54 protein-coding genes (1 of these 54 only partly in view) are annotated in these 54,502 nt (G+C 67.7%); 29 read left to right on the plus strand and 25 right to left on the minus strand.

The window, feature by feature from the left end; all coding sequences use genetic code 11:
- From DELCS14_RS20530 to cysS, 5 genes are all read right to left on the minus strand, one after another.
- A protein-coding gene (locus DELCS14_RS20530) for an aspartate kinase (RefSeq protein ID WP_012204430.1) crosses the window boundary here: on the minus strand, nucleotides 1-208 show its start. 1,058 nt of this gene lie to the left of the window's left edge; the window shows 208 of its 1,266 coding nt (coding positions 1-208); the start codon lies at nucleotides 206-208; its stop codon lies off the left edge, out of view.
- A gap of 178 nt (nucleotides 209-386) precedes the next feature.
- Complete coding sequence (gene tilS / locus DELCS14_RS20535; RefSeq protein WP_013803371.1) at nucleotides 387-1,346, minus strand: tRNA lysidine(34) synthetase TilS; 960 nt, start codon at nucleotides 1,344-1,346, stop codon at nucleotides 387-389.
- A gap of 186 nt (nucleotides 1,347-1,532) precedes the next feature.
- Complete coding sequence (locus DELCS14_RS20540) at nucleotides 1,533-2,510, minus strand: acetyl-CoA carboxylase carboxyltransferase subunit alpha (protein ID WP_012204428.1); 978 nt, start codon at nucleotides 2,508-2,510, stop codon at nucleotides 1,533-1,535.
- An 83-nt stretch (nucleotides 2,511-2,593) separates the two neighbouring features.
- Entirely contained in the window at nucleotides 2,594-3,403 is an 810-nt protein-coding gene (locus DELCS14_RS20545) for a DNA-3-methyladenine glycosylase (protein WP_013803372.1), read from the minus strand.
- Between the two features lie 49 nt (nucleotides 3,404-3,452).
- Nucleotides 3,453-4,838 carry a cysteine--tRNA ligase gene (gene cysS / locus DELCS14_RS20550; protein WP_013803373.1) on the minus strand — a complete coding sequence of 462 codons (1,386 nt, stop codon included), beginning with the start codon at nucleotides 4,836-4,838 and terminating at the stop codon, nucleotides 3,453-3,455.
- 204 nt (nucleotides 4,839-5,042) lie between these two features.
- On the opposite strand from cysS, the gene DELCS14_RS20555 reads away from it, so the two are divergent.
- The 5 genes from DELCS14_RS20555 to DELCS14_RS20575 all read left to right on the plus strand — a co-directional run bounded on the left by DELCS14_RS20555 (nucleotide 5,043) and on the right by DELCS14_RS20575 (nucleotide 8,751).
- Nucleotides 5,043-5,576 (plus strand): tetratricopeptide repeat protein, encoded by a 534-nt coding sequence (locus DELCS14_RS20555; protein ID WP_013803374.1) that lies wholly within the window; start codon nucleotides 5,043-5,045, stop codon nucleotides 5,574-5,576.
- Between the two features lie 144 nt (nucleotides 5,577-5,720).
- Nucleotides 5,721-6,308 carry a peptidylprolyl isomerase gene (locus DELCS14_RS20560; RefSeq protein ID WP_013803375.1) on the plus strand — a complete coding sequence of 196 codons (588 nt, stop codon included), beginning with the start codon at nucleotides 5,721-5,723 and terminating at the stop codon, nucleotides 6,306-6,308.
- A 57-nt stretch (nucleotides 6,309-6,365) separates the two neighbouring features.
- Nucleotides 6,366-6,872, plus strand: a complete 507-nt coding sequence (locus tag DELCS14_RS20565; RefSeq protein ID WP_013803376.1) for a peptidylprolyl isomerase — start codon at nucleotides 6,366-6,368, stop codon at nucleotides 6,870-6,872.
- A 164-nt stretch (nucleotides 6,873-7,036) separates the two neighbouring features.
- Nucleotides 7,037-7,885 (plus strand): UDP-2,3-diacylglucosamine diphosphatase, encoded by an 849-nt coding sequence (locus DELCS14_RS20570; RefSeq protein WP_013803377.1) that lies wholly within the window; start codon nucleotides 7,037-7,039, stop codon nucleotides 7,883-7,885.
- The gene (locus DELCS14_RS20575; RefSeq protein WP_013803378.1) at nucleotides 7,882-8,751 is read left to right on the plus strand and encodes a M90 family metallopeptidase; all 870 of its coding nucleotides are present in this window, start codon (nucleotides 7,882-7,884) and stop codon (nucleotides 8,749-8,751) included. Before DELCS14_RS20570 ends, DELCS14_RS20575 begins: the two co-directional genes overlap by 4 nt.
- On the opposite strand, the gene DELCS14_RS20580 is transcribed toward DELCS14_RS20575, so the two are convergent.
- Complete coding sequence (locus DELCS14_RS20580) at nucleotides 8,742-9,710, minus strand: LysR family transcriptional regulator (RefSeq protein ID WP_013803379.1); 969 nt, start codon at nucleotides 9,708-9,710, stop codon at nucleotides 8,742-8,744. The two genes, DELCS14_RS20575 and DELCS14_RS20580, sit on opposite strands and share 10 nt — an antisense overlap.
- A gap of 126 nt (nucleotides 9,711-9,836) precedes the next feature.
- Between DELCS14_RS20580 and DELCS14_RS20585 the strand changes: the two genes are divergently transcribed.
- The 3 genes from DELCS14_RS20585 to DELCS14_RS29585 all read left to right on the plus strand — a co-directional run bounded on the left by DELCS14_RS20585 (nucleotide 9,837) and on the right by DELCS14_RS29585 (nucleotide 12,049).
- The gene (locus tag DELCS14_RS20585) at nucleotides 9,837-10,592 is read left to right on the plus strand and encodes a sulfite exporter TauE/SafE family protein (RefSeq protein WP_216595204.1); all 756 of its coding nucleotides are present in this window, start codon (nucleotides 9,837-9,839) and stop codon (nucleotides 10,590-10,592) included.
- A 123-nt stretch (nucleotides 10,593-10,715) separates the two neighbouring features.
- A complete protein-coding gene (locus DELCS14_RS29580; RefSeq protein ID WP_049801436.1) occupies nucleotides 10,716-11,252 on the plus strand; it encodes a hypothetical protein in 537 nt (178 codons plus the stop codon).
- Nucleotides 11,237-12,049 carry a DUF2325 domain-containing protein gene (locus DELCS14_RS29585; protein WP_049801437.1) on the plus strand — a complete coding sequence of 271 codons (813 nt, stop codon included), beginning with the start codon at nucleotides 11,237-11,239 and terminating at the stop codon, nucleotides 12,047-12,049. Before DELCS14_RS29580 ends, DELCS14_RS29585 begins: the two co-directional genes overlap by 16 nt.
- A 68-nt stretch (nucleotides 12,050-12,117) precedes the next feature.
- Here the strand turns inward: DELCS14_RS29585 and DELCS14_RS20595 are convergent, their stop codons facing one another.
- Together DELCS14_RS20595 and mdeB are read right to left on the minus strand one after the other, a co-directional pair.
- A complete protein-coding gene (locus DELCS14_RS20595; RefSeq protein ID WP_013803381.1) occupies nucleotides 12,118-14,298 on the minus strand; it encodes a c-type cytochrome in 2,181 nt (726 codons plus the stop codon).
- Between the two features lie 335 nt (nucleotides 14,299-14,633).
- Nucleotides 14,634-17,264: an alpha-ketoglutarate dehydrogenase gene (mdeB, locus tag DELCS14_RS20600; protein ID WP_013803382.1), complete on the minus strand. Its 2,631-nt coding sequence runs from the start codon at nucleotides 17,262-17,264 to the stop codon at nucleotides 14,634-14,636.
- 104 nt (nucleotides 17,265-17,368) lie between these two features.
- Between mdeB and DELCS14_RS20605 the strand changes: the two genes are divergently transcribed.
- A complete protein-coding gene (locus DELCS14_RS20605) occupies nucleotides 17,369-17,839 on the plus strand; it encodes an Lrp/AsnC family transcriptional regulator (RefSeq protein ID WP_012204416.1) in 471 nt (156 codons plus the stop codon).
- Nucleotides 17,840-17,857: 18 nt separating this feature from the next.
- Here DELCS14_RS20605 and DELCS14_RS20610 read toward each other — a convergent pair whose 3' ends face one another.
- From DELCS14_RS20610 to DELCS14_RS20640, 7 genes are all read right to left on the minus strand, one after another.
- A complete protein-coding gene (locus tag DELCS14_RS20610) occupies nucleotides 17,858-18,778 on the minus strand; it encodes a DUF3014 domain-containing protein (protein ID WP_013803383.1) in 921 nt (306 codons plus the stop codon).
- A 190-nt stretch (nucleotides 18,779-18,968) separates the two neighbouring features.
- Entirely contained in the window at nucleotides 18,969-19,634 is a 666-nt protein-coding gene (locus DELCS14_RS20615; RefSeq protein ID WP_013803384.1) for a phospholipase, read from the minus strand.
- A 95-nt stretch (nucleotides 19,635-19,729) separates the two neighbouring features.
- Nucleotides 19,730-20,668, minus strand: coding sequence for a class III extradiol ring-cleavage dioxygenase (locus DELCS14_RS20620; RefSeq protein ID WP_013803385.1), 939 nt, complete (start codon nucleotides 20,666-20,668; stop codon nucleotides 19,730-19,732).
- A gap of 82 nt (nucleotides 20,669-20,750) precedes the next feature.
- Nucleotides 20,751-21,161: an alternative ribosome rescue aminoacyl-tRNA hydrolase ArfB gene (arfB, locus tag DELCS14_RS20625; RefSeq protein WP_013803386.1), complete on the minus strand. Its 411-nt coding sequence runs from the start codon at nucleotides 21,159-21,161 to the stop codon at nucleotides 20,751-20,753.
- Nucleotides 21,154-22,038 (minus strand): alpha/beta hydrolase, encoded by an 885-nt coding sequence (locus DELCS14_RS20630; RefSeq protein ID WP_013803387.1) that lies wholly within the window; start codon nucleotides 22,036-22,038, stop codon nucleotides 21,154-21,156. The genes arfB and DELCS14_RS20630 overlap by 8 nt, the downstream gene beginning before the upstream one ends.
- Nucleotides 22,035-22,478: a type II 3-dehydroquinate dehydratase gene (aroQ, locus tag DELCS14_RS20635; protein ID WP_012204410.1), complete on the minus strand. Its 444-nt coding sequence runs from the start codon at nucleotides 22,476-22,478 to the stop codon at nucleotides 22,035-22,037. Before aroQ ends, DELCS14_RS20630 begins: the two co-directional genes overlap by 4 nt.
- A gap of 130 nt (nucleotides 22,479-22,608) precedes the next feature.
- Nucleotides 22,609-22,986, minus strand: coding sequence for a hypothetical protein (locus DELCS14_RS20640; RefSeq protein WP_013803388.1), 378 nt, complete (start codon nucleotides 22,984-22,986; stop codon nucleotides 22,609-22,611).
- 230 nt (nucleotides 22,987-23,216) lie between these two features.
- Here DELCS14_RS20640 and DELCS14_RS20645 point away from each other — a divergent pair, with 230 nt between their 5' ends.
- From DELCS14_RS20645 to DELCS14_RS20665, 5 genes are all read left to right on the plus strand, one after another.
- On the plus strand, nucleotides 23,217-25,025 hold the full coding sequence (locus DELCS14_RS20645) for a glutamine--tRNA ligase/YqeY domain fusion protein (protein ID WP_013803389.1): 1,809 nt from the start codon (nucleotides 23,217-23,219) through the stop codon (nucleotides 25,023-25,025).
- A gap of 129 nt (nucleotides 25,026-25,154) precedes the next feature.
- Nucleotides 25,155-25,871, plus strand: coding sequence for a class I SAM-dependent methyltransferase (locus tag DELCS14_RS20650; RefSeq protein ID WP_013803390.1), 717 nt, complete (start codon nucleotides 25,155-25,157; stop codon nucleotides 25,869-25,871).
- A gap of 75 nt (nucleotides 25,872-25,946) precedes the next feature.
- Nucleotides 25,947-26,264, plus strand: coding sequence for a DUF2322 family protein (locus tag DELCS14_RS20655; RefSeq protein WP_013803391.1), 318 nt, complete (start codon nucleotides 25,947-25,949; stop codon nucleotides 26,262-26,264).
- Between the two features lie 183 nt (nucleotides 26,265-26,447).
- Nucleotides 26,448-28,721: a DUF3300 domain-containing protein gene (locus tag DELCS14_RS20660; RefSeq protein WP_013803392.1), complete on the plus strand. Its 2,274-nt coding sequence runs from the start codon at nucleotides 26,448-26,450 to the stop codon at nucleotides 28,719-28,721.
- Between the two features lie 197 nt (nucleotides 28,722-28,918).
- Nucleotides 28,919-29,716 carry a peptidoglycan DD-metalloendopeptidase family protein gene (locus DELCS14_RS20665; protein WP_228676907.1) on the plus strand — a complete coding sequence of 266 codons (798 nt, stop codon included), beginning with the start codon at nucleotides 28,919-28,921 and terminating at the stop codon, nucleotides 29,714-29,716.
- 22 nt (nucleotides 29,717-29,738) lie between these two features.
- Here DELCS14_RS20665 and DELCS14_RS20670 read toward each other — a convergent pair whose 3' ends face one another.
- Nucleotides 29,739-30,317 carry a DUF2242 domain-containing protein gene (locus DELCS14_RS20670; RefSeq protein ID WP_013803394.1) on the minus strand — a complete coding sequence of 193 codons (579 nt, stop codon included), beginning with the start codon at nucleotides 30,315-30,317 and terminating at the stop codon, nucleotides 29,739-29,741.
- 332 nt (nucleotides 30,318-30,649) lie between these two features.
- On the opposite strand from DELCS14_RS20670, the gene DELCS14_RS20675 reads away from it, so the two are divergent.
- Entirely contained in the window at nucleotides 30,650-31,492 is an 843-nt protein-coding gene (locus tag DELCS14_RS20675) for an META and DUF4377 domain-containing protein (protein WP_013803395.1), read from the plus strand.
- 61 nt (nucleotides 31,493-31,553) lie between these two features.
- Here the strand turns inward: DELCS14_RS20675 and cls are convergent, their stop codons facing one another.
- Together cls and DELCS14_RS20685 are read right to left on the minus strand one after the other, a co-directional pair.
- On the minus strand, nucleotides 31,554-33,002 hold the full coding sequence (cls, locus tag DELCS14_RS20680) for a cardiolipin synthase (protein WP_013803396.1): 1,449 nt from the start codon (nucleotides 33,000-33,002) through the stop codon (nucleotides 31,554-31,556).
- Nucleotides 33,003-33,368: 366 nt separating this feature from the next.
- Nucleotides 33,369-33,716, minus strand: coding sequence for a hypothetical protein (locus tag DELCS14_RS20685; protein ID WP_012204400.1), 348 nt, complete (start codon nucleotides 33,714-33,716; stop codon nucleotides 33,369-33,371).
- 90 nt (nucleotides 33,717-33,806) lie between these two features.
- Between DELCS14_RS20685 and DELCS14_RS20690 the strand changes: the two genes are divergently transcribed.
- The gene (locus DELCS14_RS20690; protein ID WP_013803397.1) at nucleotides 33,807-35,180 is read left to right on the plus strand and encodes an MFS transporter; all 1,374 of its coding nucleotides are present in this window, start codon (nucleotides 33,807-33,809) and stop codon (nucleotides 35,178-35,180) included.
- Here the strand turns inward: DELCS14_RS20690 and DELCS14_RS20695 are convergent.
- Nucleotides 35,177-36,175 carry a diaminopimelate dehydrogenase gene (locus tag DELCS14_RS20695; protein WP_013803398.1) on the minus strand — a complete coding sequence of 333 codons (999 nt, stop codon included), beginning with the start codon at nucleotides 36,173-36,175 and terminating at the stop codon, nucleotides 35,177-35,179. The two genes, DELCS14_RS20690 and DELCS14_RS20695, sit on opposite strands and share 4 nt — an antisense overlap.
- Before the next feature lie 194 nt (nucleotides 36,176-36,369).
- Between DELCS14_RS20695 and DELCS14_RS20700 the strand changes: the two genes are divergently transcribed.
- Nucleotides 36,370-37,239: a pseudouridine synthase gene (locus DELCS14_RS20700; protein ID WP_043796414.1), complete on the plus strand. Its 870-nt coding sequence runs from the start codon at nucleotides 36,370-36,372 to the stop codon at nucleotides 37,237-37,239.
- Here the strand turns inward: DELCS14_RS20700 and DELCS14_RS20705 are convergent.
- A complete protein-coding gene (locus tag DELCS14_RS20705) occupies nucleotides 37,179-38,171 on the minus strand; it encodes a phosphoesterase (RefSeq protein ID WP_013803400.1) in 993 nt (330 codons plus the stop codon). The genes DELCS14_RS20700 and DELCS14_RS20705 overlap by 61 nt on opposite strands.
- 244 nt (nucleotides 38,172-38,415) lie before the next feature.
- On the opposite strand from DELCS14_RS20705, the gene DELCS14_RS20710 reads away from it, so the two are divergent.
- Complete coding sequence (locus DELCS14_RS20710) at nucleotides 38,416-39,612, plus strand: M20 aminoacylase family protein (RefSeq protein ID WP_013803401.1); 1,197 nt, start codon at nucleotides 38,416-38,418, stop codon at nucleotides 39,610-39,612.
- 84 nt (nucleotides 39,613-39,696) lie between these two features.
- Here the strand turns inward: DELCS14_RS20710 and DELCS14_RS20715 are convergent, their stop codons facing one another.
- A complete protein-coding gene (locus DELCS14_RS20715) occupies nucleotides 39,697-41,988 on the minus strand; it encodes a GGDEF domain-containing phosphodiesterase (RefSeq protein ID WP_013803402.1) in 2,292 nt (763 codons plus the stop codon).
- Between the two features lie 136 nt (nucleotides 41,989-42,124).
- Nucleotides 42,125-43,078 carry a ribosome biogenesis GTPase YlqF gene (ylqF, locus tag DELCS14_RS20720; RefSeq protein ID WP_012204393.1) on the minus strand — a complete coding sequence of 318 codons (954 nt, stop codon included), beginning with the start codon at nucleotides 43,076-43,078 and terminating at the stop codon, nucleotides 42,125-42,127.
- 167 nt (nucleotides 43,079-43,245) lie between these two features.
- Here ylqF and DELCS14_RS20725 point away from each other — a divergent pair, with 167 nt between their 5' ends.
- Nucleotides 43,246-43,488, plus strand: a complete 243-nt coding sequence (locus tag DELCS14_RS20725; RefSeq protein WP_013803403.1) for a hypothetical protein — start codon at nucleotides 43,246-43,248, stop codon at nucleotides 43,486-43,488.
- Between the two features lie 2 nt (nucleotides 43,489-43,490).
- Nucleotides 43,491-43,703, plus strand: coding sequence for an oxidoreductase-like domain-containing protein (locus DELCS14_RS20730; RefSeq protein WP_012204391.1), 213 nt, complete (start codon nucleotides 43,491-43,493; stop codon nucleotides 43,701-43,703).
- Between the two features lie 7 nt (nucleotides 43,704-43,710).
- Here the strand turns inward: DELCS14_RS20730 and gshA are convergent, their stop codons facing one another.
- The 3 genes from gshA to DELCS14_RS20745 all read right to left on the minus strand — a co-directional run bounded on the left by gshA (nucleotide 43,711) and on the right by DELCS14_RS20745 (nucleotide 47,420).
- Nucleotides 43,711-45,240, minus strand: a complete 1,530-nt coding sequence (gshA, locus tag DELCS14_RS20735) for a glutamate--cysteine ligase (protein ID WP_043796415.1) — start codon at nucleotides 45,238-45,240, stop codon at nucleotides 43,711-43,713.
- 270 nt (nucleotides 45,241-45,510) lie between these two features.
- A complete protein-coding gene (locus tag DELCS14_RS20740) occupies nucleotides 45,511-46,419 on the minus strand; it encodes an SDR family NAD(P)-dependent oxidoreductase (protein WP_013803405.1) in 909 nt (302 codons plus the stop codon).
- Nucleotides 46,420-46,994: 575 nt separating this feature from the next.
- Complete coding sequence (locus DELCS14_RS20745) at nucleotides 46,995-47,420, minus strand: hypothetical protein (RefSeq protein WP_013803406.1); 426 nt, start codon at nucleotides 47,418-47,420, stop codon at nucleotides 46,995-46,997.
- Nucleotides 47,421-47,572: 152 nt separating this feature from the next.
- On the opposite strand from DELCS14_RS20745, the gene DELCS14_RS20750 reads away from it, so the two are divergent.
- The 9 genes from DELCS14_RS20750 to tolA all read left to right on the plus strand — a co-directional run bounded on the left by DELCS14_RS20750 (nucleotide 47,573) and on the right by tolA (nucleotide 54,369).
- Nucleotides 47,573-47,887 (plus strand): 2Fe-2S iron-sulfur cluster binding domain-containing protein, encoded by a 315-nt coding sequence (locus DELCS14_RS20750; RefSeq protein ID WP_013803407.1) that lies wholly within the window; start codon nucleotides 47,573-47,575, stop codon nucleotides 47,885-47,887.
- 212 nt (nucleotides 47,888-48,099) lie between these two features.
- Nucleotides 48,100-49,221: a bifunctional 3,4-dihydroxy-2-butanone-4-phosphate synthase/GTP cyclohydrolase II gene (ribBA, locus tag DELCS14_RS20755; RefSeq protein WP_013803408.1), complete on the plus strand. Its 1,122-nt coding sequence runs from the start codon at nucleotides 48,100-48,102 to the stop codon at nucleotides 49,219-49,221.
- Between the two features lie 3 nt (nucleotides 49,222-49,224).
- The gene (gene ribH / locus DELCS14_RS20760; protein WP_012204386.1) at nucleotides 49,225-49,695 is read left to right on the plus strand and encodes a 6,7-dimethyl-8-ribityllumazine synthase; all 471 of its coding nucleotides are present in this window, start codon (nucleotides 49,225-49,227) and stop codon (nucleotides 49,693-49,695) included.
- On the plus strand, nucleotides 49,692-50,327 hold the full coding sequence (gene nusB, locus DELCS14_RS20765; protein ID WP_013803409.1) for a transcription antitermination factor NusB: 636 nt from the start codon (nucleotides 49,692-49,694) through the stop codon (nucleotides 50,325-50,327). The genes ribH and nusB overlap by 4 nt, the downstream gene beginning before the upstream one ends.
- Nucleotides 50,328-50,431: 104 nt before the next feature.
- A complete protein-coding gene (locus tag DELCS14_RS20770) occupies nucleotides 50,432-51,616 on the plus strand; it encodes a pyridoxal phosphate-dependent aminotransferase (RefSeq protein WP_043796416.1) in 1,185 nt (394 codons plus the stop codon).
- 12 nt (nucleotides 51,617-51,628) lie between these two features.
- Nucleotides 51,629-52,045 carry a tol-pal system-associated acyl-CoA thioesterase gene (gene ybgC, locus DELCS14_RS20775; protein ID WP_013803411.1) on the plus strand — a complete coding sequence of 139 codons (417 nt, stop codon included), beginning with the start codon at nucleotides 51,629-51,631 and terminating at the stop codon, nucleotides 52,043-52,045.
- Nucleotides 52,042-52,746, plus strand: coding sequence for a protein TolQ (gene tolQ, locus DELCS14_RS20780; RefSeq protein WP_012204382.1), 705 nt, complete (start codon nucleotides 52,042-52,044; stop codon nucleotides 52,744-52,746). Before ybgC ends, tolQ begins: the two co-directional genes overlap by 4 nt.
- 30 nt (nucleotides 52,747-52,776) lie before the next feature.
- Nucleotides 52,777-53,202, plus strand: a complete 426-nt coding sequence (locus tag DELCS14_RS20785; RefSeq protein WP_012204381.1) for an ExbD/TolR family protein — start codon at nucleotides 52,777-52,779, stop codon at nucleotides 53,200-53,202.
- 24 nt (nucleotides 53,203-53,226) lie between these two features.
- The gene (gene tolA / locus DELCS14_RS20790) at nucleotides 53,227-54,369 is read left to right on the plus strand and encodes a cell envelope integrity protein TolA (RefSeq protein ID WP_013803412.1); all 1,143 of its coding nucleotides are present in this window, start codon (nucleotides 53,227-53,229) and stop codon (nucleotides 54,367-54,369) included.
- The last annotated feature ends 133 nt before the right edge of the window (nucleotides 54,370-54,502 follow it).

The raw sequence follows: 54,502 nt of genomic DNA on the forward strand, positions 1-54,502 counted from the left end.
GTTCACGGTAGTACGCCGTTTTGGCCGAGCCGGGAGCCAGCTCGCTGGCCAGACCCAGCAGACGGTTGGTTTCGCCACTCATGGCGCTGGGGACGACCACCATCTGGTGACCGGCACGAGCCCACTTGGCCACGCGCTTGGCAACGTTGCGGATGCGCTCTGTCGAGCCCATCGAGGTGCCGCCGTATTTATGAACGATCAGTGCCATTGGATATCAGGGTGACGAAACTGCTTGCCACGGCGCTGTACGACAGAGGGATGCTTGTGCAAGCCAGGATGTTTGAGAGGACTGCGCATGAAGCGAAATGTCCGCCCGGACCCGTCTTGCGCAAGCCGTTTGGTTTTGGCGCGCCGCCGGTTTTCGTACAAAGTTGGACCAAAACTCGTCAATTGTACCAATCGAGCACCGACCCCAGCCGCCGCACAAAACCCCGCCCCATCTTGAGATGGATGCGGTGGCCTCGCGTAAGGCAAACGCCGATCTGCGCGAGCAGCTGATCGAGCTGCGCGGCACTGGGCGTGGTGGCATGCACGCTGCGCAGCCAGTGGCGCAGCACATTGGCCTGGCGCGCGGGGCTCAGCGCCTGCAAGGCGGTGATGCCGGGGGGGGTGCCGATGGCCGCCAGATCGGCCTGCGCCAACTCCTGCAGAAGCTCGGCCGCCTCGGCGCAATGCCGGCTGCTGCGCGCGAACGTGGCGCGAAACTGGGGAAAGGCCTGCTGCAGCGCGGGCAGCAACTGGGCGCGGATGCGATTGCGCGTATAGCGCGCGTCGGCATTGGTCGGGTCTTCCACCCACGCCTGGCCACGCGCCGCAAGCCAGTCACGCAGGACCTGGCCGGGCAGATCAAGCAGCGGTCGATGCCATTCGAGATCCGCCCTGCTCCACTGCGCCGGCATGGCGGCCAACCCGGCCACACCGGCGCCGCGAGACAGGGCCAGCAGCAGCGTCTCGACCTGGTCGTCCGCATGTTGCGCCAGCGCCATGCTGCGAACGGGCGGCAAGGGCTCTCCGCCAGCGCCCTGCAAAGGCCAGGGTTCGCGGGCGGCCTCTATCAGCGTTGCGTAGCGCAGCTGGCGTGCGGCGTCCTCAGGACTTTGGCCCGGCGCGTGGCGCGCGTCCACGCGGCGAATCTTCAAAGGAACAGCATGCTGCGCGCAGACTTTCTCGCACTGGCCGACAAAGGCATCGGCCGCCGACTGCAGACCGTGGTGCACATGGATGGCCACGACCTGGCCCGGCCAGCGCTCGGCGCAGGCCAGCAGCAGTGCCGTGGAGTCCGCACCGCCGCTGAAGGCCACGGCCAGCGGCAGTTGCGGCGCAAAGCGATGGATGGCCGCGTCCAAAGCGGCACCCGGTGCAGCACCTGGTGTCGCATCTGGCGCGGCTGCCGGAACATTGCGCAGCGGGTCGGTGATCGGAATTTCCACAGGCTTGGATCAGAGGTATCAGGACGCGGGCCAGGGATTGGCGCAAAAAGCAAACGGCTCCCAGGGGGAGCCGTTCAGTGTGCCAGAGCGTGGCGCAGGCCTTCAGCGGTTGTCGGCCTTGGTATCGGCGAAGCGGCCGTAGCTTTGCAGGCGCTCGTAACGGCGATCCTGCAGTTCCTTGGGCTTGAGGTCCGCCAGCTGGCGATAGGCATCGCCCAGCGCGCGCTTGAGGAAGGCGGCCATTTGCTTGGGGTCGCGGTGGGCGCCGCCCACGGGCTCGTTGACGATCTTGTCCACCAGGCCCAGGGCCTTGAGGCGGTGGGCCGTGATGCCCATGGCATCGGCCGCGTCCTGGGCCTTTTCGCCGGTCTTCCAGAGGATGGAGGCGCAGCCTTCCGGGCTGATCACGGAGTAGACGGCGTATTGCAGCATCAGCACCTGGTCGGCGACGGCAATGGCCAGGGCGCCGCCCGATCCACCTTCACCGATGACGGTGGTGATGATGGGGGTCTGCAGCTGGGCCATTTCGTAGATGTTGCGGCCGATGGCTTCGGACTGGCCGCGCTCTTCGGCTTCGATGCCGGGGAAGGCGCCAGGCGTGTCCACGAAGGTGAAGACCGGCAGGCCGAACTTTTCGGCCGTCTTCATGAGGCGCAGGGCCTTGCGGTAGCCCTCGGGGCGCGTCATGCCGAAGTTGCGCAGCGTGCGCTCCTTGGTGTCGCGGCCCTTCTGGTGGCCGATGACCATGCAGGAAATGCCATTGAAGCGCGCCAGCCCGCCCACGATGGACTGGTCGTCGGCGAAGTGCCGGTCGCCGTGCATCTCGATGAAGTCGGTGAAGCAGTCGCGCACATAGTCCAGCGTGTAGGGACGCTCGGTATGGCGCGCGATCTTGGTGATCTGCCAGGGCGAGAGGTCGCTGTAGATGTCCTTGGTCAGCTGCAGGCTTTTTTTGCTGAGCTGCTCGATCTCTTCCGAGATATCGACTGCGCTTTCGGTCTGCACGTAGCGCAGTTCCTCGATTTTGGATTCGAGCTCGGCGATGGGCTGCTCAAAATCCAGAAAGTTCTTTTTCGCCAACTTGTTTCTCCTTGTCCCAGCCAGGCACGGTGCATGCGTTCCGGCCGGAAAACGGGGGTTGATCGGGTGTGATCGGTTTGTCTTCAGGCTGCAGGCTGCGGTTCGAGCGAGCGCCAAATATACCAAGTCGCCACGGTGCACCACGGCTTCCAGGCCTCGGCAACCTCACGCGCCTCGCTGCGGCTGACGGGGTCGCCTGAAAAATAGTTCTGGCTGATGCCCGAGATCAGGCCTGCATCGTCCAGCGGCAGCACATTGGGCCGCTGCAGGTAGAAGATGAGGAACATCTCGGCGGTCCAGCGGCCCACGCCTCGGATGGACATGAGCTCGGCCACGATGGCTTCGTCACTCATGCCCTGCCAGTCGTCCTGGTGCAGGCGGTGCTCGGTGAAGTGCATGGCCAGGTCCACCAGGTAGTCCACCTTGCGGGCAGACAGGCCCACGGCGCGCATGTCGTCCACCTTGAGCTTGAGCACCAGGTCAGGCGCCATGCGGACGGGCAGGCGCGCGAACTTGTTCCACAGCGTCTGCGCAGCCTTCATCGAGATCTGCTGGCCCACGATGGAGCGCGCCAGCGTGGCGAAGGCATCGCCGCCGGGCTGCAGGGCCAGGTGGGCAAAGCGCGGGATCAGGCGCTTCATCACGCGATCGCGCCGCACCAGCTGGCGGCAGGCCTCGGCCCAGTAGGCCGGGGCACCCTCAGGCGGTGCGGGCAGGGATATCTTGGCCTTGGGAGCGGAGGCAGCGGCAGCGGCGGCCGCAGGCGCCGATCCTGCGCGCGCGCCCAGCGTCACCATCGGCAGCGGGGCCGGTTGCTGTTCGGGCACGGGCAGATCGGCCACCAACGGCAACTGCTCGAAATCCATGGTGTCCAGGGGTTTGGCGGAGGCCATCAAAGCACCTCCCCGCACCTGGCGCGGCACATCTGGCAAGGCATACGGATCAGCCCTTTGCGGCTGCCTCCCAGGTCGTGCCTGCGGGGGAGTCCTTGAGCACGATGCCCTGTTCCAGCAGCGCCTTGCGGATGCGGTCGGCCTCAGCCCAGTCCTTGGCCGCCTTGGCGGCTGCGCGTGCGGCAATCTGCGCCTCGATGGCGCCGGCATCCATCTCCGAAGTGCCTGCCTGCAGGAAGGCCTGCGGGTCGCCCTGCAGCAGCCCCAGGCAGCCGGCCAATGCCTTGAGCAGGCCCGCCGTCTCGGCACTCTTGCTGCGGTTGACTTCGGCAGCCAGCTCGAACAGCACGGCCACGGCCTCGGGCGTGCCGAAGTCCTCGTCCATGGCCGCCTTGAAGCGTGCGGCAGCGGGATGATTCCAATCGATGGCAACCTCGGCGGGCGCGACCAGGCTCAGCGCCGTGTACAGGCGCTTGAGCGCGCCGCGTGCGTCGTTCAGGTGCACGTCGCTGTAGTTCAGCGGGCTGCGGTAGTGGCTGCGCACGACGAAGAAGCGCACGGTCTCGGCGTCGTACTCCTTGAGCACGTCGCGGATGGTGAAGAAGTTGCCCAGCGACTTGGACATCTTCTCGTTGTCCACGTTGATGAAGCCGTTGTGCATCCAGACCTGCGAGAACGGCTTGCCGGTCGCGCCTTCGCTCTGGGCGATCTCGTTTTCGTGGTGCGGAAACTGCAGGTCGGCACCGCCGCCGTGGATGTCGAAGCTCTCGCCCAGCATCTCGCAGCCCATGGCCGAGCACTCGATGTGCCAGCCGGGACGGCCCACGCCCCAGGGGCTGGCCCACTTGACCTCTTCCGGCTCGGCGGGCTTGGCGCTTTTCCACAGCACGAAGTCCAGCGGATCCTGCTTGCCGTCCTGCACGGCCACGCGTTCGCCGGCCTGCAATTCGTCCAGCGACTTGCCCGACAGCTTGCCGTAGCCGGGGAATTTGCGCACGGCGAAGTTCACGTCGCCATCCGTGCCCTGATAGGCCAGGCCCTTGTCCTGCAGACGGCCGATCATGGACAGCATCTGCGGCACGTATTCGGTGGCGCGCGGCTCATGCGTGGGGCGCTCGATGCCCAGGGCGTCGGCGTCCTGGTGCAGGGCGTCGATCATGCGGTCGGTCAGCGAGCGGATGGTCTCGCCGTTCTCGACGGCGCGACGGATGATCTTGTCATCGATGTCGGTGATGTTGCGCACATAGGTCACGCGATGGCCGCTGGCACGCAGCCAGCGCTGCACCACATCGAAAGCGACCATGGAGCGTGCGTGTCCCAGGTGACACAGGTCGTACACGGTCATGCCGCACACATACATGCGCACATGGCCCGGTTCGATTGGCGAAAACGCTTCCAATGCACGCGACAGCGTGTTGTAGATACGCAAACTCATGGATGTTTATCAGGGGAGAAAGGGTCGCTGCAGGGGGCGCGTCCCACGCGCCGCCGGACCCTTGGCGCCGATGCAGGCATGCTCAGCAGGGAGCAGGAGCGGCAGGCGCAGAGCCCGTGTGACCCAGCACACCCCTCAGCTACAATTGACCGCAGTATAAGCCCGCGCCGCGGGGCATTCCCCCGAGGCCCCGAAAGCACCTACATGCCTCTACGCAACTCGTTTCGCTCCGCCCTGCGCCTCGCGGCACTGGCGGCCCTGCTCGCAACAGGCCACGCCCACGCCGACGACTATACGGAAGTGAATCAGTTGCTGCGCAACGGCAAGAGCACCCAGGCGCTGGCACGCGCCGATGCCTATCTGGCCAAGAATGCACGCGACCCGCAGATGCGCTTTCTCAAGGCGGTTGCACTGACCGACAGCGGCAAGACGGACGAGGCCATCGCCGCGCTGAACCAGCTCATCGAGGACTACCCCGAGCTGCCCGAGCCCTACAACAATCTGGCGGTCATCTATGCCGGCCAGAACCAGCTCGACAAGGCGCGCTCCGCGCTCGAATCCGCCGTGCGCAACAACCCCAACTACGGCGTCGCCTACGAGAACCTGGGCGACATCCATGCCCGCCTGGCCTACGAGGCCTACTCCAAGGCGCAAGGCCTGGATGGCCGCGCGGCCAGCGTGCGCCCCAAGCTCAAGCTGCTGCGCGACCTGCTGGCACCCGTCACCGCCGCCAAGTAGGCCCCCGGCCCACGCGCGCAGCCCTTGCGCCAGCGCGCATGCGGCGGTCGATCGGGTCTTGCCATGCCTGGCGCGCACCCGCAGGAACCTGCCCGGTTTTCCCCACTCCATCCCCCAGCCCTTTGGCTTTCACAGGAGATTCGCATGACCACACGCCGCATTGCGTCGCTTTCCCTGGCCGGCATGGCCCTGGCCGCTTCCCTTTTCACCGCCCTGCCCGCCATGGCGCAGAACGCCACGCCCAAGGTGCAGATCAAGACCAGCATGGGCGACATCGTGCTGGAGCTGAACGAAGCCAAGGCCCCCAAGACCGTGGCCAACTTCATGCAGTACGTGCGCGACAAGCACTATGACGGCACGGTGTTCCACCGCGTGATGGACGGCTTCATGATCCAGGGCGGCGGCATGGATGCCAGCCTCAAGGAAAAGCCCACGCGCGCGCCGATTCCGCTGGAGGCGGACAACGGCCTCAAGAATGACCGGGGCACCATCGCCATGGCGCGCACGGGCAACCCCAACTCGGCCACCTCGCAGTTCTTCATCAACGTGGTGAATAACGACATGCTCAACGCGCCCAAGCCCGATGGACACGGCTACGCCGTCTTCGGCCGCGTGGTCCAGGGCATGGATGTGGTGGACAAAATCCGCACGGTGGCCACGGGCAACCAGGGCATGCACCAGAATGTACCCACCAAGCCGGTGACCATCCTCTCGGCCACCGAAGTCAAGTAAACCGCACGCCGCGCCTTGCGTGGCACGCCCTTCCCCTCCATCCAACAAGGAATCGCCATGAGCAATCCCCAAGTCGAACTCCACATCGCCGACCACGGCGTCATCACCATCGAACTCGACGCCGCCAAGGCCCCGAAGAGCGCAGAGAACTTCCTGGCCTATGTGAACAAGGGCCACTACAACAACACCATCTTCCATCGCATCATCGATGGCTTCATGATCCAGGGCGGCGGCTTCGAGCCCGGCATGAAGCAAAAGGAGACGGACGCCCCCATCGAGAACGAGGCCAAGAACGGCCTGAAGAACGACAAGTACACCCTGGCCATGGCCCGTACCGGCGACCCGCACTCTGCCACCGCCCAGTTCTTCATCAACGTGGCCGACAACGGCTTCCTGAACCACACCTCGCCCAGCGCACAGGGCTGGGGCTATGCCGTGTTCGGCAAGGTGGTCAAGGGCACCGAGATCGTGGACAAGCTGCGTGGCGTGAAGACCGGCCGCAACGGCGGCCACCAGGACGTGCCCAAGGATGACGTGATCATCGAAAAGGCCGTGGCCCTGTAATCAGGCGCTTGCGCACACGGGGCGGCCGTGCCCTTTCGGGTCCGGCCGCCCTGTTGTCCATGCGCATGGCACCAGGCCGTGCGCATGGACAACAGACCCGCTCCAGAGCCGTCCCAAGGCTCCTACAGCCCTTCATGCAGCGCCCTTGCCGGGTGCCCCGTCCCATGGCCCAGACCGCCGCGCCCCGCCTTCTTCCCGTGCCGCCCATTGCGGCCGAGTGGACACTGCCTGCGGGCTGGCGCACGCTGGAGTTCATCTCGGACCTGCACCTGCAGGCCAGCGAGCCCGCCACCGTGCAGGCCTTCCTGAACTACCTGGCCGCCACGCGGGCCGATGCCGTCTTTCTGCTGGGCGACCTGTTCGAGGTCTGGGTGGGTGACGACGCCCTGCTGGAGCCGGGCAGCTTCGAGGCCGAATGCGCCACCGCCATGCGCGCGGCAGCCACCCGCACGCCGCTGTTCTTCATGCAGGGCAACCGCGACTTCCTGACCGGCGCGCAGTTCGATGCGCTGTGCGGCACGACCACGCTGACCGATCCCACCGTGCTTGACTGCGGCGACCAGCGCATCCTGCTCAGCCATGGCGATGCCCTGTGCCTGGACGATGTGGACTACCAGCGCTTTCGCGCCATGGCCCGCTCGGCGGCCTGGCAGGCCGGCTTCCTGGCCCAGCCGCTGCAGGTGCGCCGCGACCAGGCACGCGGCATTCGGCAGGAGAGCGAATCGCGCAAGCGGGAATCGGACGGCCATGGCGCCGCCATGCCCACCTATGCCGACCTTGACGCGCAGGCCACCCGCAGCTGGCTGCATGCCGCAGGTGCCACCACCCTGATCCACGGCCACACGCACCGCCCGGCCGACCATGACCTGGGCGATGGCCTGCGGCGCATCGTGCTCAGCGACTGGGATCTGGCGGCGCCCGTGCCCCGCGCCGAGGTGCTGCGCTGGGAGCGCGGCATGGGCCTGCAGCGCCTGCCGCTGGCCGATGTTCTTGAACAGGCCAGCCCGCCATGAACCTTTGGCAGCAACTGGGCCGCTGGGCCCGCAGACTGGGCCGCCGCGCACGCTCCACGGTGTCGCCGGTGCCCGAGATTCCCGCGCCGCTGTGGCTGTCCACGCTGGCCGCCTACCCTTTTCTCGCGTCGCTGACGCTGGAGGAGCAATCCAAGCTGCGCGCCCTGGCCGCCGTCTTCCTGCAGCGCAAGCGCTTCCACGGCGCCCACGGCCTGCAAGTGAGCGATGCCATGGCGCTGGAGATTGCCGCCCAGGCCTGCCTGCCCCTGCTGCACTGGGGCGAGCCGCAGGGCGCGCTGTCCTGGTATGACGACTTTGTCGGCATCGTGGTGCACCCGGGCGATGCCGTGGCGCGGCGCCAGAGCATGGACGAGGCCGGCGTCATCCACGACTACGACGAAGTGATCATGGGCGAGGCCATGCATGGTGGCCCCGTCATGCTCAGTTGGCAGGCCATTGGCGCAGGCCGCGGGCCGCATGCCAGCCACCACGGTCACGGCGGCCAGGTAGCCAACGTGGTGATCCATGAATTCGCCCACAAGATCGACATGCGCAACGGCGGTGCCGACGGCTGCCCGCCCCTGCCGCCCGGTTTCATGGGCAGCGGCTCCGCGCGCCAGGCCCGCGAGATATGGCAGGCCGCCTGGGCGCCGGCCTACGACGCCTTCCGTGAGCAGATCACCATCGCCGAACGCTTTGGCGGCGAATGGCCCTGGCTGGACGGCTATGGCGCCACGGCGCCCGCCGAATTCTTCGCCGTGGCCTGCGAGGCCTTCTTCGTGGACCGCGCCCGCTTTGCCCTGGAATTTCCCACGCTGGCGCCGCTGCTGGCTGCGCTCTTCAAGCCGGCCACCAGTCAATCCTGATCGGAGCAAACCTCCTTCAGCGCCTGGGCGAACAGGCGCTGCTCCTCGTACTGCCCGCCCGCCTTGCGCTCGAACAGGGTGATGGGTGGCAGGGTCCAGCCAAAACGGTGGCGCACGATGCCCACGCCCGCGATGCGCACCAGTTCCTCGGCAATGTCGGCCGGCACGATGGACACGGCCCGCTCATTGGCCGCCACCAGCTCGCCGATCACCTTGGCCGAGAGCGTTTCCACAAACGGCGGCGGCGGCTCCACGCCCGCGCGCAGAAAAAAGTCGGTGATCTGCTCGCGCATGGGCGTGCGGCGCTGGCCCAGCACCCAGTCAAGCCCCGTGAGTTCGGCCCACTGCAGAGGTCGGCGCCCCAGCCGCGTGGCCAGGCTGCGGTGGGCGATCAGGCGTGGCTCCTGCTCATAAAGCACGCTGTGCCGTATGCCGCTCATGTCCAGCACGGCCGAGGCGCGGCCAATCACGCAGTCCAGCTCATGTGCGCGCAACTTTTGCAGCAGGCGGTCGCTGGTGTCCTCATGCAGCGTGACCGTGATGCGCCGGCCTTGCGGCCGCGTCCTGCCGATGGCATCGGCCAGCATGCGCGCCGGCAGAAAGGGGATGACACCCACCTGCAGGTGCGCCGCACGCTGCTGCCCCACGGCCTCGATGTCGTGGGCCCAATGGTCCAGATCGGCCAGCATGCCCCGGGCGCGCGCCAGCACCAGCGCGCCCAGCTCCGTAGGCTCCATGCCGCGCGCAGAACGCAGGAACAGCGGCGCGCCGAACAATGACTCCAGCTCGGCCAGGGCCTGGGTCACGGCGGGCTGGCTGGTGGCCATGCGCTCGGCCACGCGGGTCAGCGTGCCCAGCTCGCTGATGGAGCGCAGCAGCAGCAAATGCTTCATCTTCAGGCGCGTGGCCATGCGGTGGGCCAGTTGGGCAGCGGTCGATGCAGTGCGGTTTTGCGGCATGGATTCAGGTGTGGCGCGTCATAAGCAAAACCATATTGAACAATAAAAACAAACGAATTTCTGCTTATGCATGCGTTCCAGAATTCCGGCGTCTTGCACACCCAAAACGAAAGGACCAGGCAGACCATGGATGGCATGTTTTTCATCATCGCGCTGGGCGCGGCGGCGGCCGGATTCGTGCAGGGCCTGTCGGGCTTTGCCTTCGGCATGGTGGCCATGTCGTTCTGGGCCTGGGTGCTGGAGCCGCGCGATGCGGCCGTGCTCACCGTCTTCGGCTCGCTGCTGGGCCAGGTGCTGTCGGCCATCACCGTGCGGCGCGGGTTTGCGCTGGCAAAGCTGCTGCCCTTCATCCTGGGCGGTCTGGCCGGCATTCCGCTGGGCGTCTTGCTGCTGCCGCACCTGGACATGGCCTGGTTCAAGGCCCTGCTCGGCGGCATGCTGGTGCTGTGGTGCCCGGTGATGCTGCTGTCGGCCCGGCTGCCCAGGCTGGCACGCGGCGGCCGCCTGGCCGATGGTGCCGTCGGCCTGGCGGGCGGCGTGATGGGCGGACTGGGTGGCTTCACGGGCACGCTGCCCACGCTGTGGTGCACGCTGCGCGGCTACCCCAAGGATGAGCAGCGCTCCGTCATCCAGAACTTCAACCTGTCCATGCTGGCCGTGACCATGGCCACCTACCTGGGCACCGGCATGGTCACGCGCAGCATGCTGCCGCTGTTCGCCATCGTGGCGCCGGCCATGCTCATTCCATCGCTGCTGGGCTCCAGGCTCTATATCGGTATCAGCGAGGCACGGTTCCGGCAGATCGTGCTGGGCCTGCTGTGCCTGTCCGGCGTGGCCCTGCTGGCGTCTTCCGTGCCCGTACTTTTGCAGCGCGTGGCCTGAGCGCGCCGCGCGCCAACACTCCATCGGCTAACGGCAGTCAACTATGTGAACCTCTGGCACACGCCGCGCTATGCTTAATCGTATATTACGAACTGCACCAGCCCATCCATGAGAGGCCTTCCGATGTTGACGCCCCCCTTCAAACTCAGCGCAGGCGGCATGGCCGCCCTGGGCGCCGCCGTGTCGGCCGGCGCGTTGCAGTCCGGGGACGGCCAGTGCTGCGGGCACGACCATGTCCGCGAAGAGCATGGCGGCGCAGCGCACGCCCAGGCGCGCACCCGGCTCTACCAGCTGGACACGCATCTGCACTGCTCGGTGATAGGCACCTGCCTGAGCCCGGCCGAGCTGCGCAAGCTGATGGGCCGGCACATGGATATCAAGGGCAAGACCGACCTGGAACTGCACCACCAGGCCGTGGGCCTGGCGCATGAGAACGGCGACCTGTCCAAGGCCATCCACAAGGCGCTGGACCAGCGCCATGCCGCCGTGATCAAGGGCTTTGCCGCCGCCCAGGACGAGGCTGCACTGGAGGCCGCGTGGAAGCAGGCCTGGCAGCAGGGCGAGATTCCGGGCGCCTACTGGGCCTTGCTCACGCACAAGTGCACCAGCTTTGCGCTGCGGCAAATGGCCTTTGGCGAGTGCACATGCTGTCGCACCTGATGGGATCGGCCAACCGGCATGAACTCAAGCGCTTCGTGGCACTGGAAAAGGAAAACCTGGAACTGCAGGACAAGCTGGAACGCGAACGCCAGCGCCACCACCAATCCCAGCTCGAACGTGATGCGCTGGCCGGCCAGCTGCGCCAGCAGTCCCTGGACTTCGAAGCCCGCCTGTCGCAACTCAGGGCAGGGACAGCCCCTGGAGGCGAGACCCGCCCCGCCGATGCCGGCGCCCTGGTCGGCATGCACACCGAACGGCGCGAGCGTGCAGAACGCGCTGCCGAACAGGCCTGGGCCGAGGCTGGCCGCCTGCAGCAGATGGCCGAGCAATTGCAGCAGCGCGTGCAATGGCTGGCCGAGGAACTGGCCGCCGCCGAAAAGGAACTGCATCGCGCCGCCACCCAGCCCCAGGCCCCCGATGCCGCGCAGCAGCAGGCGCTGCAGGGCCGCAAGCTGCTCTACGTGGGCGGGCGCCCCAGCTCCACCCCCGCCATACGCGACCATGTACAGCGCCATGGCGGCGAGTTCCTGCACCACGACGGCGGGCTGGAGACGCGCAAGGGCCTGCTGGCCGCGCAGCTGCCGCGCGTCGACCTGGTGGTGTTCCCCGTGGACTGCGTGGACCATGATTCCGTGGTCAACCTCAAGCGCCTCAGCGAGCGGCATGGCGTGCCCTTCATCGCGCTGCGCACGGCCAGCCTGGCCAGCTTCGCGGCCACCGTGGCGCGCGAGTTGGCACCGCCCGACGCGGGAACCTGCACCACCAGCGCATCACACTTTTGCCTGCGCCACGGTTGATGGTGCCGCATGGCGCGGGCCCAGCGCCGGGCCTTGTGTTTTCAGGATTCCATCAGTACCTCAGTACCTCAGTACCGCGCATCGGCCGGCTTCTTGTCCTTGGGCCAGTCCTTGTGCTTGTTGGCAAAGTCCGGGCGCGGCTGGTGGCTGAAGTACTCGGCCACGTCCACGGCCTCCTGGTCGCTGAGGCCGCCCTGGCCCAGCGGGAAGTTGCCATGGAAGGCGATGGGCATGTTGCGCTTGACGAAGGCCGCTGCCGTGTAGGTGCGCGCCATGCCCGCGCCGATGTTGAAGGACTCGTCACCCCACAGCGGCGGATAGACCCACTGTCCCTTGGCATTCTTCACGCCCTCGCCCTCGCCGCCATGGCAGACCGCGCACTGGGCCGCATAGACCTTCTTGCCGTTGTCCACGTTGGGCACGATGGACTGGCTGATCTTGCCCACGCCCCGGCCTTCGACCTTGTCTTCGGGTTTGGTTTCGCGGCGCATCCAGTCGAAGTAGGCCACCATGGCCTTGATCTCGTCGGACTCCAGCGGCAGAGGCTTGCCGTTCATGGAGCGCAGGAAGCAGCCATTGATGCGGTCCTCCAGCGTGATGACGCGGCCCGCGCGCGGCGCATAGCCGGGGAAGAAGGCCGAGACACCAATGTAGGGCGAGCCATCGGCCACCGTGCCCGCGTTCAGGTGGCAACTGGCGCAGTTCAGCGCATTGCCCACATTCCTGGGCAGCAGGTCACGCGTCTCTATGTTCAGGCGGGCGCCGTAGACCAGTTGCTTCGCGTTGGATTCGTCCAGCACGGCGGCCAGGCGCGGCGTCTCGAAGGGGCGTGCGCTTTCGCCCTTGGCATCGAGCTGCTTGCGCATGGATTGCACCTCCTTGGCATGGATCTCGCGCGCATCGGCACGGCCCCAGCTCTTGCGGGCGAAGTTGAGGATGTCGGCGATCTCCGCATCCTTGAGCTGTGCGAAGGCCGGCATGGTCAGCGGCCGTGCATGGCTTTGCGTGACGGGCGCCTTCCAGCCCACCAGCATCAGATGGATCAGGGTGGACGGGTCCTGCGACTGCAGCGAGAAATTGCCTGCCAGTGGCGGGAACACGTCCTTCACGCCACCGCCATCGGCACGGTGGCAGTCGGCGCAGAACTGCAGATAGCCCAGGCCGCCCCGGCTGGCGTAGAGATCGGCAGGCACGTCGGAAGACACTGCCGACGTGGCGGACGGCGCATGCACGGAGGCCTGCGACGCCGGATGCGGGGCGATGACCGGCCCCGGCCCCTGGGCCACCTGCATGGGCAGATCGTTCTTGCCTGCGGGCAGTGACTTCAAATAAGTGCCAATGGCCAGCAGGTCCTCATCGCTCATGTACTGCGTGCTGTGCTGCACCACATCGACCATGTTGCCGGAGACCGTGCCGTGGCTGTTGCGCCCGGTCTTGAGCAACTGGGCGGTTTCCTCGGGTGTCCACAGATTGCGCAGGCTCAGCGCGCGCCAGTTCTCCACGGTCTCGCCGGCCAGGAAATACTCGCCCTTGCTGCCCTCGCCGGTCATGGTCTTTTCCTGGAAGCCCACGCCGCGCGGCGTATGGCAGGCGCCACAGTGGCCCAGGCCCTGCACCAGGTAGGCACCCCGGTTCCACTGGGCAGTTTGCTGCGGTTGGGGCTGGAAGGGCGTGTCATCCAGAAACACCCAGTTCCACAGCGCCAGGCCCCAGCGCTGGTTGAAGGGAAAGCCCAGGTCGGACTCCTTGTTGGCCGCCTTCACGGGCGCCACGCCCTGCAGCAGATAGGCGTACAGGGCCTGCATGTCCTCGGCCGTCATCTTGGCGTAGGAGGGATAGGGCATGGCCGGGTACATGTTGCGGCCATCGGCCGCGACGCCCTTGCGCATGGCGCGGTCGAACTGCTCGAAGCTGTATTTGCCCATGCCCGTATCGGCGTCGGGCGAGATATTGGTGGAATAGATCTTGCCGAATGGCGTCTCCAGCGCCAGCCCACCACCCATGGGCTGGGATTTATTGCCGGTGTGGCAGGCAACGCAATCGCCCAGGCGTGCGATATATCGGCCGCGATCGACCAGGGTTCTTTGCTCCGCCGTCAGGTCCGCTGCGTAATCGGCAGGCAGGTCATCAATGATTTGTGGCATTTGCGCATGGTCCACTCCGGGCGCCGGCGCCGAAATGGCCAGTTGCCAGGCTGCGGCCGATAGCGCGGCCACGCACAGCAGGCCTTGCTTGAGCGAGAGTTTCATCGTCTTCGATCCACTGAAATGAATTATTATTGAAAGAGGCAAAAATGGATATTGACGAGATATTCAACCCAACGCCTGCAGCCATTGCAGCAAATGATCATCTCTTTGCGCAATATCTTCTTATATATACGAATTCTAGTGGTATCTCCCTATTTTTTCCATGCAAGCCGACGAAAACGATAAGCCAATAGCGCATTTAACGCAGGCTTAATCAATGCAGGGAAAAAGCGCGCGCAGCCGCATCGGGCGCACACGAAAAAGCGGCCCGCAAGGGGCCGCTGATTTCACCGTCGGTGTATCCGTCAGTGTATGGGGTGGCGGCTCGCCCGCCGGGCTCAGGCCGCCTGGCTGCAGCGGCGCGCCGCCTGCGCCACGCTGTGCGCGTCCACGCCAAAGTGGCCGCGCAACGCGGCACGCGTGTCACTTCGGCCAAAGCCGTCCGTGCCCAGGGTGAGGAATCGCCTGCCTGCGGGCAGGAAGGCGCGCACGGTCTCGGGCACGGCGCGCACATAGTCGGTGGCGGCAATCACCGGGCCCTGCGTGCCGTCCAGCAGTTGGGCGATCCAGGGCTGGCCAGGCGCCTCACCTGCCAGCATGCGCTGCTCGCAGGCCACGCCATCGCGCGCCAGTTCGCTCCAGCTGGTCACGCTGACCACGGTGGCGGCCATGCCCTCGCTGGCCAATTGCTCGGCGGCCTTGAGCACTTCGGTGAGGATGGCGCCCGATCCCAGCAAGGTGACATGCTGCGTGGCACGGCCCGCATCGCCAAAGCGGCCGAACACATAGCCGCCGCACATCACGCCTTCGGCCGCGCCCGGTGGCAGGTCGGGCTGGGCGTAGTTCTCGTTCATCAGGGTGATGTAGTAGAAAACGTCGCGCTGCTCGACCAGCATCTCGCGCATGCCGGCGTCCAGTATCACGGCCAGCTCGCCCGCATGCGCGGGGTCCCAGGCCTTGCAGTTGGGAATGGTGGCCGCCACCAGATGGCTGGAGCCGTCCTGGTGCTGCAGGCCTTCTCCGCCCAGCGTGGTGCGGCCCGAGGTGGCGCCCAGCAGAAAGCCGCGCGCCCGCTGGTCGGCCGCCGCCCAGATGGCGTCGCCCACGCGCTGGAAGCCGAACATGGAGTAGTAGATGTAGAACGGCAGCATGGCCAGGCCGTGCACGCTGTAGCTGGTGGCCGCCGCCGTCCAGCTGGCGATGGCGCCGGCCTCGCTGATGCCCTCCTCCAGGATCTGGCCGTCCAGTGCCTCGCGGTAGGACAGCACGGAGCCGATGTCCTCGGGCGCGTAGCGCTGCCCCAGGCTGCTGTAGATGCCCACCTGCTTGAACAGGTTGGCCATGCCGAAGGTGCGCGCCTCGTCCGCCACGATGGGCACGATGCGCGGACCCAGCTGCGCGTCCTTGAGCAGGCCGCCCAGCATGCGCACGAAGGCCATGGTGGTGCTCATCTCCTTGCCGGCAGGCGCCAGCGCGAACTGCGCGTACTGCTCCAGGCCGGGCACGGGCACGCGGTCGCACACCGTTTCGCGGCGCGGCAGTGCGCCGCCCAGGGCCGTGCGGCGATCGCGCAGGTACTGCATCTCGGCGCTGTCATCGGCAGGTTTATGGAAGGCCAGGCCCTTGGCCTGCTCGTCACTGAGCGGCAGGTTGAAGCGGTTGCGGAACTCGATCAGGTCGGACTCGTCCAGCTTCTTCTGGCTGTGCGTGGTCATCTTGCCCTGCCCGGCCGATCCCATGCCGTAGCCCTTCTTGGTATGGGCAAGGATCACCGTGGGCTGGCCGCGATGGGCGGCAGCCGCTGCATAGGCCGCATGGATCTTCACCAGGTCATGGCCGCCGCGCTTCAAGCGGTCGATCTGCTCGTCCGTCAGACCCTGGGCCAGGGCGGCGAGCTCGGGGTTCTGTCCGAAGAAATGCTCGCGGTTGTAGCGTCCGTCCTTGGCGGCGAAGGTCTGCATCTGCCCGTCCACCGTGCCGCCCAGCGTGCGTGCCAGGGTGCCGGTGAGGTCGCGCGCAAACAGCCCGTCCCAGTCGCTGCCCCACAGCAGCTTGACCACGTTCCAGCCCGCGCCGGCAAACAGCCGCTCCAGTTCATCGACGATGCGGCCGTTGCCGCGCACCGGGCCGTCCAGACGCTGCAGATTGCAGTTGACCACCCAGACCAGGTTGTCCAGCCCCTCGCGCGCGGCCAGCGTCAGGGCGCTCATGCTTTCGGGCTCGTCCATCTCGCCGTCGCCAAACACGCCCCAGACCTTGCGCTCCTGGCAGTCCAGCAGGCGGCGGTGCGTGAGATAGCGCATGAAGCGCGCGTGGTAGATGCTGCTGATGGGGCCTATGCCCATGGAGCCCGTCGGGAACTGCCAGAAATCGGGCATCAGCCAGGGATGCGGATAGCTGGACAGGCCCTGCGCGCCTGCAGCCGGCGCGCTGATCTCCTGGCGGTAGTGCTGCAGGTCCTGCTCGCTCAGCCGCCCTTCCAGGAAGGCCCGCGCATACACGCCGGGCGCGCTGTGCGGCTGGAAGAACACCAGGTCGCCCCGGTGCTGGCCCGGCTCAAGTCCCTCCCGGGCATGGAAGAAATGATTGAACCCGGTCTCGAACAGGTCGGCCGCGCTGGCATAGCTGGCAATATGGCCGCCCAGCTCGCCATAGGCCTGGTTGGCGCGCACCACCATGGCCAGCGCGTTCCAGCGCATGATGGACGCCAGCCGCTCCTCGATGGCCAGGTCGCCCGGAAACACCGGCTGCTGCTGCGCCGCCACGCTGTTCACATAGGGCGTGTTCAGGTCAGGCTGCCAGCCCAGGCGCTGCTCGCGCGCCATGCGCGCCAGCTCTTCCAGCACGAAGCGCGCGCGCTGCGGACCTTCTGTGGCGACCAGGGCCAGAAAGGCCTCGCGCCATTCGGCGGTTTCCTGGGGATCGGTATCGATATCGGCCAGCGCGGCCAGTGGCGTGGGTGCGTTCATGTCCGCCACTTTAGGACTGGCAGGCCGGCATGAGCAGCCGTTCATGGATAAGGAAAACGCCATATTCCAGCATTTCATGCCGGTATCTACATAAAATCCAGCAGATGAAACTGGACACCATCGACTTGCGCATTCTGGCCGAGTTGCAAACGGACGGCTCGCTGTCCAACGTGGAACTGGCGCGGCGCGTGCATCTGTCGCCCTCGCCATGCCTGGCGCGCGTCAAGGCGCTGGAGAAGGCCGGCGTGATCGCGCGCTATGTGGCGCTGGCCAATGCGTCGGCGCTGGGGCTGGGGCTGAATGTGTTCATCAACATCAGCCTCAAGTCCCAGGCCAAGGAATCGCTGGCCGACTTCGAGCGCCGCATTGCCGAGCACGACGAGGTCATGGAGTGCTACCTGATGAGCGGCGACGCCGACTACCTGATCCGCGTGGCGCTGGCCGACATCGGTGCGCTGGAGCGCTTCATCGTGGAGCAGCTCACCCCGATTCCGGGCATAGAGAAGATCCGCTCCAGCTTCACGCTCAAGCAGGTGCGGTACAAGACCGCCCTGCCCCTGCCGGCCGCAGGCTGAGGCGGATGGAGGCTGGCCTCAGCCCGCAGGCTTGGCCATCTCGCCGGTGGCGATGCGGCGGCGCAGCTCGCCCAGCACGGCCTTGAGGCGGCGCTCGTTGTCCAGGCCCATGCGCACCAGCATCTTCTGGCCGCTGGACAGGGCCTGCAGCTCAGGGTCGGCGTATTCGTAGCGTACCCAGGGCTGGATGGAGGGCACCTCGCCCTCCACCTTGGTCAGCCGTACCTGCACCGGGCCTGCGGGCTCGGGCGCGGCGCGCAGGTGGTCTATGACGGCAATGAGGCGATCGTTGAAATAGCGGCTGGGATAGCCCAGGTCTTCATAGGCAGTCTGGAACAGGGGGTACAGCCGGGCATAGAGCTTGACGGCCCCGTCCATGGGAATGGACTCGGCAAAGGCCACGAAGGCCTTGTAGCGTGCGGCGTTGGCGGGGGCGATGGCCTGCGCCTCACCAGCCTCTGCCGCGCCCTCCACCGTGAAACGCTGAGGCGCCGGGTGCACGGGCCAAAGCCGTGCAGGGGCCTGGGAGCGGGTCAGGTTGTCCACGGTGGCCACGGCGCGGCGCACAAAGCCGTCCATCTGCAGAAAGCTGCCAGCCTTGTCACGGCCCAGCAGGCCGTTGAGGGCCTGGGTGACATGGGCGTCGGAGTCCTGCAGCGCGGGCAGGCCGGAGGCGGGTTGCTCCAGCGCATCGACAGGGTTCTGGGGCTCGGTCAGCTCGGGCGCGGGGACGGGTTCAGGTTCGGAGGGCTGGGTGGACTGGGCGGGCGCCTGCGCCACTTCCGGCGGCGCCTCGGGCACGGGGGCGGGACGCCACCAGTACCACCAGGCCGCGCCCCCCAGGGCGGCAGCCGCCAGCACCGCTGCGGCGATGCCGAAAGCCGATGGGCCGGAGGATCTGGCGCGGGGGCGGAAGTCTTGGGGATCGCGTTCTGGCATGGATGGGTCCTTTGGCTTGGGCAGGGGCTGGCAGCTCAGTCGCCGCAGGACGTGCGACAGCAAAGCACAACCAGGGTTCCCCGGCTTTGCTGACACCAGCCCCTGCCTTGTGTTTATAAGCCGCCGCGCTCTCTGCACAGGCCATCGTGCGCGCCCGGCAACAAGGCGTTACCCGGCTTACCCGACCGTCTCAGCCCTGCGTGCCCAGATCCTGGAGCCAGGCCATGGCGGCCTGCAGCTCGTCGGGGCGGATCTCATGCATGCTCGGGTACTCGTGGTAGCTCAGTTGCAGCGGCAGGCGCTGCACGTGGCTGCGAATGGCGTGGGCGCTGGTCAGCGGAATGACGTTGTCGTAGGTGCCGTGGCTGACCCAGAGCGACTTGCCGTCAAAGGCCGCGTCAGGCGCCTGGTGCGGCAATGCCTCGGGCAGCAGGCGGCTGTGCCAGCACATGGCGGCGCGCAGCAGCGCGGGCTGGGTCAGCAGCAGGCTGAGCGCCATGATGCCGCCCTGGCTGAAGCCGCCCGCCACGGTTCGCTGGGCAGGGATGTCCAGCCGCGCTCCGGCCTGCTGCACGGTCTGGGCCACCAGGGCGCGGCTGTGCTCTTCCTGCGATGCGTGGATGTGGCGCGTGCCGTTGGCATCCACCGTGAACTGGAACCAGGCATGGGCTGAGGGACCCATGGAAAACGGAGCGCGCAGGCTGAGCACGTGGAACTGCGGCGGCACGAACGATGCGAGGCCGAACAGATCCTGCTCATTGCTGCCAACGCCATGCATGAGCACCAGCAGCCAGGGCTGCTGCCCCGGTGCGGGTTGTGCGGGGCGCTCCAGCGCCACCAGAGGCAGGTCGATCATCACGGACTCCTTGGTTTTTTAGCGATTTCCAGGACCGGGGTGGTCCCGGGCAACGCGCCATTGTGGCGCCTCGCCAAGTCCGCGGCAGCAGGAGGTTATGCCGCCTGCAAATCCTCGAAGGCCATCGCATCCATGGCCAGGATGGAATACATGACTTCGCGGCTCAGATACCGTGGCCGCGCTGTCGCGCCGGCCGCGCCCAGCGCGAAGTACAGCGGCATGAAGTGCTCTTCGCTGGGATGGGCGCGCCGGGCCGAAGGCGCGCGGGCGCGGTAGTCCAGCAGCGCGGGCAGGTCCTGCGCCTGCAGGCGCGATTCGATCCAGCGGCTGAAGTCCTGCACGTAGGGCGAGGAGGCGCTGGAGCCGCCGACGGCATGGTCGTCCTGCAGGCCATCCTGGCTGCGCAGGGCCTGCACGGCGTCGTCCACCCGCACCGTGGCCTCGCCCGTGCCGCCCCGGAATTCGCCCAGGTTGTGCGTCATGCTGCCGGAGCCGACGATGAGCACGCCCTCATCGCGCAAGCCCGCCAGGGCCGCGCCCAGCGCATGGGTTTCGGCCGGCCCGGCGGAGGCAGGCAGGGACAGCTGCACTACGGGCAGGTCGGCATCCGGCAGCAAATGCATCAGCGGCACCCAGGCGCCGTGGTCGAAGGGCCGCTGCGCGTTGGCGGTGGAGGCAATGCCTGCGGCCTGAAGGCGGTCCATGACTTCCTGCGCCAGCTGGGGCGCGCCAGGGGCCGGGTACTGCAGTTCGTAGAGCGCGGGCGGAAAGCCGCCGAAGTCATGCCAGGTGGTGGGCGTGGCACCGGTCATGACTTCCACGCCGTGCGACATCCAGTGCGGCGACATGACGACCACGCCGCGCAGCGGGCCGTGGGCCTGGCGCAGCGCCCTGCCCCATTGCGCGAGCACAGGGCCGGTTTCACCCGGCTCCAGCGCGAACATGGGCGAGCCGTGGGAGACATAGAGCACGGGCAGCCGGGCACCGGCAGCGGAGGAAACCCGGGAAGAGTGGGGAGCGTGGGAGTCTTGCATTCCCCTAATGTAGGGACGCCCGGGCGCCGCGCCAAGCCGCCAGCGGCAGCACACATTGTTGCGCTGGCCGGGTCAATCCGGATCAATCGTCGCGCGGGCGCCCGCGCAGGGCCTTGGTGGCGCCGTGCCGGCTCTTGCTTTCCAGGCGGCGCCGCTGCGACCCCAGCGTAGGCCGGGTGGCGCGGCGCAGGATGGGCTCGGGATAGGCGGCGGCCACCAGCACGTTGAGCCGCTGCAGCGCGGCGCGCAGGTTCTGCTCCTGCGTGCGGTATTGCTGGGCCTTGATGACGACCACGCCCTCGTTGGTGATGCGGCCGTCGCGCAGGGCCAGCAGGCGCTGCTGCACGGCCTCGGGCAGGCGCGAGGCGCGCACGTCAAAGCGCAGGTGCACGGCGCTGGAGACCTTGTTCACGTTCTGGCCGCCCGCGCCCTGGGCGCGCATGGCGGTCCACTGCACCTCGTGCAGCTCGATGGGCCGCATGCGCTCAGGCATCCAGCGCAGCGGCCAATGCCGCCACAAAGGCATCGGGACGCTCATGCATGACCCAGTGGCCCGCGGCGGGCACCAGCGCCAAGCCGCGGAAGTCGCGCGTATGGCGTGCAAAGGCCTGGGCCAGCTCCTGCATCATCGGGCCCGGGTAGAGCGCGTCGTGCTCGCCATAGATGGCCCATACGGGGCCGTCCACGGCCTGCAGGGCACGCGCCAGCACGTCGGTGTGCGAGAGGCGGCGGCGCGGAAGGCGGTCACGCTCCACGTTGAGCACATGCAGGGTCAGCGTGTCCTCGTCGATGAGGCTGGCGTCATGCAGCATCAGCGCCTGCAGGTTGTAGCGGTGGGCCACGGCCTGCGCCTCGGGCGTGGCCAGGTGGCGCCAGCCCTTGAGCCGCACGGCCAGGCCCTTGCCCACGCCCATGCCGGGCGCCCCGGCCAGCACCAGGCGCCGCGCCAGCGTGCCGTCGGCGGCGGCCAGCATGCCGGCCGTCATGCCGCCAAAAGAGAAGCCGACCAGATCACACAGCGGGGCGGCGGGCACACCGCCATCGGCCAGCAGTTGCCGCAGGCCCTGGCGCAGCGGCTCGACCAGGGTGTCGGCATCCTGGCCGCCCGGCACCCCATCGGAATCGCCAAAGCCCGGCAGGTCGGGTATCCACAGCTGGCGACCCTGGGCCAGCAGCGCGTCCATGCAGCGCAGCCAGTGCGTCCAGCTGCCGCTGCCGCCGTGCAGCATGACGATGGGCAGCTCGCCCGCGCGTGCCTCGCCCCAGACATGCCAGACCATGTGGCCGTCTTCGGGCTGCGCGGCAGACAGCGGCGTGGTCAGGCGCCGCGCCTGGGCGCGCAGGCGCTCAATGGCGGCGGGCGTATTCACCACTGGGCCACGGCGTCAATGGCCAGGCCGTAGCCGGCCACGCCAAAGCCGCACATCACGGCGCGCGCGGCGGCCGACAGGTAGGAGTGGTGGCGGAAGCTCTCGCGCGCATGCACGTTGCTGATGTGCAACTCCACCAGCGGCACGCCCGTGCCCTTGACGGCATCCAGCAGGGCCACGCTGGTGTGGGTGTAGGCGGCGGCGTTGAAGATCAGGCCGGCCAGGCGGCCTTCGGCGTGCACACGGCCGGCTTCGTGGACCCAGTCCACCAGTTCGCCTTCGTGGTTGCTCTGGCGGAACTCCAGCCCCAGCCCGTAGCGCGCGCAGGCAGCTTCGCACAGCGCACGCACATCGGCCAGGGTCTGGGAGCCATAGATGGCGGGTTCACGCAGGCCCAGCAGGTTCAGGTTCGGGCCATTGAGGACATAGACGGTTTTCACGGCGGGGACACTCCAGGTTTCCAACGGGCTGGATTATGCGGGCCATCCCCGGCCCGGTCTTGGCGCAGGCACCACGGAAAAAGCCGCCCCAAGGGGCGGCAAGAGTCGGTTCAGCGCGGTTCAGCTCAGATCAACGGCGCCAGTGGCCATGCCCGTGGCCATGGCCATGGCCATGGCCATGGCGGTACTCGCCACGGTATCCACCCCGGTAGCCGCCACCATAGCCGTATCCATAGCCGGGAACGACCACGACGGGCGGAGCACGGTAGACGGCGCGCGGCGCGTAGTAGACCGGCGGCGGGGGCGCGTAGTAGATGGGCTGGGGCGGTGCCACATAGACGGGGGCAGGCGCGACATAGACGGGCGGGCCATACATGCCCGGCGAATTCAGGCTGATGGACCATTGCACATCGCCCCGGGCCTGGGCGGCGCCCGAAGCCATGAGGGCGGCCAGGGCCAGGCCGGCTGCTGCTGCTTTTGCAACCCACGGGGAAGCTGTCGTTGTCATGGTGTCTCTCCTCGAAGTTGGACAGGCGTGGCAGGCATTGCCGCTGGTGCCGCCTTCCCGCACTTTGGCACAGGGGGACGGCATACGCCCTGCATTCTCAACGCGCGAGAGGGGTCTACGGATGGCAGGCTTTTCTACAAGTTTGTTTCCAAATGCCTCAACCCTTGGCTGGCGCGGCTGTCCGAAAGCCGTCCGGAGCGGGTCTGCAGGCGGGCGCCTACAATGCTGCGATGAGCTCTGCTGACGCCTCCCCCATCTCCAAAGATCCGGTCAAACCGAGTAACTTTTTGCGCCAAATCATCGAGGCCGACCTGGCCAACGGTACCCACGCCCAGCGCCGCTGGGGTGGAAGCCCCGGTGATGGCGACCACCACAACCAGGGCCAGGTGGACGTGGCGAAGATCCGCACACGCTTCCCGCCCGAGCCCAACGGCTACCTGCACGTGGGCCACGCCAAGGCCATCTGCCTGAACTTCGGCCTGGCGCGCGACTACGAAGGTGCCTGCCACCTGCGTTTCGACGACACCAATCCCGAGAAGGAAGACCAGGAGTACGTGGACAGCATCATCGATGCCGTCCATTGGCTGGGCTTCGGCTGGAAGGAAGCCGACGGCCACGAGAACCTGTACTTCGCCAGCAACTACTTCGACTTCATGTACCGCGCAGCCGAGTACCTGATCGAGCAGGGCCTGGCCTATGTGGACGAGCAAAGCGCCGACGACATGAAGGCCAACCGCGGCGATTTCTCGCGCCCCGGCGTGGACAGCCCGTTCCGCAGCCGCACGGTGGCCGAGAACCTGGCGCGCTTTCGCGAAATGCGCGACGGCAAGCTGCCCGATGGCGCTGCCGTGCTGCGCGCAAAGATCGACATGGCATCGCCCAACATCAACCTGCGCGATCCCGCCATCTACCGCGTGCGCCATGCCGAGCACCACAACACCGGCAACCAGTGGTGCATCTACCCGATGTACACCTTCGCCCATCCCATCGAGGACGCGCTGGAGCACATCACCCACAGCATCTGCACGCTGGAGTTTGAGGACCAGCGCCCGTTCTACGACTGGCTGCTGGACCATCTGCGCGAAGGCGGCCTGATCGCCGCCCCGCAGCCGCGCCAGTACGAGTTCTCGCGCCTGCACCTGACCTATGTGATCACCAGCAAGCGCAAGCTCAAGCACCTGGTGGACAACGGCATCGTCAGCGGCTGGGACGATCCGCGCATGCCCACCATCGTCGGCCTGCGCCGCCGTGGCTACACGCCCCAGAGCATCCAGGCCTTCTGCGAGCGCATCGGCGTGACCAAGGACTACGCCTGGATCGACTACTCCACGCTGGAAGGCTGCCTGCGCGAGGACCTGGAGAACCAGGCCCATCGCGGCATGGTGGCCCTGGACCCGCTCAAGCTGGAGCTGACCAACTGGGCCGAGGTCTTCGGCAGCGCCGAGCACCTGGAAGCCTGCGAGCTGCCCGCCCTGCCCCACGCCGCCGAAGGCCAGCAGGTGCCGGTGCGCCGCTTCACACTGGGCCGCGAGGTGTGGATCGAGCGCGAGGACTTCGCCGAAGTGCCGCCCAAGGGCTATAAGCGCCTGTTCCCGGGCAACAAGGTGCGCCTGAAGGGCGGCTACGTGATCGAGTGCACGGGCTGCGAGAAGGATGCCGAGGGCAACGTCACCAAGGTGCTGGCCACCGTGGTGCCCGACACCAAGAGCGGCACGCCGGGTGCGGACAGCGTCAAGGTCAAGGCCGCCATCACCTGGGTGGGCGTGGCCGACGGCGTGCAGGCCGAGGTGCGCCTGTACGACCGCCTGTTCACCGACCCGCAGCCCGATGCGGGCGGCAAGGACTTCCTGACGCTGCTCAACCCGGAAAGCCTCAAGGTGGTGACCGCCTATGTGGAGCCTTCGCTGGCCAACGCGCAGCCTGACGACAAGTTCCAGTTCGAGCGCTTCGGCTACTTCGTGGCCGACCGCAAGGACCACACACCGGGCAAGCCCGTGTTCAACCGTGCAACGGGTCTCAAGGACTCCTGGGGCAAGTAGGCGCATGGCCCGCTGACGGGCACCTGCACCGCTGCTCCCCGAAGATGGCCCACCATCCTGCTTTGCAGGGGTGGGCCATCGCACATCGGCGCTTTTGCAGGGACCGTGGCCTCAGCACAATGCCAGGCCATGAACCAAGCCTTGCCACAGGCGGCTTCCGCCGCCAAGTTCGACACCTCCCGCGCGGCCGAGTACGAAACGCAAAGCCGCATCGCACTGGCCGGCTACGACGCCTGCCACGAGCTGGCCGCCTGCCTGCTGGCTGCAAGCCTGGATGCCGGCCCGAAGTCCGTGCTGATTGGCGGCGCCGGGGGCACGGGCCAGGAAATCCTGGCCACGGCGCGGCTCAGGCCGCAGTGGAAATTCACGGCTGCCGACCCCTCGGCCCCCATGCTGGACCAGACCATGGACCGCATCGCCGCAGCGGGGCTGTCGGCCCAGGTGCAGGCCGCCCCCTTCGCCGTGCAGGACCTGCCGGCCGGCACGGTGTTCGACGCGGCCACGCTGATCGGCGTGCTGCACCACGTCCCTGACGACGCGGACAAGCTGCAGCTGCTGCAGGCCCTGTCGGCGCGGCTGGCGCCGGGGGCACCCTTCATCCTGGCCTGCAACCGCCACCGCTATGACAGCGAGCCGCTGTTCCTTGAAGCCTGGGCCATGCGCTGGCGCATGGCGGGCGTGGACGAGGCCGCTGTCCATGCGAAACTCGGCAAAATCCGGCAGGGCGCGGTTCCACCGGCCTCGGAAGAGGCGGTGGAGCAGATGCTGGCCCTGGCCGGTTTCGTGCAGCCCAAGCGCTTTTTCTCCAGCCTGTTCTGGTGTGCCTGGATTGCCTTCAAGGCCTGACCACTGAAACACCAGAACGCCCGGCGCCGGCTGACCCGTCCCTTTCACTCTTTTCCCTTTGATTTGCCTTTCAGCATGAACTTCTCCGCACGCCTTCAGCAACTGCCCACCGTCACCCACCTCGCCGCGCTGCAGCTGGCCGATGCCCAGGGCCAGGTCGTGGCCACCATCGAGAACAAGCCCGGCCAGACCGGCTCGCTGGCCGTGTACCACGCGCTGGCCGCGCTGTACGGCGGCAGCATCACGCCGGCCGCCGCCGAGCTGGGCCTGGAGTGGTATGCCGAGCACACGCAGGACGCCATCGCCTTCCCTGGCAAGCACCCCAACATCGACCGCCTGCTGGCCTGGTCCAAGGGTGCCGAGAGCTACCAGGCCCGCCTGATCGCGGCCTGATCGCGGCCTGATCGCGGCTTGAGCGCGGCCTGATTCAGCCTGGGTAAACACGGCGTCACAGAAGTTGCGCGGACTGGGGGCATCGGCTGACACGCCGGTGTCAACGCAGCGTGCACTTTGGCGTTCAAATGACATGTGCCTTGCCGCTTCGGCGCGCAAGGCGTTCCTGCCCAGGAGAACGCAATGCTGCAATCCGCCGTGCCCACAGCACGCACCACGGCCCGCTCAACTTCCCACGCTGGCGCCCTGCGCCTGAGCGTGCTGGGCGTGGCCGCCGCCCTGGCGCTGAGCGCCTGCAACGAATCCCAGGACAAGCCCCCGCAGGCCGCGAGCGCGCCGCTGCCGCCTGCCACCGAAAGCGCCCAGCCCGTCGCCACGCCCGTGGCCTATGTGCCGCCTTCGGCCGAGACGCTCTACCAGATGGTGGCGCCCATTGCGCTGTACCCCGACAAGCTCGTGGCCCAGGTGCTGGCCGCCTCCACCTATCCCGACCAGGTCGGCGCCGCCGAGGTGTGGATGGGGCAGAACCCCGGCCTCAAGCCCGAGGAACTGCAAAACGCCGTCAACAGCCAGGACTGGGACCCTTCGGTCAAGTCGCTGGCGCAGTTTCCCAATGTGCTGGCACAGCTGTCATCCAACGTTCCCTGGACCACGGCCCTGGGCAAGGCCTACTACAACGATCCGGCCGATGTGATGAACGCCATCCAGGTGATGCGCCAGCGCGCCTACAAGGCCGGCACGCTCAAGGACTCCAGCCGGCTCAAGGTGGCCGTGGCCACGGCCGATGCCCCTCCCCCCGTGCCCCAGCCCGCACCGCAGGCCGTGGGCGAGCCGTTGTCGTCCATGCTGCCCGTGCCGGTGATCGACACGCCGCCGCAGTTCATCGAGATCGCACCGGCCCAGCCTGACACCGTTTATGTGCCGCAGTACGACCCGGGTGTGGTCTATGGCGAGCCCGTGCCCATGTACGGCGGATACCGCCCCATCGTGGCGCCGCAACCCGTATACGTGGGCAGTTCGGCCGCGCCCGTGGTGGCGGGGCTGATCGGCTTCGGCGCAGGCGTGATCCTGGCCGAGTCCGTGGACCGCCGCCCCTGGGGCTGGAACTCCTGGGGCATGCGCTGGGGCGAGCCCGGCTACCGCTGGCACCGCAACGAACCGCCGCCACCGCCCTCGCGCCGCCCGGCCGTGATCTACAACAACAACACCTACGTCTCGCGCTCGACCACGGTGGTGCAGAACATCCACAACACGCACATCAACAACGTTGGCAACGTCACCCACATCGCGAACAACCCGCACTTCGAGCCGCGACGCCCTGACTTCCCGCAGCAAGGTGGTGATCCTCGCCCGGGCGACCCACGCTCCGGTGACTCTCGCTCCGGTGACCCTCGTTCTGGTGACCCTCGTTCTGGTGACCCTCGTTCAGGCGGCATGGCCGCTGCGGCCCTGGCCGGTGCCGCAGGCATGGCCGGCGCCGCAGCAGCAGCGCACTCCGGCATGCCCCAACGCCTGGGCCTGAGGCCGCCGCAGGGCGGCCCGCCCCCGTCCGCCCAAGGCATGGTGCCGCCCGGCGGCGCCCAGGGCTTTGCCCGGCACGATGGCGCCGATCGCGGACGCCCGGGCCTCAGGCCCGATGACCGGCCCCAGGCCTCGCTGCAGCCCCGGATGAACCCGGTGCCGGCCTCGCAGCCGGGCCAGTTCGGCAAGTGGCCGCAGTCCCCTCAGTCTGCGCAATCTGCCCCCTCATCCCCATCGGGCGCCGCGCAGCGACCCGCGCCAGCACTGCCTGCGGCAGCCATGCAAGGTGACAGGGGCCGCGACTCCCGCGTGCCTTCCTGGTCTTCCGCAGCCACGCAGCAGGGCATGAGGCCACAGGACCGGCAGGACCGCGACCGCTCCATGGCCGATGCAGCGCGCCAGCGCCAGCAGCAACAGCAGCAAATGGAGACGCAGGCCGCCCGCCTTCGCGGCGAGGAACAGGCGCGCCAGCAACAGCAGCGCCAGGCCCAGATGCAGGCCCAGGCGCAGATGCGGGATCAGGCCCGCGACCAGGCCCAGGTTCAGGCGCAAGCCCAGGCCCGCCAACAGGCCGAGCGCGATCGCCAGGCCTTGCAGCGCTCCCAGGACCAGGCGCGCCAGCAGCAAATGCAGCAACAACAACAGCAGCAGCAGGCACGCGCACAGGAGCAGATGCAGGCCAGGATGCAGGCCCAGCAACAGGCCCAGCAGCAAGCGCAAAGACAGGCCCAGATGCAGGAGCGGCAGGCGCAGCAGCAAAGACAGCAGCAGTTCGAGGCTGCCCAGCAGCAACGCATGCAGGCCCAGGCACAGGCGCGTGCCCAGCAGCAGCAGGCCCGCGCACAGCAGGAGCAACGCCAGCAACAGCAGCGCATGGCCAACGCGGCCCGCCCACAGGAGCGGCGCGGCGGGCGCGACGAGCGCCGGGACCGTTGAGCGGCCTGCAAGCGCATTTGAATGCCATGGCGTCATGGCGTTGAGGCGTTGAGGCGTTGGCAAGCTGGCGCGCTGGCATGGCGGACAATGGGGCGCTCGACCACAGCCCCCCCGCTTCCCCCATGCAGATACCAACGACGAATTCCCGCTCCCGCCGACTGTTTGTGCAATCCCTGTGTGCCTCGGGCGCAGGCCTGATGGTCCCGGCCTGGGCCGCGGCGGCCTCCGGGGAATCCCCCTGGCCGTATGACAGCCGCGTGCCCGGTGGCGTGGCCCGCCTGTCGCTGGGGCCAGCCGCCCAGCGGCCCCAGGTGCTGGCCGGCGACGTGCCCGTGCTGGTGGTGGGCGACATGATCGAATGGACGGCCGTGGTCGGCATTGCGCTGTCGGTGGCGCCCGGCACGCATGGCGTGACGGTGAAGGGCGAGGGCACACCGCGCACCCTGCCCTACGAAGTGCGCGACAAGAAATACACCGAGCAGCGCCTGAAGGTCTCGCCCAAGACCGTGGACCTGTCACCCGAGGACGATGCCCGCTACCAGCGTGAACGAGCCCACCAGCAGACCATCATGGCACTGTTCACCGAGCCGCCTGCACGCCCTGGCGACCTGCGCATGCGCCAGCCCGTGCCGGGCCGCCGCAGCAGCAGCTTCGGCCTGCGCCGCGTGTTCAACGGCCAGCCGCGCAATCCGCACAGCGGCATGGACATCGCGGCAGCCACGGGCACCAACGTCGTCGCGCCGCTGCCGGGCAAGGTGGTGGATGTGGGCGACTATTTCTTCAACGGCGGCACCGTGTGGCTGGACCACGGCGGCGGCCTGCTGAGCATGTACTGCCATCTGAGCAGCGTGCAGTGCAAGCTGGGCGATCAGCTGGACACGGGAGATGCCTTCTGCAAGGTGGGCGCCACGGGCCGTGTCACCGGCCCGCACCTGCACTGGGGCGTGATGCTCAACCGCGCCATGGTGGACCCGGCGCTGTTCCTGGCGGCCTGAACGGGGCCGGCGCCCGCCGGCGTCAGTGGTTGGCCGAGGGAATGGTGTTCTGCGGCGCCACCGGCGTGGGCACGGCGATGGACTCGCGGTCCTGCGCCAGGTAGCGCGACACCAGCTCGAAGAAGCTGTCGTAGAAACCGCTCTTGGCAATCGTCTCGCTGCCCACCTTGACCATGGAGTCGCTGCCCGAGGAGAACGGCAGCGACACCGACCCCAGCGCACCCACGCCCAGGCTGGCCGAGTTGGCGCTCTTCTTCAAGGTATAGCGGTCCTGCAGCGCCGTGACAAAGCCGATGCTGACCTGGCCATCGGCCGTCTCGGGCACGCAGACCACGCGGATGTTCATCTGCAGGTTCAGTTCGGGGTCGGGCTGGAAGCTCTTGCTGCCCTCTATGAGTTCGGCCGTGCGCGCCATGGCGATGTAGCCCTGGCTCAGCAGCGCGCGGCGCGCGGCCTCGCAGGTCTGGGCCGGCGAGGCATCGAACATGCGCGAGAAGGTCTCGGTGGAGCCGAAGCTCTCCTGCACGGGCACATGCTGGGGAATGGTCGAGCCGCAGCCCGCAAGCATTGCAATGATGGCCAAAGCTCCCGCGTAGCGCATGCCACGCACCCTGTTTGCTGCACTCCAACGTCGATACACGAACCTGCTCCTTGCTCCGGCGCCGCAGCCTGCGGATGGCATGGCGGCTGGCCGCCTATTCTCACCTGAGCGCAACGCATCGGCCCGCAACTTTGCAGCAATCCGTTTTTTCCGCCTGCATCAAATAGATGCAAAGGAATGTGAATAGCGCCCCGTTCTGACAGGCGCCGCCGCGCATCTGCGTTATGGTGCCCCGGTTCGGCCAGGGCCGGCGCGGCACATGCCGCGCCAGGGCTGCCACCAGCCCGCCGCGCCTGAGCCTGTCTCCGTACCCATCAACCAAGGAATTCAACATGAAGCCAAGCTGGACCTGGTGCCTGCCCGTGATCGTCACCATGGGGCTCGGCGCCTGCAGCCATATCGACAAGGGTGGCAATGCCGAAGAAGGCGCCAAGACCCAGGCGTCGGCCCCTGCCGGCCCACCCGGTGATGCCCAATCGCTGACCGCCTACCACTGGAATCTTCGCCAGGCCTTCACGCCCCAGGGCACCGAGGACCAGAGCTGGTTCCTGACCGCCGCCTCGCGCAAGCGGCCCCTGCAACTGGAATTTGCCGACCAGCGCCTGGCCGTCAAGAACCTGTGCAACGTGGTGACCACGGGCTACCGCACCGAAGGCAACCGCATCGCCACCCAACGCGCCGCCAGCACGCTGATGGCCTGCGATGACGACCAACTGATGGCGCTGGAGCAAAAGGTGGCCCGCATCCTGCCCACGGCCAAGCAATGGTCCGTGCAACTGGGCGAAGGCAAGCAGCCTGCGCGCCTGACGCTCACCTTCATCGATGGCACGCGCTGGCAGTTCGACGGCTCGCCCACGGCCCAGACCCAGTACGGCAGCGCCGGCGAGCGCATCTTCCTGGAAGTGGCACCCCAGCGCACGGCCTGCAATCACCCGCTGATCAAGGACTTCCAGTGCCTGCGCGTGCGCGAGATCCGCTACGGCGACAACGGCGTGAAGACCTCCACCGGCGAGTGGGAGAACTTCTACAGCGAGATCGAGGGCTACAAGCACGAACCCGGCATCCGCAACGTGCTGCGCATCCAGCGCTACAAGCGCCAGAACGTGCCCGCCGACGCATCGGCCTACGCTTATGTGCTGGACATGGTGGTCGAGAGCGAGCGCGTGGGCCGCTGAGCGTGTCTGCCTCCCAACAGCCCTGAAGGCCTGCATCGCGCAGGCCTTTTTCTTTGCAGGCTCACAGCACCGGGCTCAACATTGCCAGCAGGTTGTTCCAGATGCGGCGGCCCCAGTGCCAGGCGTGGACCTGGGCGGCCGTGATGCGGTCGGACTGGCGGATGTACTCGCCCTGGCGCTGGCGGATGGCGCGGGTCACGGCCTCGTCCTGCAGCAGCACGTTGTTCTCGAAGTTCAGGTCGAAGCTGCGCAGGTCCAGGTTGGTGGAGCCCACGAGGGCCACCTGCCCGTCCACGCACAGGGTCTTGGCATGCAGCAGGCCGGGGCGGAATTCATGGAGGATGACGCCGGCCCGCAGCAGGTAGCGGTAGGTGCTGCGGCTGGCCGCGCCCACGATCCAGGAATCGTTGCGCGCCGGCAGGATGAGCGTGACCTGCACGCCGCGCCAGGCGGCGGCGCACAGGGCCTCCAGCACCGTGGCATCGGGGATGAAATAGGGCGTGGAGATCACCACTTCGCGCCGCGCACTGGCCAGCAGGGTGGACACCAGCTGCGAGGTGGAGCGCGGCCGCTCGGCCGGGCCTTCGGCAATGACGACGGCGGCAAAGCCTTCGGGGGGCATGTCGGCCGGCCCCGCTTCGGGTTGGGCGGCCAGGGGCATGGACAGTCCATGGTCTGCGCTGCGCGCCTGCGCCCAGTCGCTGGCAAAGACCTGCTGCATCTGCGCCACCACCGGGCCTTGCAGGCGCAGCATGATATCGACCCAGGGCGCGTAGCGGGCCTTCACGGCGAAGGCCTCGTCCGCGCAGTTCTGGCTGCCGCAGTATGTGATGGCACCATCGATCACGGTGATCTTGCGGTGGTTGCGCAGGTCCAGCCGGCTGGTGAACATCACCCTGAACGGGTGGCTGGCCGGCAGGGCCACGGCCAGTTGCACGCCGGCCTGCGCCATCTGCTGCCAGAGGTCGGAGCGCAGCAGCGCACGCGAGCCCAGCCCGTCCACCATGGCGCGGCAGACCACGCCACGCCGGGCCGCGCGCACCAGCGCCTGGGCCACGGCCGTTCCCGTGTCATCGGCCAGCCAGATGTAGTAGAGCACGTTGATCTCGTGACGGGCGGCCTCCATGTCGGCCAGCATGCGGGCGCGGGCCCGGGCACCATCGGCCATGAGCTGCGCGGCATGGCCCGGCTGTACGGGAAAGCGGTTGATGGACGCCGCATAGCCAAAGGCCGCCTGCCATTGCGGAGCGATGCCCGCCACCGGCACGCCGCTGCCCGTGACCGGGGCGCCGGGCGCAAAGTCCTGCACCTTGCGGTATCGGGCCCGGCCTCGGCGGCGCAGCGTCACCTCGCCAAACAGGTAGTACAGCGCGCAGCTCGCATAGGGGAGCAGCACGATGACGGTGAGCCAGCCCATGCGCACGTCGGGCCGCACATCGTCGCGCAGCAGGATGCGCAGGCCAAAGCCTGCAATGAGCAGCAGATGCAATGCAAGAAACAGCCAGGTCATGCAGCCAGCATAGCCGGGGGCCCTGCGGACGGGATTGGGCGGAAGGGATGTTTCACGGCGGCAAACCTGGATCTGCGCGCGGCCGGCGTCGCCTCAGGCAATGAACCGGAATTCCATGCACCCGCCGATCATTGGATTCAACGATAGTGCACACCCACATTCCAGGAACTTTTCCGCTACATGACGAAAATGACCGCAGCGTGACGGTTATGCCCAGCGACTGTGGGCCTGCCTGTGGACAAGCTTCGGGACAACCCTGCATTGCCGCGCCAGCCATGGGTTTGCCGCAGGCGCTGAAAAAACAGGCAGATCGCGCAGATGCCGCAATGTTTCACGCGGCCGGGCTGCGCCGTGCAGGCGGGCGCCTCAACGGAAGCGGAAACGGCCTTCGACGAACATGGAGGAGCGGTGGCCACCCTCGCTGGCCGGGTCGGCAAACGACCAGAAGGCCTGCACCGTGCCCTGGGCCGTGTCGATGACCTGGCTGACAGTGAAGCCCGTTTTCTCGATCCAGTTGAGGAAGTGCAGGCTGTCGCTGACCTGCAGGTAGCTGAGCCGTTCGCAGCCATCGGATACATGGCCCAGGGAATCGACCACATGCCAGACCATCTGGCCTTGCGGCGTGTACCGCACATCAGCCTTGCTGTCGGGGAAGTCGATGACCGCTTCGCGCCCGATCAAGGTGCCGGCGTATTGCATGGACAACATGGACATGGTGTGTTGCTCCTCTGATGCGGGGTTCTGGCCTGACCCGTGATGGCATATTCTCGCGCCGCGCCGCGGGTGTTTGTGGGAGCAGACCGCATGCCTTCGTCGGCAGCGTGGAGCGGGCACAACGGCCAGCAAGGCGCCGGCATTTCGCAGATACTGCGCGTGCTCCTCCACGGATATCCGATCTTGCCCTCCTCCCCGCTTCCCCCCTCATCGGCCGACAGCCCCGCTGCCGGCCTGCGCAGCAGCGCCTTCGTCCCCTTCGTCATGGCGCGCATGCTGTCCATGTTCGCCCAGCAGATGCAGGCGGTGGTCGTGGCCTGGCAGGTGTATGACCTGACGCGCGACCCCATGTCCCTGGCCTACGTGGGACTGGCCCAGTTCCTGCCCATGCTGGCGCTGCTGATTCCGGCCGGCGACCTCAGCGACCGCATGAGCCGCAAGCGCCTGCTGTCGGGCAGCTGGACCGTGGCCGCCCTATGCTCCCTGCTGCTGCTGTGGCTGTCCTGGCACGAGGGCGCGGCCGCGCACGATGTGCACTGGATCTATGCCGTGCTGGTGCTGTTCGGCTGCAGCCGCGCCTTCACGGGGCCGGCCCTGCAAAGCCTGCTGCCGCAGATCGTGCCGCGCGAGCAGCTGGCCCAGGCGCTGGCCACCAACAGCATGCTGATGCGCACGGCCGCCATTGCGGCGCCTGTGCTGGGCGGAGTGCTCTACGCCTGGGGAGGCGCCGTGCTGACCTATGCGGTCTGCGGCGTCTCCCTGGTGCTGGCCGTGCTGCTGCTGGGCACGGTGCCCGTGCGCTTTGCCGGGGCCATGGCGCCGGCGGGCGGCTCGCTGTGGCAGCGCTTTGGCGAAGGCATCCATTTCATCCGCACGCGCCCCATCATCCTGGGCACGATTTCGCTGGACCTGTTCGCCGTGCTGCTGGGCGGCGTGGTGGCCCTGCTGCCCGTGTATGCGCACGAGGTGCTCAAGGTCGGCCCCGAAGGCCTGGGCCTGCTGCGCTCGTCCATGACCGTGGGCGAGGTGGCCATGGGCCTGTGGCTGTCGGCCCGTCCCATCCAGCGCCATGTGGGCCGCGTGATGTTCGCCGCCGTGGCCATCTTCGGCGTGGCCAACCTGGTGTTTGCGCTGTCGCACTGGTTCTGGCTGTCCATGGCCGCCCTGATGCTGGCCGGCGCGGCCGACATGGTGAGTGTCTACATCCGCTCGGCCCTGGTGCAGTTTTCCACGCCCGACTCCATGCGCGGGCGCGTGAACGCGGTGAACATGCTGTTCATCGGCTCGTCCAACGAACTGGGCGAATTCCGCGCCGGCACCAGCGCCGCCTGGCTGGGCGCCGTGCCGGCTGCCGTGGTGGGCAGCCTGTGCACGCTGGGCGTGGTCGGCAGCTGGATGACCCTGTTCAAGCCGCTGCGTGATGTGGACCGGCTGGAAGACGCGGCCCGCGTGGGCCAGGGCTAAAGCAGCTCGGCCCGCAGCTGCTGCGCGCTCCTGGGCGACAGCAGGCCGGGCGCCACGTCAAACACGGTCTTGCAGCCCGTCTGCCCCGACTGCTGCAGCCTGTGCACGGCGCGCGCATAGGCCACGAGCACGCTGGCCGTGAATTCCGGATTGCTGTCCAGCTGCAGGCGGTATTCGATGGAGTGGTGCAGCCCCTGCGAGCTGCGGCCGCTGCGGATGACGAATCCGCCGTGCGGCATGGCCGAATGGTCACGGGCAAGTTCCTCGGCGCTGATGAAATGCACCGTGGTGTCGTATTCGTCAAAGTAATGCGGCATGCCGACGATGGCCTGGCGCACGCCATCGGCATCGGCCCCCTGCTCCAGCACCACAAAGCACTCGCGCCGGTGGCGCTCGCGCGCAGACAGTTCGGGCCGCACGCCGCTGCGCACGCGCTGCACGGCCTCGTCCACGGGAATGGTGTACTGCACGCCCCCGGCCACGCCGGGAATGCGGCGGATGGCGTCCGAGTGCCCCTGGCTCAGGCCCTTGCCCCAGAAGGTGTAGGTGGCGCCATCGGGCAGCAGGGCCTCGCCCATGAGGCGTTGCAGGGAGAACATGCCCGGGTCCCATCCCGCCGAGATCAGCGCCGTGGTGCCGGCTGCGCGGGCGGCGGCATCCACCCGGTCGAAGTGCTCGGGAATGCGCGCATGGGTGTCGAAGCTGTCCACCAGGCTGAAATGCGCGGCCAGCGCGGGCGACTGCTGCGGCAGGTCGTCCTTGGAGCCACCGCACAGCACCAGCACGTCGATGCCGGTGCGATGGGCCAGCAGGCTGTCCATGCCGTGCACGGGCGTGCCGGGCTGCAGCGGACACAGCCGGGCCGGATCACGGCGGGTGTAGATGCCGGCCAGCACCATGTCGGGGTTGCGGGCAATGGCCGCCTCCACGCCACGACCGAGGTTGCCGTGGCCGACGATGGCGATGCGGATGGGAGCGGTGCTGCGATGGTCCATGCGGTGTGGTGCGTTGCGTTTGAGAGGGTTTCAGAAACTCCGGTTCACGCGGCGGCGCAGAACCAGGCGCGATCTTGCATCGCCCTGAAGCCGCCAGTCGTGCAATGACAGGCAGCACTGCGTTGCCCTGCACGGGGGTAGTGCGCGGGGGCCTGCATTGGCGGTGGGCGGACAGCGCCTACACTCACGCCCTCATGTTCCAGCCTTCATCCATCCCCTCCCCGGCCCAGCCGCCAGAGCCCGACGACGCGCCGCTGCACATCCTCTGGCGCGACGAGCATCTGGTGGCGGTCTACAAGCCCGCAGGCTGGCTGGTGCATCGCACGGGACTGGACGCGCATGAGACGCGCTTTGTGCTGCAGACCCTGCGCGACCAATTGGGCTGCCATGTGTACCCCGCGCACCGCCTGGACAAGGGCACCTGCGGCGTGCTGGTCATGGCCTTGCATGCCCAGGCCGCCCAGCGGCTGGGCCAGGCCTTTGCCGGGCAGGAAGTGCGCAAGCAATACCTGGCGCTGGTGCGGGGCTGGCTGCCGGATGCGGTGGAGGTGGACCACGCGCTCAGGCCCGACGATGCGCCCGAGGACGCCCCAGCCCAGCCCGCACAGACTTCGCTGCGCTGCCTGGCGCGCCTGGAGTGGCCCGAGGCCTTTGACCCGCGCCACGCGGCCACACGGATTTCACTGGTCGAGGCCCTGCCCGCCACGGGCCGGCGCCACCAGATACGCCGCCATCTCAAGCATGTGGCCCATCCCATCATTGGCGACGCCACGCATGGCAAGGGGCCGCTGAACCGCTGGTGGGCCGAGCGGCTGGGCCTGCAGCGGCTGTGGCTGCACGCCCATGCGCTGGAGCTGGCGCACCCGATGACGGGCGAGCCGCTGCGCTTCGAGGCCGACTGGCGGCAACTGGGCCATGTGCCCGATGTGCAGCACTGGCGAGCGCTGTGTGCCCTGCCCGGCTGGCAGGCCTGTGCGGGCCTGCCGGCGACGGCCCGGCCGGATCAGACGGCTTCGGCAGGCGCGCCCGTTTCAGGCTGCTCCATCAGCGGCGCTGCCACGTAGGCGTAGTCGGCCGAGGCATCGGCCTTGAGCACGCCAGACAGCAGCTCCACCAGGCGCTCGTTGCCCATCTTGAAGCCGCAGGCCTGGGCATGGCCACCGCCGCCAAAGCTCTCGGCCAGCGGAATGCAGTTGAACTCCGAGCGCGAGCGCAGGCCGATCTTCACTCCCTTGGTGCTGGCATGCCACATCAGCGCGAAGCTGCCGCTCTGGCGTGCCAGCAGGTCGCCGACCTGGCTGTGGAACATGCCGGGGCAGTTGACCATCAGCCCTTGCATGCCGTTGAAGACCAGGGGCTGGGCCGCCTCGGAAATGTCGGCGCACAGCTTCTGGAATTTCTCGTCCATGGCGCCGCCGCGCGCCATGAAGGCGGCTTCCTGCTCGGGCGTGAAGGCCGCGATCTCGGCCCAGCGCTCGAAGCTGCGCGGCTCCATGTCCAGCGCCGCGAGAAAGCCCGCGCTCTCGGCGAATTCCCACTTCCAGATGTCGCGGTCCTCGATGAAGCGGATCAGGCCGGGCACGGGCTTGTCGGCCTGGAAGAACTCCCAGGCCAGGCGCGCGCCGGACTTGTTCATGTCGAAGTGCACGACGCCGCAGCGGCACTGGTAGCCGCTCAGCTTTTCGGCAGCGCTCTTGTGGTGGTCCAGCACCACGAGCTTGGCCACGCGCGACTCGATCTCGGACATGAGCTCGGGCTCGAAGGCGAAGTCCAGCACGTAGACGGCGCGGCCGGCCAGCTCGCCCAGGTCGTCGGCCTTCTGGATCTCGCCATGGTCCAGCCCCCGGAATTCGGCCTGCCCGCCGTAGTACAGCCAGGCCGCCAGCGCCGCGCCGTAGCCGTCCGGGCAGCGGCGGCCGTGGTAGAGGATCAGGGGCTGGGGATCGTCATGCTCGGGACGCACGAACAATTGCAGGGGCAGGATGGTGTTTTTCATGATGGGGGCGATTGTCGGTCCTGGCGCCATTCCCCTGCACTTGCTCCAGCGCCCGGGCACCCTGGGCAGCCGGGCATTGCGCGGGCTGCTCGCAAGGAACGTAGCGCAAAGCCTGGGCAGGACAAGGCCTATCACCCGAGCAGGCGCCGCAGGCAAACCCCAGGACCTATCATGTCCGCCTTGTCATTGAATTGCTGCGACCGCCTGCGGACCCGCTGGGCGTGCAGGCCGCCGCGGCCCCTGTATGCGATCCACACCCGACATCACCCCCCATCTCGGCTCCCTGCTGAAGTTCCGCCACGACCTGCATGCCAACCCCGAGTTGCGCTACGAGGAGCACCGCACCGGCGACAAGGTGGCGGCCTACCTGATGGCGCTGGGACTGCAGGTGCACCGCGGGCTGGGCAGGACCGGCGTGGTGGCAAGCATCCACGGCCAGGGGCGCAGTGCCGCCAACCCGGGCCGCAGCATCGGCATACGGGCCGACATGGATGCGCTGCCGGTGACGGAGCTCAACGCCTTCGGCCACGCCAGCCAGAACCCGGGCTGCATGCATGCCTGCGGCCATGACGGCCACACGACCATGCTGCTGGGCGCGGCCACGCTGCTGGCGCAGCAGCCGGATTTCGATGGATCGGTGCACCTGATCTTCCAGCCCGCCGAGGAAGGCGGCGCAGGCGCCAAGGCCATGATGGAGGACGGCCTGTTCGACCGCTTCCCCTGCGAGGCCGTGTTCGCGCTGCACAACTGGCCTGCCCTGCCTGCCGGCGAGATGGCGGTGCGCGTGGGGCCCATCATGGCCTCCACGCTGCGTTTTGAGATCCGCGTGCACGGCAAGGGCGGCCACGCGGCCATGCCCCACACCACGCTGGACCCGATTCCCGTGGCCTGCGCCATCGTCGGCCAGTTGCAGACCCTGGTGTCGCGCAGCACCGATCCGCTGGACAGCGCCGTGCTCACCGTGGGCAAGATCACCAGCGGCACGGTGGAGAACATCATTCCCGACGAGGCCAGCATCTTCGGCACGGTGCGCGCCCTCAGGACCGAGACGCAGCAGATGTTCATCGAAGGCATGCAGCGCATCAGCGAGCATGTGGCGGCTGCCCATCTGTGCCGCGCCGAGTTCATTCTCAAGCCCGGCTATCCCAACACCACCAACCACGCGCACGAGGCCCGCTTCATGGCCGAGGTGATGCGCGAGGCGGTGGGCGAGGACCGCACCCACGCCGACATCCTGCCGGCCATGACGGCCGAGGACTTCGGCTTCATGCTGGAGGCCGTGCCCGGCGCCTATGGCTGGATAGGCAACGGCCCCGCCACGGGCGAGCCCGGCGTGGGCCTGCACAACCCCGGCTACGACTTCAACGATGACAACCTGGGGCGCGGCGCACGCTTCTGGGACCTGCTGGCGCGCCGCTGGCTGGAACAGTCCAGGACCTGAACGCCGTCACATGCAGGCTCTTGGGCCTGCCCTCACACGCGGGCTCTTGCGCTGGCCCTCACACGCAGGCCCTTGCGCCGGCTTTCACACGCCGGCAGGCGCACCCAGTTGCAGATCCACCCACTCGACCGCCGGCAGGGGCCGGCCGTAGTGGTAGCCCTGGAACAGCACGTCCTGGTTCCAGGCCCGCAGCGTGCCGGCCTGCTCTTCGGTCTCCACTCCTTCGGCCACCACGCGCAGGCGCAGGCGTCTGGCCAGCAGCAGGATCGCCTCGACCATGGCGGCATTGCCCGGCGAGGTATGGCAGTCCTGCACAAAGGACTTGTCGATCTTGAGTTCACGGAACGGCAGCCGCTGCAGATAGGCCAGCGATGAATAACCGGTGCCGAAGTCGTCCAGCCCCATCTCCACGCCCAGCAGCTGCAGCTCGGTCATGCGCTCGCGCGCCTCGTCCACATCGCGCATGACCACGCTTTCGGTGACCTCCAGCGTGAGGCAGCGCGGGTCGGCCCCGGTTGCGGCCAGGGTGCGCTTGAGCTTGTCCACCACGTCGGGCTGGCGGAACTGCCGCCAGCTGACGTTGACCGACAGCCGCCAGCCCTGCTGCACGAACTCGGGCCGCACCAGCATGCGGCAGGCCTGCTCCAGCATCCAGTCGCCCAGTTGCACGATCAGGTCCGATTCCTCGGCCACGGCAATGAAATCACCGGGCTCGACCATGCCCAGGCGCGGATGGTTCCAGCGCACCAGCACCTCGGCGCCCACACAGCGCCCCATGTGGTCCACCTGGGACTGCAGATAGGGCTGCAGCTCGCCGGCAGGAATGGCGCGGCGCAAGTCCTTTTCGATGCGAAAGCGCTTGCCCACGGCCTCGGCCATGTCGGGCTGGAAGATGACGACCTGGCCCAGCCCGGCCTGCTTGGCCTGGTGCAGGGCCACGCCCGCGCGGCGCAGCACATCGTGGCCACCGCTGTCGGTGCGCGAGGCGGCAAAGCTGGCCGCGCCAATGCTGCAGCTGGCCTGCACTTCCTCACCGGTTTCCTCCAGCCACAGCGGCCGCTCCAGCGCGTCCTGCAGCACCTGGGCCAGGGCGCGCATGTGCTGATCGACCTCGGCCGCCTCCTGGCCGGCCTTCTCCAGCAGCACGGCGAATTCATCGGCGCCCATGCGGGCCAGCAGCACGCCGTCGGGCAGGGCATCGGCCAGGCGCAGCGCCAGCGCGCCCAGCAGCGCATCGCCACGCACCGTGCCGCGCACATCGTTGAAGGCCGTGAAGCGGTCCATGTCCAGCAGCAGCAGGCCGTGGCGCGGCTCGCCGCCCTTGCCGCCCTCGCGGAATTCGCGCGCCAGCGCGCGCAGGCGCTGGGTCAGCGACAGGCGGTTGGGCAGCCCGGTGAGCGCGTCGAAATGCGCCAGCGCATGGATCTGGCGTTCTGCGCGCATGCGCTCGGACAGGTCCTGCTTGAGCTCCACATAGTTGACGATGCTGCCGTCCGAGGCGCGTATGGGCGCCACCAGCACGGCCTCGGGCAGGTCCTCGCCCTGGCGCGTGCGGTTGGTCATCTGGCCGCGCCACAGCGCGCCCCGGCCCAGCTGGTGCAAGGCCTCTTCCCAGGCCGGCGCGTCCAGGCCCATGGTGGAGTAGCGGTGCGTGGGCTGGCCCAGGACCTCGTTGCGCGCAAAGCCGGTTCGCTGCAAGAAGGCCTCGTTCACGTAGACGATGTTCTGGTGCACGTCGGTGATGACGATGCTTTCGGGGTTCTGCTCCACGGCGCGGTAGAACTTGCGCAGATCGTCCTGGTGCTGCTCCAGCGAGCCCAGCGTGTCCTGCAGTTCCTGGGCACGGCGGATCAGGCTGCGCCTTGCCATCAGCGTGACCGTGCCCGTCAGCCCCAGCATGCCCACGAAGTACAGCATGGAGAACACGGGCGAGGTCTCGCGCTGGCCTATCCAGTCAACCCCCTCGCGGCCCGCCACCCAGAACGCGGCCATGGCCAGCACGGACAGCACCAGCATGGCCAGCGTGGTGCGCACGCCCAGCACCCAGGCGCACATGACGAGCAAGGCCGGAAAGGCCAGCACCGAGCTGCTTTGCACGCCGCCCGTGGCAGCCACCACGGTCACGGCTGCCACCCAGGTGCCCCAGACCAGAAGATTGGAGGCCAGCTTCCAGTGCCGGCGCCAGCCCAGCAGCACGGCGCCGAAGCTCACGCCGGCGGCAACCAGGTTCAGCCGCACGCTGGGCCAGGGAACGGGGTCCTGCGTCAGAAGCGCCATGGCCAGGAGCACGGTGAGGCTGGTGATCCATAGGCTGCCGACCAGAACGACCCGGCGCAGGGACAAATGGATTTCCGCCTCGACTCGATGACGCCGCATGAAAAAGCCCCAACAGAGAAAGAACACTCAACATGCTAGCGGTCGGCGCCGCCTGCGGCTGTGGTGGTTGTGCCACCGCCCCGGTCGGACGCCCTCTTGCACCAAACGGGGTATGCCGGCGCCGGCCGGCGGTGCCTCAGGGCGCGCTTTTGCGCTCGCGCGGGGGGCGCTTGCGCGCCTTGCTGGCGTCCTTGCGCGCCTGGCGCTCGGCATCGCGTTCCTGGCCCACGGCCAGCCACTGCGCGTATTCGTCGGGCGTCTCCAGCGTGATGCGGCCCAGGATCGCTCCGCGGAAATCCGTGAGCACCAGCTCGGCAGCTTTTTGCAGATTGACACGTCCGCCGCTCATCATGGCGCCGCGGCGCCGGCCGATGGCGTCCAGCAGCTCGTCGTCATGCAGGGCGGCAATGCGTTCGTTGTCCAGGCCCAGCTTGTAGCGCGCCTCCAGCAGGTCCGCGTAGTTCTTCTGCAGATAGCCCAGCAGCTCCAGCGCCACCAGTTCCTCGTCATAGGCGTTGCGGCCCACGGCGCCGCTGGCGGCCAGGTTGTAGCCGCTTTGCTCGACGATGATGCGCGGCCACAGCATGCCGGGCGTGTCCCAGAGGTAGAAGTCGTCGGCCAGCACGATGCGCTGCTCCAGCTTGGTGATGCCGGCCTCGTCCCCCGTCTTGGCCTGCCGCTTGCCGCTCATGGAGTTGATCAGCGTGGACTTGCCCACGTTGGGAATGCCGCAGATCAGCACGCGCATGGGCTTGGCCATGCCGCCACGGTTGGGGGCCAGCAGCTTGCAGGCCTCGATCAGCCGGCGCGTGGGTGCGGGCTCGGAAGCGTCCAGCGCAATGGCGCGCGTGTCGCTCTGGGCGTTGTACCAGTCCAGCCACAGCGGCGTGCGCGCGGCATCGGCCAGGTCCTGCTTGTTGAGCACCTGCAGGCGCGGCTTGTGGCCCGTCAGCTCCTGCAGCAGCGGGTTGCTGCTCGACCCCGGCAGGCGCGCATCCAGCACTTCGATGACCACATCGATTTCCTTGACGCGCTCGGTGATCACCTTGCGCGTGAGATTCATGTGACCGGGGAACCACTGTATGGCCATGGGATTACTTTCTGGGAAACGGGGGAACTGGCAGGGGCGCAAGGATAATTCATGGCTTGCGCAGACAGGATGGAACAGCGCGCTGCGCCCCAGCGCAAACCGCAGGCTTCATTCTTTCTTGCGCAAGCCGCAATTGTCCCCCGCTTTTACGCCCCGCCTCACTGCCTATGTCCTTGCCCGATACCCCCTCTTCCCGCTCCGCCTCGCGCAAGGCCGACATCGAACTGTTGATCAAGGGAGTGACCTGCGCCGTGATCGGCCTGGTGATTCTGCTGGCGCCGCAGTTCATGGCACCCGGGGGCATCGTGCAGATGATGGCCCAGTCGTACCTGGTCGGCTGGTTCGCCCTGCTGCTGGGCACGGCCTTCATCGTGCTTTTTGCGGTGCGCCGCAGCAAGGCGCGGCGCTGAGCATGGTGCAGGGCCCGCTGGAGCAGGCGCTGTCGCAGATCGGGCTTTGGCAGCAGCGCGCCCAGGCTGCAGGCATTGCACTGCGCCCGGCGCCGCCCCAGCCCACCAGTTGCTGCGGCCGCGGCTGCAACGGCTGCGTCTGGGAAGGCTTCTACGACGCCGTGCTGTTCTGGTGCGAGGATGCAGGCCAGGCCCTGAGCGGCGGACCTGGCTGAGGCACGGTCAGCGCAGGTTCTCGGGCGACATGTAGCGCAGGCGCCATTCCTCGAAGGACAGCGTGTCCGCAGCCTCGATGTCGCGCTGGTCCTGCACGGACTGCGCCGACCATTGCTCGAAGCGCTGCTGCTGCGCCTGGCTCCAGGGCAGGGCCAGCAGCGAATCACGGGCCTGCTCGGAACGGGCCAGCGTGAAGCGCGAGAAGCTGTTGCCGTACTCGCCCGTCAGCTCGCCCAGCACATGGGCCGACGGCGTGCGCTCCGGGTGCTCCAGGCGTTCCAGCGCCTGGGCCAGCGCGGCACTGTAATCGTGCGTGCCGTGCGTGCTGTCCAGCGCCTGGGCATAGGGGCGGCACTGGTCCAGCACTTCATGGGCCCAGTCGCGCAGCGGCACCTCGCGGCCCGCGCGCACCAGCTGCAGGCCGGGCTCGCGGCCACGCTCGGCGGTCAGGTGCTGGTTGTGCTTGAGTTCGGCGATCTCGGCCGGCGTATCGGGCGGGCTGTCGGCATTCAGGCAGTGCAGCAGGAACACGTCCAGCATGCGCATGGTGGGGGCGGCAATGCCCACATCCTCGAAGGGATCGAGGTCCATCAGGCGCACTTCCACATACTCCACGCCGCGCTCGCGCAGGGCATGCAGCGGGCGCTCGCCACGGCTGACGGTGCGCTTGGGGCGAATGGTGCCGTAGAACTCGTTCTCGATCTGCAGCAGACCCGTGCCCAGCTGGTTGTAGTCGCCGCCCGGATTGCGCACGCCCAGCATCTCGTAGGCCGGGTAGGGATGGGTCAGCGCCTCATGCAGCGAATTCGCATAGCCTTCCAGGCCGTTGTAGCTGACGTTGATGCTCGCCTGCGCATCGCTCTGGTAGCCCAGGCGGCCCATGCGCAGCGAGGTGGCATGGGGCAGGTACAGCGCCTGGCCCGTATTGCCCAGCGGCTTCAGGCCATGCTCGCGCCCCTCGACGAAACAGGGACACAGCGCGGGCGATGCGCCGTACAGATACAGCAGCACAAAGGCATGGCGCCGGAAATTGCGGATCAGCGAGAAATACTGCTCGCTGGCCACGCCGGGCAGCGACCAGTTGTAGTGGATGCCCGAGATGGTCTGCATGCGCCGGCCATAGCGATGGCCCAGGCCCATGCGGTACACGCTCTTGGATCGGCCCGAATGCGAGGAGCCATAGCGCGCCAGCGGAATCGTCTCGTCCGTGGGCAGCTGGCAGGGCATGCTGGAAGACCACAGCATCTCGCCGCCCGCATCGCGCAGGCTGCGCAGCACGAACTGGTGGATCTGCACCAGCTCGTCCAGGCATTCCTGCACGCCCAGGCGCGCGCCCGTGATCAGCTCGATCTGCGATTCGCTGTAGTCGGTGGTGATGTGCGGATGCGTGAGCGCCGAGCCCAGTGCCAGGGGATGCGGCGTCAGCGCCAGGCTGCCGGAAGGCAGCACGCGCAGGCCCTCCTTTTCTATGCCACGGCGTATGCCCTTGAGCCGCTGGGGATCGGGAACCGCCATGGATGCCTGCGATGTTTTCATTCTTGTTTACCGATTCGTTGATGGGCACCGGCCCACACGGAAACCACCAGGATTCCCGGCGGACCCGACCCGGACGCCGAATGATAGAGAAACGGCAGGAAACGCGATGGCGCCTGTCCGCTTAACCACGCGTTTTGGCCTGTTGCCCCGCATGGCACCGCCGCGAGCGAAAGGAATATGTCAGAGTTTCGCCCTCCCGGCCGGCGCTGCCTTGATACCGGGCAAGGGCAGGCCGGCCAGCGGTGAAATCACTTGCCGGCCCCCGCTTCATCAACGGGCAGCGGCCATGGCCTTGCCCACTTCCAGCGTACCCTGCGCGGCGCCGCTGGCGGGCACCTGTTCGCCGCTGCGGTCCAGCACCTGGGCCAGTTGCGCAGCCAGTTGCTCCGGCACCTGATCGCCCTGGCCCAGATACACGCCTTCGGTCAGCGTGATGAAGGCCGCCTCGAAGCCGCCCGCGCCTGCGCACAGCGTGGTACGTGTGGGCGCACTTTCGTGGGCCAGCACCAGCATGGCTGGCACCACGGCCTCGGGCTTGAGGGCGGCCAGCACGGCCTCGGGCATCAGGCCTTCCGTCATGCGCGTGGCCGCCGTGGGGGCCAGCGCATTCACGTGGATGCCGTGCTTGGCGCCTTCGATCGCCAGCGTCTGCATGAGGCCGACCTGGGCCAGCTTGGCCGCGCCGTAGTTGGCCTGGCCGAAGTTGCCATACAGGCCCGTGGACGAGGTGGTCATCACGATGCGCCCGTAGTTCTGCGCCTGCATGTGCGGCCACACGGCCTTGCAGCAATGCGCGGCGCCCATCAGGTGCACTTCCACCACCAGGCGGAAATCATCCATGTCCATCTTGGCGAAGCTCTTGTCGCGCAGGATGCCGGCGTTATTGACCAGGATGTCCACGCGGCCCCAGGCATCGACGGCCTGCTGCACCATGGCCTGCACGGCCGCGAAATCGGTGACCGATGCGCCGTTGGCCAGCGCCTGGCCGCCCGCCGCGCGGATCTCGTCCACCACGGCCTGGGCCGCCGTGGCCGAGCCGCCGCTGCCATCCACCGCGCCGCCCAGATCATTGACCAGCACCTTGGCGCCGCGCGCCGCCAGCGCCAGCGCATGAAGACGCCCCAGGCCGCCGCCGGCCCCCGTCACGATGGCCACGCGGCCCTCAAACTCAATCGCCATGGAGATGCTCCCTTTGTTGCGTTGAATGCCGGCTCCGCCCGCCGGATGGCAAGGCGCCGGTCACCCAGCAATGTAGACGGACGCCGTCTTCATTCCGGTTGCCCAAGCGACTGCGGCAGGGCAGCCAGCCTTGTCCCCACCATTGCGTGACAAGCCTGTGGACAACCATGTGCTGGCCCGGGACTGGTGACCCAAGCGGTTGTTTTGAATGGATTTTTTTCTTTTGCCTATTTTTTAATCAAATCCACAAGTCGTCTGCCCGACTTATCCCGTCTCACCCTGAACAATCTTGTGAACAACTTTCACAGCGGGCGGGATAAGCAACATAAGCCATTGATTCAAAAGGAAAACATGCAACCTGCTTAAAAAACAGGCAAAAGACCCCGGATTTTCGGGCCACGTCCCGCTTATCCACCGCGCAACCCGCATGTACGCATTTACCCCCATTCGGACTGGACAAGCATGTGGACAAGCCGCCAAAAATGCCAAATTCGCAACATAAGTCATTGATTTGTCAAACAAGCCTGCCAATTGCTCAAAAAACAGGCAAACCCATGCTTCACAGCCGGACGCGTTCAAACGCCTTGCGACCCGCTCCCCTCATAGGCCTCATCTCGCACATGCGCTGCAAGCGCCCCGCAGACGGCACCGGCAACCAGGGGAAAGACATAGACGCTGAGGGATTTGGGAAACGGCGTGCCGGAGGTCGCTGCAAAGCATGCCGCCAGCGCAGCGACACCGCTCACCGCACCCAGCACGGCGCCGAACTCCCTGGTACTCAGTACCTGGAGCAGGCCCCTGAGAGGCCAGCCGACCACATAGATCACCCCCGCCAAAGCGGCAGGAACAGCTCCTATGCCATAGCCAAACAGGACGAGCAGCCAGTTCACCGACAGGATCGACGCACCGTCCGCGCCCACAAGCATCACGGTCAGCACGCCCACACCGGGACCGACCAGCAGGAAGACAACCACAGGCAGGAGGTAGGGCTTGATATGCATGGCGCCAAGCCTAGCGCACCGCCGACCGCTGACCGCTGTCCGGGAGACCCACCCCAACCCAGCCCCCTGGCGCCAGACATGGCCCGAGACAGGGTACAAACACCCTTCGCCCCACCGAATTGCTGATCCCCCCTGATTCCCCCTTGATAACCATGAGCCAGGACTCCCCCGCCTCCTCCCCTTTTGCCCCGCCCTTCTTCACCGCCCGCCTCACGCCCAGCGGCCTGCAGGTCGATGCCTGGGCGGACCAGCCGCTGTTGCACTCGCTGGAGCAGGGCGGCGTGGACTGGCCCAGTTCCTGCCGCAACGGCACCTGCCGCACCTGCATCGGGCAGTTGGTCTCGGGCAGCGTGCGCTACGAGATCGAATGGCCGGGCGTGACGCGCGAGGAACGGGCCGAGGGCTGCGTGCTGCCCTGCATCGCCTATCCCGAAGGCGATGTGGTGCTGCAGGACCCCGGCCCCTGAATCCGGCCAAAGCCCGCGCCGCCTGCGGCCGATGGCCGCTGGAATAGAATGTGCGCTTTCGCAAGGTCATTCCGGGTCATGCCGATTGCCGACAGCGGCTGCGCCGCGCCACACGTTCTTTGGAAGCCCACTTCTGACGCCTGCCAGGCCGAGGGAGCCGGCGCGTGTGCCGCGCCCCGTCCGCACGACCCGGCTCCTCCAGAAGGCACTCCATGAACAACTCCACGTCCCCCGTGCCCATCTCGCCGGTGGAAGACATCATTGCCGACATGCGCGCGGGCCGCATGGTCATCCTCGTCGATGAGGAAGACCGCGAGAACGAAGGCGACCTGGTGCTGGCCGCCGACCATGTCACCCCCGAGGCGATCAACTTCATGGCGCGCTTCGGCCGCGGCCTGATCTGCCTGACGCTCACGCGCGAGCGCTGCGAATACCTGAAGCTGCCGCCCATGGCCGCGCGCAACGGCACCGTGTACAGCACGGCCTTCACCGTCTCCATCGAAGCGGCCGAGGGCGTGACCACCGGCATCTCCGCCGCCGACCGCGCGCGCACCGTGCAGGCCGCCGTGGCCAAGGACTCCAAGCCCACGGATCTGGTCCAGCCCGGCCACATCTTCCCGCTGCAGGCCGTCGACGGCGGCGTGCTCATGCGCGCCGGCCATACCGAGGCTGGCTGCGACTTCGCCGCCCTGGCCGGCTGCAGCCCCGCCGCCGTGATCTGCGAGATCATGAAGGACGACGGCACCATGGCCCGCCTGCCCGACCTGCAGCTGTTCGCTGCCGAGCACGGCCTGAAGATCGGCACCATTGCCGACCTGATCCAGTACCGCAGCCGCAACGAATCCCTGCTCAGCAAGGTCGGCACGCGCCCGCTGCAGACGGCGCATGGCGAGTTCATCGCCCATGCCTTCCGCGACCTGCCCAGCCAATCCGTGCACCTGGCCCTGGTCAAGGGCCAGTGGGAAGCCGACACCCCCGTGCCCGTGCGCGTGCACGAGCCGCTGTCGGTGCTGGACGCGCTGGAGACCGGCCGCACCCTGCACTCCTGGAGCCTGGACTCCAGCCTCGAATACATCGCCCGCCAGGGCCACGGCGTGGCCGTGCTGCTCAACTGCGGCGAGACCGGCGACCAGCTGATGGCCCAGTTCGACGGCAGCGCCCGTGCCGCCCAGGCCCCCGAGCGCGGCCGCATGGACCTGCGCACCTATGGCGTGGGCGCGCAGATCCTGCGCGAATGCGGCGTGCAGCGCATGCAGCTCATGGGCCAGCCGCGCCGCCTGCCCAGCATGGCCGGCTACGGCCTCGAAATCAGCGGCTACATCCCCAAGGAATAAGAAATGTTGAACGCAGAAAAGGGCCAGGCCCAGAACCTCGACGGCGCGCAGCTGCGCGTCGGCATCGTCCAGGCCCGCTTCAATGAAAGCATCACCAACAGCCTGACCCAGGCCTGCCGCGAAGAGCTGCTGGCCCTGGGCGTGCAGGCCGGAAACATCGACCACGTCACCGTGCCCGGCGCCCTGGAAGTGCCCGTGGCGCTGCAGGCGATGGCCGAGTCCGACCGCTACGACGCCCTGGTGGCGCTGGGCTGCATCATCCGTGGGGAGACATACCACTTCGAGCTGGTGGCCAACGAATCGGGCGCGGGTGTCACGCGCCTGGCCCTGGACTACCAGCTGCCGATCGCCAACGCGATCATCACCACCGAGAACACGGAGCAGGCCATCGCGCGCCAGACCGAAAAGGGACGCGACGCGGCCCGGGTCGCCGTGGAGATGGCCAACCTGCTCCAAACCATAGCCCGAACATGAGCGACGAACAATCCACACCGGCCTCGGGCCGCCCTCCCCGCCAAAGCCGCGGCGGCCTGACCAGCACCGGCGCGCGCAAGGCCGCCTCCAAGTCCAACCGCAGCCGCGCGCGTGAATTCGCGCTGCAGGCGCTGTACCAGCACCTGGTGGGCGGCAACGACGTGGAGGCCATCGACCGCTTCACGCGCGACCTGTCCGGCTTTCACAAGGCCGACTCGGTGCACTATGACGCGCTGCTGCGCGGCTGCATCAACTCCCAGGTGGACCTGGACGCGCTGATCGCCCCCAAGCTGGACCGCACCATGGCCGAGATCTCGCCCATCGAGCACGCCAGCATGTGGATCGGCGTGTATGAATTCCAGCACTGCCCCGACGTGCCCTGGCGCGTGGTGCTCAACGAGTGCATCGAGCTGGCCAAGGAATTCGGCGGCACCGACGGCCACAAATACGTGAACGCCGTGCTCAACGGCCTGGCGCCCACGCTGCGCGCGGCCGAAGTCGAGCATGACCGTGCGGGCAAGGGCTCCGCGCCCGCGCAGCCCGCCGCCAAGGCAGACACGGCCACCGACGCGGCAGCAGATGCCGCCACGGACGCAGCAGCAGACGACGCTGCCGACCAGGCCGCCGGCTGACGCCGCGCCTCGGGTCTTCGGGGCACAGGCCCCGCCGCATCCGGCCATCCATGGCCCGCCCGCGCCTGCCGGGCGCGGGCGCCTCTTCCAGGATTTCACCCGTCATGAAGTTTTCGACCCGCGCCGACCGCATTGAGCCCTTTTACGTGATGGAGATCGCCAAGGCGGCGCAGGAGATGGCGCGCGGCTGCGCGGACAGCGACACGCCGATGATCTTCCTGAACATCGGCGAGCCCGACTTCACCGCCCCCCCGCTGGTGCAGGAGGCCGCAGCGCGCGCCGTGCAGGACGGCGCCACGCAGTACACGCCGGCCCTGGGCCTGCCCCAGCTGCGCGAGCGCATCAGCCATTGGTATGCGCAGCGCTTCGGCGTGGATGTGCCGGCGCGGCGCATCGTGGTCACGGCCGGCGCCTCGGCCGCGCTGCAGCTGGCCTGCCTGGCGACCATCGACGCGGGCGACGAAATCCTCATGCCCGACCCCAGCTATCCCTGCAACCGCCACTTCGTGAGCGCAGCCGAAGGCCGGGCCGTGATGGTGCCGACCACGGCGGCCGAGCGCTACCAGCTGAGCGCCGACAAGGTCGAGGCCGCCTGGAACGAGCACACGCGCGGCGTGCTGCTGGCATCGCCCTCCAATCCCACCGGCACCTCGATTGCGCCGGCCGAGCTGCGCCGCATCCTCGACGTGGTGCGCGCCCGGGGCGGGCTGACCATCATCGACGAGATCTACCTGGGCCTGTCGCATGACGACGCCTTCGGCCAGACCGCGCTGGCGCTGGGCGAGGACGTCATCAGCATCAACAGCTTCAGCAAGTACTTCAACATGACGGGCTGGCGCCTGGGCTGGATGGTGGTGCCCGAGGCCATGGTGCCCGTGGTCGAGCGCGTGGCGCAGAACCTCTTCATCTGCGCCAGCACCGTCTCGCAGCGCGCCGCCCTGGCTTGCTTCGAGCCCGAGTCCATTGCCGAGTACGAGCGCCGCCGCGCCGAATTCAAGGCCCGGCGCGACTTCTTCATCCCTGCGCTCGAGGCCCTGGGCCTGCCCGTGCCCGTGCAGCCCGACGGCGCCTTCTACGCCTGGGCCGACTGCCGTGCCGCTGCCGCCAAGCTCGGCGTCCAGGGCAGCTGGGACTTTGCCTACGCCGTCATGGAGCGCGCCCACCTGGCCATCACGCCGGGCCGCGACTTCGGCACGTTCGAGACCGCCGACTTCGTGCGCTTTTCCACGGCCAACTCCATGGAACAGCTGCAGGAGGCCGTGCGCCGCCTGCAGCGCCTGCTGGCCTGAGGGCCGCCGCACATGGCCTTCGAATTTCCCATCCGCGTCTACTGGGAGGACACCGATGCCGGCGGCATCGTGTTCTACGCCAACTATCTGAAGTTCTTCGAGCGTGCCCGCACCGAGTGGCTGCGCGCCCTGGGCATAGGCCAGCAGCAGTTGCGGGAACAAACGGGCGGCATGTTTGTCGTAACCCAGGCCCAGCTGCAATACCTGCGGGCGGCCCGGCTCGATGACCAACTCCTTGTTACCGCCGAGCTGCGAAGCAGCGGGCGCGCTTCGCTGACAATACGGCAGCAGGCGCTGCTGGCATCCGCCGGCGATGGCAGTGCGCCGCCGCCCCTGTTGTGCGAAGGCACGATCCGCATTGGATGGGTGGATGGCTCGACCATGCGCCCCGCAAGAATTCCGAACCGCATCCTGGAGCAACTCTCATGAACTCCCATGACATGTCCATACTCAGCCTCGTGCTGCAGGCCAGCTGGGTCGTGCAGCTGGTCATGCTGATCCTCGTGGGCGCCTCGGTGGCCAGCTGGGCCACCATCTTCCGCAAGTCGCAGACATTGAAGCGCGTGCGCTCGCTCAACGACGGCTTCGAGCAAGACTTCTGGTCGGGCACCAGCCTCAACGATCTCTATGCCTCGGCCGCCCACCATGCCAAGCAGGGCGGCCCCATGGAACGCATCTTCGCCAGCGGCATGCGCGAGTACCAGAAGCTGCGCGAGCGCCGCATCGCCGATGTGAACCAGTTGATGGACGGCACGCGCCGCGCCATGCGCGCCAGCTTCCAGCGCGAGATGGACGAGGTCGAGTCGGGCCTGTCCTTCCTGGGCACCGTGGGCTCGGTCTCTCCCTACATCGGCCTGTTCGGCACGGTCTGGGGCGTGATGCACGCCTTCACCGGCTTTGCCAACATGGAGCAGATCACGCTGGCCACCGTGGCCCCCGGCATTGCCGAGGCGCTGGTGGCCACGGCCATGGGCCTGTTCGCCGCCATCCCGGCCGTCACGGCCTACAACCGCTATGCCCACCAGATCGACCGCGTGGCCAGCCAGCAGGAAACCTTCATCGAAGAGTTCTCCAACATCCTGCAGCGCAACGTGGGTGCGACCGGCTCCAGCACCCCGTCCGGCCATTGAAGTCGCTCAAAGCCAGCAAGGAGTGAGCACATGCCCGCAGTAGCCTCGCGCGGCGGCCGCAGCCGCCGCACCGTCAACGAGATCAACATGGTGCCCTTCATCGACGTGATGCTGGTGCTGCTCATCATTTTCATGGTGACGGCCCCCATGCTCACGCCGGGCTCCATCAACGTGCCCAGTGCCGGCAAGGCCGCGCGCACGCCCCCGAAGCGCGCCGACGTGATGATCGACAAGGACGGCGGCATCCGCATCAAGGCCGGCAGCACCGACAAGACCGTCACGCTCAAGGAGCTGGGCGCAGCCGCCAGGAGCTGGCAGGACCAGCAAAGCGACGACAGCGCCGTGCTGATTTCGGCGGACAAGAAGCTGCCCTTCGAGACCGTGATGGCCGCCATGTCGGCCCTGCAGTCGGCCGGCGTCAAGCGCGTGGCCTTCGGCGTCAAGTCCTCCCAGTAAGCAGCGCCGCCCGCCTTCGATCCCATGCCCAACCTGCAAGACCACGACCAGTTCGCACCGCCGCGCACGCGCGGCCGCACGCGCTCGTGGGCCCTGGCCGCGGCAGCGCACGGGCTGCTTGTGGCCGCCATGCTGTGGACCGTGCGCCCCCCGAAGCAGGCCGACGAGCCCATGGTCGAGGCCGAGTTCTGGTCCACGGCCGCACCCGCTCCCGCCCTGCCCGTGCCTGCGCCACCGCCGCCACCTGCACCCGAGCCTGTTCCCCAGCCGCCACCGCCGCCGCCCGCGCCCGTGATTGCACCGCCCCCACCTCCCAAGCCGCAGGCCGTGGACGACGACCACGAGGCCGAGATCGCGCTGGAGAAGAAGCGCAAGATCGAGCAGCAAAAGAAGGAGCGTGCCGAACAGGCCGCCCGTGAGCAGCGCGAGAAGGAACGCCAGGAGCGCCTGGACAAGGAAAAGGCCGACAAGGCGGCCAAGGACAAGGCCGAGCGCGAGAAGGCGGAAAAAGCCGAGAAGGACCGCCGCGACAAGCTCGAGCAGCAGAAAAAGGACAAGGCCGAGCAGGACCGCAAGGACCGCCTGGAGCAGCAAAAGAAGGACAAGGCCGAAAAGGAAAAGGCGGACAAGGAAAAAGCCGCCAAGGACAAGGCCGAGCGCGAGAAAGCCGAGAAGGCCGACAAGGAAAAGGCCGCCAAGGCCGAAGCCGAGAAGAAGGCCGCCGAGGACAAGCGCAAGAAGGAACAGGCCGCCAAGGAAGCCCGCGAGGCCAAGGAAGCCGAGGCACGCCGCCTGGAGAACATCCGCCGCATGCAGGGCCTGGCCGGCAGCGGCGGCTCGGCCGGCGAAGGCGCCGGTGGCAGCAAGAGCGGCGGCTCGGGCAGCTCGGCCGGAGGCCCCTCGGCCGGCTATGGCGCCAAGGTGGCCGCGCGCGTCAAGCCCAACATCGTCTACCCGGACGCCATCAGCGGCAACCCGCGGGCCGAGGTGCGCGTGCGCACCGCGCCCGATGGCACCATCACCGGCACCACCATTGCCAAGTCCAGCGGCAACAAGGCCTGGGACGATGCCGTCATCCGCGCGCTGCAAAAGACCGAGACGCTGCCGCGCGACATCGATGGCCGCGTGCCTTCGGACCTGGTCATCGGCTTCCGCCCGCAGGACTGAACGGGCACAGGCCCTTCATCAAAAAGCCCCGCCGGTACCTGCCTGCGGGGCTTTTTCCATCTTGCGTTGTATGCAATCCGCCACGCGCCTGCGACTTCGCTTGCGGCACCGGCCGCTTGTCCCTAGCATCCCC

It is taken from the genome of Delftia sp. Cs1-4 (assembly GCF_000214395.1).
GTDB lineage: Bacteria > Pseudomonadota > Gammaproteobacteria > Burkholderiales > Burkholderiaceae_C > Comamonas > Comamonas acidovorans.

Excerpts from the sequence above, each read along its gene's own strand:
- DELCS14_RS20545 (WP_013803372.1), bottom strand. The coding sequence starts at position 3,403 with ATGGCCTCCGCCAAACCCCTGGACACCATGGATTTCGAGCAGTTGCCG.
- cysS (WP_013803373.1), bottom strand. The coding sequence starts at position 4,838 with ATGAGTTTGCGTATCTACAACACGCTGTCGCGTGCATTGGAAGCGTTT.
- DELCS14_RS20555 (WP_013803374.1), top strand. The coding sequence starts at position 5,043 with ATGCCTCTACGCAACTCGTTTCGCTCCGCCCTGCGCCTCGCGGCACTG.
- DELCS14_RS20560 (WP_013803375.1), top strand. The coding sequence starts at position 5,721 with ATGACCACACGCCGCATTGCGTCGCTTTCCCTGGCCGGCATGGCCCTG.
- DELCS14_RS20565 (WP_013803376.1), top strand. The coding sequence starts at position 6,366 with ATGAGCAATCCCCAAGTCGAACTCCACATCGCCGACCACGGCGTCATC.
- DELCS14_RS20570 (WP_013803377.1), top strand. The coding sequence starts at position 7,037 with ATGGCCCAGACCGCCGCGCCCCGCCTTCTTCCCGTGCCGCCCATTGCG.
- DELCS14_RS20575 (WP_013803378.1), top strand. The coding sequence starts at position 7,882 with ATGAACCTTTGGCAGCAACTGGGCCGCTGGGCCCGCAGACTGGGCCGC.
- DELCS14_RS20580 (WP_013803379.1), bottom strand. The coding sequence starts at position 9,710 with ATGCCGCAAAACCGCACTGCATCGACCGCTGCCCAACTGGCCCACCGC.
- DELCS14_RS20585 (WP_216595204.1), top strand. The coding sequence starts at position 9,837 with ATGGATGGCATGTTTTTCATCATCGCGCTGGGCGCGGCGGCGGCCGGA.
- DELCS14_RS29580 (WP_049801436.1), top strand. The coding sequence starts at position 10,716 with ATGTTGACGCCCCCCTTCAAACTCAGCGCAGGCGGCATGGCCGCCCTG.
- DELCS14_RS29585 (WP_049801437.1), top strand. The coding sequence starts at position 11,237 with ATGCTGTCGCACCTGATGGGATCGGCCAACCGGCATGAACTCAAGCGC.
- DELCS14_RS20595 (WP_013803381.1), bottom strand. The coding sequence starts at position 14,298 with ATGAAACTCTCGCTCAAGCAAGGCCTGCTGTGCGTGGCCGCGCTATCG.
- mdeB (WP_013803382.1), bottom strand. The coding sequence starts at position 17,264 with ATGAACGCACCCACGCCACTGGCCGCGCTGGCCGATATCGATACCGAT.
- DELCS14_RS20605 (WP_012204416.1), top strand. The coding sequence starts at position 17,369 with ATGAAACTGGACACCATCGACTTGCGCATTCTGGCCGAGTTGCAAACG.
- DELCS14_RS20610 (WP_013803383.1), bottom strand. The coding sequence starts at position 18,778 with ATGCCAGAACGCGATCCCCAAGACTTCCGCCCCCGCGCCAGATCCTCC.
- DELCS14_RS20615 (WP_013803384.1), bottom strand. The coding sequence starts at position 19,634 with ATGATCGACCTGCCTCTGGTGGCGCTGGAGCGCCCCGCACAACCCGCA.
- DELCS14_RS20620 (WP_013803385.1), bottom strand. The coding sequence starts at position 20,668 with ATGCAAGACTCCCACGCTCCCCACTCTTCCCGGGTTTCCTCCGCTGCC.
- arfB (WP_013803386.1), bottom strand. The coding sequence starts at position 21,161 with ATGCCTGAGCGCATGCGGCCCATCGAGCTGCACGAGGTGCAGTGGACC.
- DELCS14_RS20640 (WP_013803388.1), bottom strand. The coding sequence starts at position 22,986 with ATGACAACGACAGCTTCCCCGTGGGTTGCAAAAGCAGCAGCAGCCGGC.
- DELCS14_RS20645 (WP_013803389.1), top strand. The coding sequence starts at position 23,217 with ATGAGCTCTGCTGACGCCTCCCCCATCTCCAAAGATCCGGTCAAACCG.
- DELCS14_RS20650 (WP_013803390.1), top strand. The coding sequence starts at position 25,155 with ATGAACCAAGCCTTGCCACAGGCGGCTTCCGCCGCCAAGTTCGACACC.
- DELCS14_RS20655 (WP_013803391.1), top strand. The coding sequence starts at position 25,947 with ATGAACTTCTCCGCACGCCTTCAGCAACTGCCCACCGTCACCCACCTC.
- DELCS14_RS20660 (WP_013803392.1), top strand. The coding sequence starts at position 26,448 with ATGCTGCAATCCGCCGTGCCCACAGCACGCACCACGGCCCGCTCAACT.
- DELCS14_RS20665 (WP_228676907.1), top strand. The coding sequence starts at position 28,919 with ATGGTCCCGGCCTGGGCCGCGGCGGCCTCCGGGGAATCCCCCTGGCCG.
- DELCS14_RS20670 (WP_013803394.1), bottom strand. The coding sequence starts at position 30,317 with ATGCGCTACGCGGGAGCTTTGGCCATCATTGCAATGCTTGCGGGCTGC.
- DELCS14_RS20675 (WP_013803395.1), top strand. The coding sequence starts at position 30,650 with ATGAAGCCAAGCTGGACCTGGTGCCTGCCCGTGATCGTCACCATGGGG.
- cls (WP_013803396.1), bottom strand. The coding sequence starts at position 33,002 with ATGACCTGGCTGTTTCTTGCATTGCATCTGCTGCTCATTGCAGGCTTT.
- DELCS14_RS20685 (WP_012204400.1), bottom strand. The coding sequence starts at position 33,716 with ATGTCCATGTTGTCCATGCAATACGCCGGCACCTTGATCGGGCGCGAA.
- DELCS14_RS20690 (WP_013803397.1), top strand. The coding sequence starts at position 33,807 with ATGCCTTCGTCGGCAGCGTGGAGCGGGCACAACGGCCAGCAAGGCGCC.
- DELCS14_RS20695 (WP_013803398.1), bottom strand. The coding sequence starts at position 36,175 with ATGGACCATCGCAGCACCGCTCCCATCCGCATCGCCATCGTCGGCCAC.
- DELCS14_RS20700 (WP_043796414.1), top strand. The coding sequence starts at position 36,370 with ATGTTCCAGCCTTCATCCATCCCCTCCCCGGCCCAGCCGCCAGAGCCC.
- DELCS14_RS20705 (WP_013803400.1), bottom strand. The coding sequence starts at position 38,171 with ATGAAAAACACCATCCTGCCCCTGCAATTGTTCGTGCGTCCCGAGCAT.
- DELCS14_RS20710 (WP_013803401.1), top strand. The coding sequence starts at position 38,416 with ATGCGATCCACACCCGACATCACCCCCCATCTCGGCTCCCTGCTGAAG.
- DELCS14_RS20715 (WP_013803402.1), bottom strand. The coding sequence starts at position 41,988 with ATGCGGCGTCATCGAGTCGAGGCGGAAATCCATTTGTCCCTGCGCCGG.
- ylqF (WP_012204393.1), bottom strand. The coding sequence starts at position 43,078 with ATGGCCATACAGTGGTTCCCCGGTCACATGAATCTCACGCGCAAGGTG.
- DELCS14_RS20725 (WP_013803403.1), top strand. The coding sequence starts at position 43,246 with ATGTCCTTGCCCGATACCCCCTCTTCCCGCTCCGCCTCGCGCAAGGCC.
- DELCS14_RS20730 (WP_012204391.1), top strand. The coding sequence starts at position 43,491 with ATGGTGCAGGGCCCGCTGGAGCAGGCGCTGTCGCAGATCGGGCTTTGG.
- gshA (WP_043796415.1), bottom strand. The coding sequence starts at position 45,240 with ATGAAAACATCGCAGGCATCCATGGCGGTTCCCGATCCCCAGCGGCTC.
- DELCS14_RS20740 (WP_013803405.1), bottom strand. The coding sequence starts at position 46,419 with ATGGCGATTGAGTTTGAGGGCCGCGTGGCCATCGTGACGGGGGCCGGC.
- DELCS14_RS20745 (WP_013803406.1), bottom strand. The coding sequence starts at position 47,420 with ATGCATATCAAGCCCTACCTCCTGCCTGTGGTTGTCTTCCTGCTGGTC.
- DELCS14_RS20750 (WP_013803407.1), top strand. The coding sequence starts at position 47,573 with ATGAGCCAGGACTCCCCCGCCTCCTCCCCTTTTGCCCCGCCCTTCTTC.
- ribBA (WP_013803408.1), top strand. The coding sequence starts at position 48,100 with ATGAACAACTCCACGTCCCCCGTGCCCATCTCGCCGGTGGAAGACATC.
- ribH (WP_012204386.1), top strand. The coding sequence starts at position 49,225 with ATGTTGAACGCAGAAAAGGGCCAGGCCCAGAACCTCGACGGCGCGCAG.
- nusB (WP_013803409.1), top strand. The coding sequence starts at position 49,692 with ATGAGCGACGAACAATCCACACCGGCCTCGGGCCGCCCTCCCCGCCAA.
- DELCS14_RS20770 (WP_043796416.1), top strand. The coding sequence starts at position 50,432 with ATGAAGTTTTCGACCCGCGCCGACCGCATTGAGCCCTTTTACGTGATG.
- ybgC (WP_013803411.1), top strand. The coding sequence starts at position 51,629 with ATGGCCTTCGAATTTCCCATCCGCGTCTACTGGGAGGACACCGATGCC.
- tolQ (WP_012204382.1), top strand. The coding sequence starts at position 52,042 with ATGAACTCCCATGACATGTCCATACTCAGCCTCGTGCTGCAGGCCAGC.
- DELCS14_RS20785 (WP_012204381.1), top strand. The coding sequence starts at position 52,777 with ATGCCCGCAGTAGCCTCGCGCGGCGGCCGCAGCCGCCGCACCGTCAAC.
- tolA (WP_013803412.1), top strand. The coding sequence starts at position 53,227 with ATGCCCAACCTGCAAGACCACGACCAGTTCGCACCGCCGCGCACGCGC.